The following is a 57671-nucleotide window of genomic DNA, read 5'->3' as shown; positions in this document are numbered from 1 at the left end:
GACGATGAGATCGAGCGGCTGCATCAGCCTCACCTCCCGGCGGATCGCCGAAGCACTGGTAACCCCTCAGGTACAAGTTGACAGGTTATCAAGCGGCTGCGTAACCTCTGATATACATTTTCAACAGTTACATGAGTCGATGGGGGCATGTGTCGCGATGGGTGTCATCAGCCACAAGAGGATCAATGTCGACGGTCTAGGGGTTTTTGTTCGTGAGTCCGGTGATCGATCGCGACCGACCCTGGTGCTGTTGCCCGGATATCCGTCGAGCACCCGAGCGTACGTGCGGCTCATCGACCTGCTGGCCAACCACTGGCATGTCGTCGCGATCGACTACCCCGGTTTTGGTTCCTCTGACCCGCTGCCTGATGAGCCCACCTTCGACGATCTGGCGGTGGTCACCGCCGCGACCATCGACGCGCTCGGCATCGGCGACTATGCGGTGTACATGTTCGACTTCGGTGCGCCGGTCGGATTTCGTATTGCCCTCGACCACGACGAGCGGGTCCGCGCGGTCATCACCCAAAACGGCAACGCCTACACCGAGGGTTTCGGACCGGGCGTCGCCCCGTTAGCGGAGTGGTGGGCCGATAAGGATGCCGGTGAGGCGACTGTCGACTGGTTCGTCAGCCTGGCCGGGACTCAGCATCAGTGGCAGGCCGGCGCCCGCGACGTCGAACACATCGACCCCGAGCAGGCACTGGCCGATCAGCTCGTGCTGGACCGTCCCGGCCGCGCCGCCTACATGAAGGCCCTGCTGTGGGACTACCAGAACAACCCGCCCCGCTACCCACAGTGGCAGGCATGGCTGCGCCGCCGCCAACCCGCACTGCTGGCGATCTGGGGCGCGAACGACCCGTTCTTCATCCCAGCCGGCGCCCAGGCCTACCGCAACGACGTTCCCGACGCCGAGGTGGTGCTGCTCGACACCGGCCACTTCGCACTGGAAGAAGAACTCGATGAAATCGCGCTGCAGATTGAAACACTGATGGCCGCCACCTTCGCGGCGGAATGACGATGACAACCGACACAACCTTCGTCCTGGTCCATGCCGCGTGGGCCGACAGCTCCAGCTGGGCACCCGTCATCCATCAACTACAGCAGCGCGGCCACAACGTCGTCGCAGCACCCCTACCGCTGACCTCGTTCGGCGAGGACATCGCAGCGCTTAACCGAGTTCTCGAGCGCATCCCGGGGCGAACCGTTCTCGGCGGTCACGCGTACGCCGGCGCGGTCATCAGCGCGGCACATACCGATTCGGTGACAGCTTTGGTCTACGTCGCCGCGATCGCACCCGACGAGGGTGAAACCGTCGCCAGTCTGTTTCACCGCGCTCCTGCCCATCGTCTCGCCCCTGCCCTGGAGCCAGATCGTCACGGCTTGATTTGGTTGCCGCACAGCGCTTTCGCAGCAGCATTCGCACAAAACGCCAGCCCTGAACAATGCGCCATGCTCGCCGCAGTCCAGCGTCCCCTCTCGCCATCATGCATCTCCGCACCCGCCCCGCGGCCCGCCTGGAAAGATCTGCCGAGCTGGTCCTTCATCGCCGAAAACGATCGCATGATCGCCGCAGAAACCCAGCACTTCGTCGCCACCCGAATGAACGCAACCATCCACTCCGTCGATGCCGACCACTTACCAATGCTCACCAACCCCGATAGCGTCACCGAGATACTGCTCGCCGCGGCCAACCACTCCTCATGAACCGCGGCAGCTAACGATTAGCGTCCGTTCGCCATCGCCCCTGCTTCTGACCGTGGACCGATCCCGGCGGTGGGTAGCCACGACAACCACGTGGCCAAGGCGTAAGCCGCGTGGTCGAAACCGAGACCTTGGCGGGCTGACGACGGGATGGGGCGGACGCGGCGAACAGCGAACTTAGCTGACACGAGCCGATCGCGAGGTGCCCTTCATCGAAAATGGTGACGACGTGGGCCCTTCCCGGCAGGGCCGGCCACATCCTGTCACTGACACGTATCGGGGCGCTCATTATGTGCAGTAAGCACGTCGCCAAATTACTTGCGGCCAAAGAAGTTCGACGATTGCGTGCGAATTTGTCTCGATGCGAGCTTAGACGTTAGTCCGACGATGATCGGCGGGCAGCGTGATCGTCCGAGCCCATGCTCAGTTGGCCCCGCGCGCGCTGCTCGTCGGCGATGCTGCGACGGAGAACGATTTATCTCAAATACCGGTGCGCGGGTGCCCGCACACCCGCGGCCTGCGACAACTCCCTGGCCCGAGGGGGACACCCGAAGCTGCAGGCGTCGGCGGAGGGCCCCCGGCACCGTTATCGGATCGTGGAGCCTACGCCGTGGGCGGATGGTCCCATCGGCAGGTGTCTAGGCTGTCCACCCACGACACCAAGTCTTCGAGGTAGTCATGCTTTCGGATCTTCGCTGGTGGGTCTTCCGGTTTCGTGTCCTTGAATGCTTCTTCGAGCTTGCCATCTTCCACAATAGCGCCGAGGATCTTGCGGACAACGTGCTCGGTGCCCTCTCCCGGGGCCTTTTGAAGGATCTTTGTCAGCGCGTAAGTCGCTGAGCGCAGCGATCCTTCGATGAAGCCGGTGTAGTCGGCAAAGGCCTCACCGCAGATGTGGATGTGCGGCCCCGCCGTTTTGTCTAACGTGATGTCGGCGAGGTCTGCCATGGCCTGCCAGAACGGCCGCTCGGGTCGCCACGCGTGATTGCCGGCGCCGTAGGGCATCCGACCCCAGTCCATGATGCCGCACCAGATGATGTCGGCTTCAGTGATATCGGGCACGTGATTGTCGTTAATGTATTGCACGAGACGCTGTTTGAGGCGTGCGCGAATCATCTTGCGGTTCTTGTCGACCGGTTCCTCACGCTTCTGATCGTCTGTCGCGTCCTTGCCGTCCTTCGGTTTCGGTGGTTTGGGGAGGCAGAGCTCTTCGACATCATTCTGTGGGCCGGCAGGTACGTAGTTGGCCCAGAATGACGATGCGGGCCGGTCGGTGTAGAGCATGACCATGCCGCGACGGCTGTTCGGGTCGCGGCTTTTCCAGTAGTGGACTTCGCGGGTGGGGAATCGCGTGGCGAACCAGTTGGTGCGTTTGGTTTCCTCCCACCAGCGGTCGCGGACCACGAAGAATGTCTTGACCATGGGAAACCCGAAGGACGAATCGAGAATCGTGGGGAGCGCGGCATAGCGTTCGCCCTCGAGTTGGTTGTGGGCGTCCCTGAGAACCTGACTCGCCATGACGATTTCGTGCGCTGGTGATTTCGGCAGGGCGAGTATCACCCGGCTGTAATCGGCGCGCGCGTGCTCTCCTCCTTTTGCGAATGTGAGCCCGAGTCCACTCCCTGTTTCGGGCCGGCCGATCGTGGCGACGTGTGCGTTCAAATGTAGACGGATCTCCCCCTTGCCTACGGTGCACACTCCCGGCCCACCGCCCAGGCCCGGCGAGGGCGGGTAGTTCATTTTGTGGAGCAGGCTCGCGATGATGGCCTGCATGCCGCCGTAGATGCCCTGTAGCTGGCTGCTGATCGACAGGGACCGCAGCTGCCAGGTCAACCAGTGAGCGGCGTTCGGATTCTCGGGCAGCAGGTGATAAAACGTGCCGAGGTCGCGGACTTTAGTCAAAGCATTGTGACTCAGGTAAATAGACATGAGATTCCAAAACCCCATGGCGTACAAAGGAACATCTACGGACTCGTCGCCAGCGTCGACCTTGATATGACCGTACCGCGCGATCACCCAGTAGTCGTCCTCGCGAAGAGTCTTGGCCCACCTCGTGAAAATCGGCCCGGGCGGTTCCTGCACCGCAGCGCCATCCCGTAACTCGGCGATCAACGCCTCACGCTTCTGCTTGTAGGCTTTGGGTTTACCGGTGTCGGGTTGGGTCCATTTGGTCCTGTCGACGTCCTGCATACGCTCGTCCTCGACGATGAAGCTGTGGACCACGGCACGGCACAGCGCCAGGTTCATCAATTCGAGCGGGCTCTTATTCTCCTCGTCTGGCCGCAGCTGGTAGACCGGGTCTTCATCTGATACCGGCGAGGTGAACGACGGAAACGGCTCAAGGTGTGCTGCCTTCAAACGCACCTTGATGTTCTCAGCGGAATCCCTATCGCCCTTGGTGCGCGTGCCTTTTTGCCTGTGATCGAGAATGCCCAAGTGCTCGAGGAGGAATCCCAATAACACCTGGACTTCGAGTTCGATTCGCATCGGACCGAATTCAGCGCAGAACTCGAGGTTCTCGTACCGTCCGTCGACGACATCGAGCTCGTTGATGACGGCATTGTCTTTGACGCTGTGCGGCTTGCTCTCTCGTTCCTGATTCTCGGCCTCGTCCATCAGGTCCCGGTGCAGCAGGAAAGACCGGATACGTCCGCCGAACTCATCGGAGGACTCCATCAAGTCGACGGAATAGCCTTCGTGTGCAAGGACATAAGCACTGAACAAGCCGGTGATTCCGCCGCCGACTATGGCGATCGACTCTTTCGATTTGGCTTCCGCGGTGACCTCGGGCTGCGACGTGTTCATATGTCAGTTCAACCTTTCTGTGCAACGTATAGGGGATCCGGGATGCCCTCACGCGCACCGGCGCCGCTCGGAGATGCTTCGGGAGCCGCATACCGCGCGGGTGAGAGAAGGTCTGCGATGGGTTGCCGTCAACACTGTCGGAGTCGGTTTAGCGCAACTCAGCCACAATCGGCGGCGCGTGGAGTTCAAGAGTCATCGCGCGGCAGGCATCAGAGCTCCGTTCCGTGGCCGCCCCTGGGCTCGCACAGTACGCTCGCCAAGCGGTCGCTACCTGCAATTAGCACGCAATCTTTGCCGAGGATTCACCGGACCAGTCAGAGCGGGAGTGAACCGAAAGTGTCCTTGGCCGGTCAGGAAACAACCGCTGCGCGACAATCTCTATTCAGAGTGCTTTGCGTTGCTGAGCGTCATCGCGGCCGTAGTGGCGGCGACGAGCGAAGCCAGTCGGCGTGGACCACGCCGCCCGTGCCTGCCATTGAGCGGATGATGCCGGTCTTCAACGCGGCGTGGATCCACTCCTCAAATCGGGACACCAGCAGCGGGTTGTAGTCCGATCCCACCGCCAACAGGATGCTGACCGACATCAGCATGACCACCCGGTGCACAGGCATGCCCAACAGGTCCTGCCAGATTGGGGTGGGTGGATTTCGCAGCGAGGCGGGCACATTCGCAAGCGGATGAACCGCTGACGGCTGGCCAGGTTGAGCGCCGTTGGGTCGCCCTGATGTTCGCAGCGATTCCACAACCGCCTCATCGACGCGCCGCGGGCTTGCAGGTTGCGCCATCGGGGTGGCTGCGAGAGGTCAGAAGGCATACGCGTAGGTCGGAGCGTCCACGCGAATTGCCTCACTCGTGGCCGAACTTGTCGAGCTCGGCGATGTCCTTGTCGGAGAGCGAGAGTCGCGCTCCGGCAATGTTCTCGCGCAGGTGCGCCGCCGATGAGGTGCCCGCAATCAGCAGGATGTTGGGTGCCCGGTACAGCAGCCAAGCGAGGGCGACCGACATTGGCGTCGCGTCGTGCCGGGCGGCTACGGCCGTCAGGGCCGAAGACTTCAGCGGACTAAATCCTCCTAGGGGGAAGAAGGGCACATAGGCGATGTCCTGTGCAGCAAGCGAGTCGATCAGCTCATCGTCTTGGCGGTAGGTGAGGTTGTACGCGTTCTGCACGCACACGATCGGCGCAATCGCCTGCGCCTCGGTAACTTGTTCGGCCGTCGCGTTGCTCACGCCGAGGTGCTGGATCATTCCCTGTTGCTGGAGTTCGGCGAGCGTCTCGAACGGCTCTGCGAGCGAGCCGGATTGGGATCCGGCGGCGTTACCGAGTCGCAGATTTACCACGCCGAGGGCCTCTACACCGAGCGTTTCCAGGTTCTCGTAAACGGAGCGGCGCACATCCTCGGGCTTTCGAGCCGGGGGCCAGCCACCCTGCTGGTCGCGGTTCGCGCCGACCTTGGTCACGATGTGAAGTGATTCGGGGTATGGGTGCAGGGCTTCATGGATCAGCTGGTTGGTGACGCGCGGTCCATAGGCGTTAGAGGTGTCGATGTGGGTGATTCCGACTTCGATGACCTCGCGCAGCACGGCCAGGGCGCTGCCGTGGTCGGCGGGCGGTCCCACCACCCCGGGGCCGGCGAGCTGCATCGCGCCGTAGCCGAACCGGGTGACGGTCAGCCCGCCCAGGTTCCAGGTGCCGCCGGGAAGAGCTGTCGGGGACGTGCTCATACTTCTGCCTTTCCAGCTGAGCTGGGCGGTGGCGCCCACGAACTTCTTGCATGAGTATCGGTGAGTAACTCGCCGACAGGAAGTACGCACTTTGGAGTGCCTAACACACCTCGGCGTGAGAGGAGACCTCGATGGAAACAAAGACGGCGGCGGCCCAGAAGGCACAAGCCAAAGCGGAATATGACGCTTTCTTGGCGGCATGTCCCAGCCACAAGCTGCTCGGCCGCATCTCCGACAAGTGGGTCACACTGATCCTGGCCACGCTGGGCAGTGACGGCTCTCATCGGCTAGGCGACCACTGTGCTGGTGAGCCGCGCCCGATGCGTTACTCAGAATTGTCCCGCCTATTGGCCGGCGTCAGCCATAAGATGCTCACTCAAACGCTGCGCTCTTTGGAGCGTGATGGTCTCATTACCCGCACAGCGACGCCCACGGTCCCCGTCACCGTCTCCTACGAGCTGACCGACCTCGGTCTGTCACTGCACCAAACGTTGCGCGGCCTCAAGACCTGGGCGCCGGTCCACATGGATGACGTACTGGCCAACCGCGCGGCATACGACAACCGCGCTCCCTAAACCAAAGTACGGAAAAGAACACAAGCCCCCTTGGGCCCTTTAAGGGTCCACTCTCGTGGATAACTGCCGACATCCATGAATAATCGCGGCGTCTTGGCTGCGCCGATCATCTGCCGGACCTTTGAAATATACTTCAGCACAACACTTTTCCGGGCGGCGATGCTGCACCGGCGCACCAGTCGACACGCTTTCCGGCGAGCTGCATAACGCAGTCCGACGAGCAGACAGACACCGGCGCAGTGTTCGGGTTCCATTCGCTACAGACGCATTCAGCGACAACCCCGACCAGCCCAGCCAAGGCCCAACGTGGGTCGACAATCCGTGGTCGGGTCAGTTCACCGAGCAGGCCGTGGCCTACTACCGGGACCGTGCAGCCGGCGGGGTGGGCCTGGTGATCATCGGCCCACGCGCGTGCACCCCTCCTCGCTAGCCGCGCCGCTGAGCATCGGGTCGATCTATGACGACCGTGCAATCGAACCGCTCGCCCGCTCGATGTCTAGTCCAGCTGGACCCGGACTGTGACCCTGCCGTCGTCATCACGGGTGGCGACCGCGTGCCCGGTGCGGTCGGCGCCGCGGAAGTTGACCAGCGTGATAGATCCCCCGTCGCCGAGGAAGTTGCGCCACCAGCTCTTGGAGCCCGGCCCCATCACGCGAATTGTGACCTGATCACCGGACAGCCGGTAGTTCACCGGGGTCTGGAAGCTACGCCCGGACCTGCGCCCGGTGTAGCGGATCTCGACCAGGTTGCGACCGACGATGCGGCCGAGAACGGGGACGCTGGTCATGCCGACGACCAGCCTGTTGAAGGCGCGTGTGGCGGGGTTGTTGAAGAAGCTGTTGGACACAACCGCCAGGCTAGCCCGGTAGGTGTCACTGACCGGCGTCGAGCTAGCCATTAGGCCGTATCGCGCAGCCCGGGCCGGCCGTTTACGCCTGGCGCCCCACCCGGCCTCATCCCGGGCGTTTCATCGCCGGCTCGATCCGGTCCGGCTCTTGCCTCGGTCGTCCTCGACGATCGTGTGGGCGCAGCTGCGCGACGGCGCCTTCGTCGTCAGGGACCAGGAACGCGCCGTGGCGCCGTTCGCAACGTAGGCGTCGGTCGTGTTCCACAGGCCGAGACGTATCGGCCCAATCGGATATTCGACTTTAGGAGTTCATTTCGCCGATACGCCCCGTGGTTGCCTAGACCCTCGGGCGAGATCGCATCAGCGCCGTGACGTCGAAGTCTCCGCGTTGCACGAGCCGACCACCGGCAACGAACATGCGGAGAAGCTATCCAATCAAGACAGGTTCGCGAAGCCGAATGACCGAATAAGCTGAGATAAACGGGCGGTGCGACCTGCGTTTACACGCATCAATGATTGCGATCGAACAACTTTGACCGATCGCCGTCCCGACCTGCAGAAGGCGTCGAAATCGCTGGGCCGCCTCCCCGGCGGCCGGCGATCTAGGTGAACCAGAATCGCCTACTCGTTAATCTCTTGGTTGAATCTCGACACTGCAGTCAGCGCGCCATGTTGGTGAAGCGCGAGAGGTGCAGCTGATGCGCGACGGTCACCGTCTTCGTGGGACCGTTACGGTGTTTGGCCAGAATGAAATCCGCTTCTCCCCCGCGCGGATCGTCGCGCTCGAACGCGTCGGGCCGGTGCAGCAGGATGACCATGTCGGCATCTTGTTCCAAACTTCCCGACTCGCGAAGGTCCGACAGCATCGGCTTCTTGTCCGTCCGCTGCTCGGGTCCGCGGTTGAGCTGACTGATCGCGATCACCGGCACCTCGAGCTCCTTGGCCAAAAGCTTGAGATGGCGCGAGAATTCGGACACCTCGACCTGCCGCGACTCGTGCTTCTTGCCCGACGTCATCAGCTGCAGGTAGTCGACCACGACCAGCTTGAGGTTGGCCTTCTGCCGCAGCCGGCGCGCCTTGGCGCGGATCTCCATCATCGTCAGGTTCGGCGAGTCGTCGATATACAAAGGCGCCTCGCTGATTTCGCTCATGCGCCGTGCCAGGCGGGTCCAGTCGTCGTCGTTCATCCGGCCCGACCGCATGTCGGCGAGCTTGATCTTCGCCTCCGCCGACAGCAGCCGCATCACGATCTCGGACTTGCTCATCTCCAGCGAGAAGATGACGCTGGCCATGCGGTGCTTGATCGAACACGACCGCAGGAAGTCCAGCCCGAGTGTCGACTTCCCCACGCCCGGGCGCGCGGCCACGATGATCATCTGCCCGGGATGCAGACCGTTGGTCACCTCGTCGAGCTCGGTGAAACCCGTCGGCACCCCGCGCGAGATACCGCCATTGGAGGCAATGGCGTCGATCTCGTCCATCGTCGGCTGCAACAGGTCCTCGAGCGGGACGAAGTCCTCGGACATGCGGCGCTCGGCAACGTCGTAGATCTCCGCCTGGGCGCGGTCGACGATCTCGGCCACGTCGGCGCCCTCGGCGCCCGCGTAGCCGTATTGCACCACCCGCGTGCCGGCCTCGACCAGGCGGCGCAACAGGGCCTTCTCCGCCACGATGCCGGCGTAGTAGCCCGCGTTGGCGGCCGTCGGAACCGTCGAGATCAAGGTGTGCAGATACGGCGCCCCGCCGATGCGGCGCAGCAGGTTCCGGCGGTCCAGTTCCGCGGCCACCGTCACCGCGTCGGCCGGCTCGCCCCGCCCGTAGAGGTCCAGGATGGCGTCGTAGATGTTCTGGTGCGCCGGGCGGTAGAAATCCCCGGGCCGCAGCCGCTCCAGGACATCGGCGATCGCGTCCTTGCTCAGCAGCATCCCGCCCAGCACCGACTGCTCGGCGGCGAGATCCTGCGGCGGTTGACGGCCGTAATCCTCGCTGGGCGACGATGAATCCATGCCCGGCGCCAGATCATCGACGACCGCCACGGGCCGCCTCCTCCCTTGACACACGCACCCGAACAAACTTTCGATAACCGGTCTTCAGAGCGTAAGCCAAGGCGCCGACACTTCCGCCCGACGGAACTCGCACACCTCGCGCCGGGACGACGTTAGACGTTGCTGGCGGTGCCCCGAAAGGGCCGCTGTTCATGAAGCTGTGCATGGCGTGTGCATATCTGTCGGCAGCTGTGTTGAACGGGGTGTGGAAAACCTGTGGAGCAATTCGGGGCGCTACGACATCCCTGCAGATAAGCGCCATACAACGCCATACATTTGGTGTGGACAAGAATCGCTACGGCGTGTCGCCGCAGGTTACTGCGCCGGGCGTGTTGTCTTTCACCCAGATTTTGGCCGCGTTAAGTCCTGGTTAAGGGCGGCGTGGCGCGCATGCACGGATTTGGTTCGCTGGGGCGGACCCTCGCGACCGCCCGTTCAACGGGCGCGGGGCATGCGCCAGCGCGAGGCAAACCCGGCGGCCGCCATACGGGCCGGCCGACCAGAGGGGAGCTAATGCTTCGGGATTAGCTGTCCGCGACCACGTCGAGGGCGACCTCCACGTCGATCTCGGGATGCAGGTGCACCGAGACGCGATGGGCGCCGACCGCCTTGATGTGAGCCTTGGGAAGCCGGACGATCCGCTTGTCGAGGTTTGGCCCCCCGGCCTTCTTGATCGCGCCCACGATGTCCCCGGAGGTAACCGAGCCGAACAACTTTCCGGAGTCGGCCGCGGTCTTCACCCGCAGCGACACCGGGCCCAGCGCCTCGATCGCCGTCTTGAGTTCATTGGCGTGTTCGAGATCGCGCACCATCTTGGTTTGGCGGGCCCGCCGGATCTCGTCGGCCTGCTTCTGCGCACCGCGCGAGGCGACGATCGCCAAGCCCCGCGGAAGCAGGAAGTTGCGGCCATAGCCGTCCTTGACCTCGACCGTGTCGCCGACGGTACCGAGGTGGTCGACGTCGGCCGTCAGTATCAGCTTCATCGTTTACGTACTTTCGTTGAGCGTGCGGCGGTTATCGCGCCGAAGACGTGAAGGGCAGCAGGGCGACCTCGCGGGCGTTCTTCACCGCGATCGCAACGTCGCGCTGGTGCTGCACGCAGTTGCCGGTGACGCGGCGCGCCCGGATCTTGCCGCGCTCGCTGATGTAGGTGCGCAGCAGCGCGGTGTCCTTGTAGTCGATCGCCTGCCCCTTTTTCGAGCAGAACACGCATTTGCGCGCCTTGACCGGCTTCTCCGGAGCCGGGCGCCGCTTGGTGCTTGACTTGGCCATGTCTGTCTTTCTTTCGTTTCCTACTGCTCGTTAGATGTTCGTGGGCTCAGAAGGGCGGTTCTTCGTCGCCGCCGCCGAAGGAGCCCGACGCCGGGGCGCTGCCCCATGGGTCGTCGCCGGATCCGCCGCTCGGCGGCGTCGCCGGCGCCTGGCGGGAACCACCGCCCGCGCCAAACCCGCCGCCCCCGCCGCCACTGCGGCTGGCCTTGTTGACCTTGGCGGTGGCGTATCGCAGCGACGGGCCGATCTCGTCGACCTCGACCTCGACGACCGTGCGCTTCTCGCCCTCGCGGGTCTCGAAGGACCGCTGCTTGAGCCGGCCGGTGACGATCACCCGCGCGCCGCGGGTGAGGCTTTCCGCGACGTTCTCGGCGGCCTCCCGCCAGATGTTGCAGCGCAGAAACAGCGCCTCGCCGTCCTTCCATTCCCCGCTCTGACGGTCGTAGATGCGGGGCGTCGAGGCCACCGTGAAGTTGGCGACGGCGGCGCCCGACGGGGTGAACCGCAGCTCGGGGTCGGCGGTCAGGTTTCCGACAACGGTGATCGTCGTGTCACCAGCCATGTTTTCCTCCTGGGTCCGCCTGGGGTCGGTAAATGGTCATGAGTGTCTCGCTGAGCGTACGCAGCGGCGCCGACACCGGACAGTCAGTGCTTGTCGGTGCGCATCACCTTGGTGCGCAACACCGATTCGTTGAGGCTCAGCTGGCGGTCGAGCTCGGACACGGTCGCCGGCTCGGCCTTCAGGTCGACGACGACATAGATGCCCTCGGCGTGCTTGGCGATCTCGTAGGCAAGCCGGCGCTTGCCCCAGATGTCCACCTTGTCGACGGTTCCGCCGTCTTTGCGGACGACGTTGAGGAACGTCTCCAGGGACGGGGCCACGGTGCGTTCGTCGAGCGTGGGGTCAAGAATGACCATGATTTCGTAGGGACGCATGGAAACCTCACCACCTCCTCTGGTCTCGAGCGGCCACGGTAGGTCCGTGGCAGGAGGGTCGCCTGCGTCGGCAACCGCCCCAGGGTACCGGACGTGGGGCGGGCCGCGAAATCAGCTACTGCCGCGATCGGTGATATTCGGCCGCCCTTGCCTTGGTCGCCTCGCCCGCCTTCCCCGGCGCGCCGGAGTCGAATGGGGGCTGCGGATCGTATTCGATGAGCAGCTGGGCGGCCTGGGCGGCCTCCCGGTCGACCAGGAGTTCGACGAGCCGGAGCGCCATGTCGATGCCGCTGGACACCCCCGCGGCCGTGATGATGCGTTCCGGTAGGTGCTCGACGACGCGTTCGGGCAGGTACCGCGCGCCCAGCTCGTTCAGTAGGTCCGCGGCCCCGAAATGCGTCGTCGCGGTCAGCCCTTCGAGCAGTCCCGCGGCCGCCAGCAGGAGCGCGCCGGTGCACACCGAGGTGGTGAAGGTGGTGTTGCGGTGCACCGACCGCAGCCACTCCAGCAGCGTGTCGTCGTGGATCAATTCGCGGGTCCCGATGCCGCCGGGGCACACCACGACGTCGGGGGCATCCAGCTCGTCGAACCTGGCGTCACACGTCATGCCGAGCATCCCGTTCTCGGTCCGCACCTCGCCGCGCCGATGCCCGACGAACACCACCTCGATCGTCGGAATCCGTTGCAGCACTTCGTAAGGGCCCACCGCGTCCAGCGCGGTGAACCGCGGAAACAGCGGGATCGCGACCAGCGTCATGAGCCCGCCGCCGCGGTCGACAATTCGGCATCGGCCTCGACGGCCGGGGCGGGTGCGCGCTGACCGGCGGGACGCAACCACGCCGGCAACCAGCCGGGTGGGGCGTCGGGGGCGCGGTCGAACGACCCGCCCACCGGGTCGTCCACCCGGCCGCCCCAGCGCACCAGATCATCGGCGGGCCGATAGATTTGGCGGATCACCAAGGCGCACAGCGCAATCACCGCGATGTCACGCAGCAGCACCGTGGAGGTGAAGAATTGCTCGGGCAGCGACCGGTTGGGGTTGCCGTAGAGGTAGTACATGCGAGGCACCCACACCAACGCGTCGATCGTCATCCACGCCAGCAGCAACCGGCGGTGCGGCAGCGCCAGCACCGCCAGCGGCACCAGCCACAACGAGAACTGTGGGCTCCACACCTTGTTGGTCAGCAGGAAAGCCGCCACCACGAGGAACGCCAGCTGCGCGACCCGCGGCCGCCGCGGCGCGGTGAACGCGACATAAGCGATGCCCACGCAGCACAGGGCGAACAGCACCGCGACCACCGCGTTCAGCACCGTCGGCGGTTCCCAGAACCCCAGCTTGGGATCGAAGCCGCGCCACCCGGTGAACGACTTGACGACGTTGTACAGCGAGTCCATGTCGTCACCACGCCGGGTGTTCAGCCGGAAAAACTCCGACCATCCGCGCGGAAACAGCACCAGCACGGGAAGATTCACCAGCAGCCAGGTCGCCCCGGCCACGCCCGCGGTGCGCGCCAGCGCGCGCAGCCGCCCGGTCCGGATCCCGAGCACCAGCATCGGGCCCAAAAACAACAGCGGGTAGAGCTTGGCGGCCGCGCCCAACCCGATCAGCACCCCGGCCAGCCGCGGTCTGCGGCGCGCCCAGGCCAACAGACCCGACATCGCGAAACCCGTTGCCAGCGCGTCGAAGTTGGTGAAGATCTGGAAGATCACCAGCGGCGACGCGGCGACCAGGGCCGCGTCCCACACCCGGCGGCCCGCCAGCCCCGCCGTCGCCCACACGGTCGCCAGCCAGGCCAGCGCCAACCCGAACGCCGCGACGTCGAAGAACATCACCACCTCGGCCACGACCGGGACCGGGGCCAACTTGCTCAACGCGGTGTAGCTCTTGGCAACCGCCATCGACGCATACTGATAGATCCCGGTGAGCACCGGATATTCCATGTATCGCACCGCCGGCCGGCCGTCGTATCGGGTCTGCGGGGCACCGCCCGCGTCGGTCTCGATCCAGCTGGACTTGTAGGGAAACTTGCCCTGGCTCAACAACTCCGCGCCGTAGAGCGGCACCGTGTCGGAGTAGCACAGCTCGTAGTAGGCGCGCTGGTTGTCCCAATTGGCGACTCGCTGGTCGCCCGTCCCGCTGCCGGAGCTCTGCAGGCACGCGGCCTTCGTCGACCAGCCCAGCGCCAGGAACACCAGGGCGGCGACGAACATCACCCGCAGGGGCGTCATCACCCGGGAGCGTCCGATCAGCGCGTGCCGACCGACCGGTCCGCCGATGACACCGGCGAGCGCGGCGCCGAGAAAGTCTGTCCGGCTTGGGCAGTCGCGGTTGTCGGCGCAGCGGAGATCCTCGGCCAGCCGCGACGGTGAGATGTTGGGACTGTGCGGCCCGGTCACGGCGGGGGTTCGCCCGGGGGCGGGGCCTGCGGGCCGCCCGGCGGGACGCCGCCCGGCGGGGAACCCTCGGGAGGGGGCGGACCGGCGGTGATCGTCGTGGGCGGGCCGACCGGGATCGTGATGCCAGGCGCTACTTCGACGGTGGGCTGGATCACCGTCACCGACGGCGGCGCCTGGGGCGGCGGCGCAGGGGCCGGCACCCCGGCGTAACCACCGATCTCGGTCGGCTTCGGGAAGGACTCGTTGGAGGTGCCCTTCAACGCGCCGTCCATGGTCGACTTCCAGATGTCGGATGGCAGGCCCGACCCGTAAACCGCCGCACCCGAAGCGGTTACCAGCGGCTGGTCACCCTTGACCGTGCCGACCCACACCGCGGTCGACAGCGAGGGTGTGTAGCCGACCATCCACGCGTCCTTGTTCGACGTCGTGTCGCCCAATTGCGTCGTGCCGGTCTTGGCCGCCGACGGCCGCCCCCCGGCCAGGCTGTGGCCGCGCGAATAGCCGGCAATGGGCTCCATCGCCGCGGTGGCGTTGTCGGCCACCGCCTTGGGGATGCGCTGCTCGCCGCTGTTGTCCGAGTTGCTCGCGTCGAACAGCACCTGGCCCTCGGAGTTGACCACCTTCTGCACGAAGTGCGGCCGGTGATAGATGCCGGAGGCGGCGAGCGTGGCGTACGCCGAGGCCATGTCGATCGGCCGAGTTTGGTACTGGCCCAGCACAACTCCGTTGTTGGGCGGGCCACCCTTGCCATCCTCGGACAGCGTGTGCGCGACCCCGGGGAAGCTGGTCGCGACGCCGGCTTGATGCGCGGCGTCCGCAACCGCCTGCGGTCCGCCTTTGAGTTTGAGCATCAACCGGTAGTAGGAGGTGTTCAGCGATTGCTTGAGCGCCTCGGCGATATTGCAGGTCCCACAGCTCTCGCCGTCGACGTTGGTGATCTTGATGCCGTCGACCGTCAGCGGTGAGCTGTCGACCTGGTACCCCAGGCCGATGCCCTGTTCGAGGGCCGCGATGAGGCAGAACACCTTGAACGACGATCCGGTCTGCAACCCGGCCTGGGCGAAGTCGAAGCCGTTGGCATCGGAACCCCCGTAATAGGCGCGGATCGCGCCGTTGTGCGGGTCGATCGAGACGACGGCGGCCCGCATGTCCGGATCCTGGCCGTCGAGGTATTTCGATACGGCCTTCTCGGCGGCCTGCTGAGCCTTCGGGTCGATCGTGGTGGTGACCTGCAGACCCTGGGTGTTCAACGTCTGTTCGTCGATGTTGAACAGCTCCATCAGTTCTTTGGTCACCTGACGCTCGATCAGACCGTCCGGACCGCTGGTCTGGTTCTGCTGGCGGGCCAGATCGGGCGGCACGGTCGGCGGAAACACCTGGGCCGCACGATCGCTCGGGGAGAGGGCTTTGGTCTCCACCATGCCGTCGAGGACCCAGTTCCAGCGCTCGGTCGCGCCCTTCAGGTCCACCGCCGGGTCCAGCGAGGACGGCCGCCGGATCAGGGCCGCGAGCAGCGCGCCCTCCGAGACCGTGAGCTGCTCGGGGGGCTTGTTGAAATAGGCCTTGGCGGCCGCCGAAATGCCGTAGGCGCCCCGGCCGAAGTAGATGATGTTCAGATAGGCCTGCAGCACATCGTCTTTGGACCACTCCCCCGACATCTTGGTGGCGATGACCAGTTCCTTGGCCTTGCGCATCAGGCCGCTGAAGCCGTGCTGCGCGGAACCGACGAGCGCGTTCTTCACGTACTGCTGGGTGATCGTCGAGCCGCCCTGCAGGTCTCCGCCGCCGAAGAGGTCGTTGTTCACCGCACGCGCAAAGCCGGTGAACGAAAATCCCGGATTGGTGTAGAAGTTCCGGTCCTCGGCGGCGATCACGGCCTGACGCACGTGGACGGGAACCTGGCTGAGGTTGACGTCGACCCGATTGCCTTCGGGCGGAATGATTTTGGCAATCTCGGAGCCGTCGCTGGCCAGGATCGTCGACACCTGGTTCGTGCGGATGTCGCCCGGTTTGGGCACGTCGACGATGAAATAGGCCATGCCGAAGGTGACGATCGGCAACAACACCAGCATGGCCACGGTGAGGTAGGCCGCGCGTCGCACCCACAACCAGTTGATCTGCCGGGTCCAGCCGCGGTCGCCCCCGCGCCCGGGGAGCGCGGGTCCCCGCCCTCCGGGGGCCGCCGTACAGCGGGCGGTCGCGACGCGAACCCGTCGCGCGGCCGTCCAGCGCCGCCTTGACCTCCTCGATGGCATCCCGCTGCACCGGGCCGGTCGCCGGGCTGTCCAGCGCCGCCTTGACCTCGTCGATCGAATCCGCCCGCCACGGCGGCCGATCGTCGACGACGGGCGGGAGGACGGTGGTCAACCGGTCGTCGGGGGGAACCTGGCGGCGCGAGCGCGGCGGCGGGGGGTTGGTATCCCCAGGCTCGCCGTCCTGGCGGTCGGGGATGTCGTACTTGGCCACATGCTCGTTCGCCGGCGCATTCGCGTCATTGGGCGGCTGGCTGTGGCGTCCCTCGTTACTCAATGGCCGTGCGGGCGCCGTTGCGCGCCGTCCGCGTGCCTTTGGGCGGGCGCGCCGCGCCGAGCACATATGACTTGACCAGATGATTCCAGCTGCAGGTCCGGCACACCTCCACCACGTGGACCGCGAATTCGGTGTAGCGAGTCGCCAGCAACACGAGCTCTTCGGCGGTGCGGGCCGAGCCCGAGACCGGGCCCAGGTGTTCGCCGAAAACCCACGACACCAGAGTGAGCTGTTCCTTCCGGCAGATCGGGCACATCACCTGGCTCTGCTTGCCGTGAAACTTCGCGGCGCGCAGCAGATACGGGTTCGCATCGCACACGTCGGACACGCCCCTGCGGCCGGAATACACCTCGGCCAGCAGCGAGCGGCGCCGGAGCGCATAGTCCACCACCTGTCGCTGCAGTCGCACGGTGACCAGAGTACGTCTCCATCGTCGCGACCGATATCCAACATGGGGCCGCGGCGCGGGAACCGGTCAGCACGCTCCGCGCCGCACCGGTCGACGTCAAAACCACCCACCTGGTGATCGAGCCGGCAATCGACCCGACCACGGCCGGGACGCTGTCGTTGTCGGTGTGCGCCTCCGGCGACTGTGGCGGTGGATGCATCGTCTTCGCTGGTGGCGGCGCTATCAAACGGGTCGAACAGCCCTCCTGAGCGCGTGCCCAATGGCACCCCACCACCAGGTTGAGTTGTGGCAAATATATCGAAACGATACGATGACGCGAGACGTCGGCCCGTCGTAACCAGCGATGCAAAAGGAGGTGGATCGATGCTGGAACTCGCCATCCTCGGCCTCCTGATCGAATCACCGATGCATGGCTACGAGCTGCGCAAGCGGCTGACGGGCCTGCTGGGCGCGTTCCGGGCGTTTTCGTACGGTTCGCTCTATCCGGCGCTACGTCGGATGCAGGCCGAGGGCCTGATCGCCGAGAACGCCGCCCCGGCAGGCACACCGGTCCGCCGGGCCCGCCGGGTCTACCAGCTCACCGACGAAGGCCGTCGGCGCTTCGCCGAGCTGGTGGCGGACACCGGTCCGCACAATTACACCGACGACGGCTTCGGGGTGCACCTGGCCTTCTTCAACCGGACTCCGGCGGAGGCGCGGATGCGCATCCTGGAAGGCCGCCGGCGTCAGGTCGAGGAGCGCCGCGAAGGTTTGCGCGAAGCGGTGGCGCGGGCCAGCAGTTCGCTGGACCGCTACACGCGGCAGCTCCATCAACTCGGGCTCGAGTCCAGTGAGCGAGAAGTCAAGTGGCTCAACGAGCTCATCGCCGCGGAGCGGGCCATGCCGGGCCTCTCCGAACAGGCCTGAATTCCCCTGCACAACAGAACAAATGACAGCCCAGCCGGGACACACGGTTATGAAGTTAGGAGAACGCCCGATGAGTGAGCAGCAGCCGTTAGGGGCGCCGGAAGTACGAGTCGCCATTGTCGGTGTCGGGAACTGCGCGTCCTCATTGGTTCAGGGCGTGCAGTACTACCAGGACGCCGACCCCAACAGCACCGTGCCCGGACTGATGCACGTGAAGTTCGGCCAGTACCACGTCCGCGACGTGAAGTTCGTGGCCGCCTTCGACGTGGACGCGAAGAAGGTGGGCTTCGACCTCTCCGAGGCGATCTTCGCGTCGGAGAACAACACGATCAAGATCGCCGACGTGCCGCCGACCGACGTGGTCGTGCAGCGCGGCCCGACGCTGGACGGGATCGGCAAGTACTACGCCGACACCATCGAGCTGTCCGACGCCGAACCCGTCGACGTGGTGAAGACGCTCAAGGACGCCGAGGTCGACGTGTTGGTGTCCTACCTGCCGGTGGGCTCCGAAGAAGCCGACAAGTTCTACGCGCAGTGCGCGATCGACGCGGGCGTCGCGTTCGTGAACGCGCTGCCGGTATTCATCGCGTCGGACCCGGTGTGGGCCAAGAAGTTCGCCGACGCCGGCGTGCCGATCGTGGGTGACGACATCAAGAGCCAGGTCGGCGCCACCATCACCCACCGCGTGATGGCCAAGCTGTTCGAGGACCGCGGCGTGCAGCTCGACCGCACCATGCAGCTCAACGTCGGCGGCAACATGGACTTCCTGAACATGCTCGAGCGCGAGCGGCTGGAGTCCAAGAAGATCTCGAAGACGCAGGCGGTGACCAGCAACCTGCAGCGCGAGTTCAAGACGAAGGACGTGCACATCGGGCCGTCCGACCATGTCGGCTGGCTGGACGACCGCAAGTGGGCGTACGTGCGGCTGGAGGGCCGGGCTTTCGGAGACGTGCCGCTGAACCTGGAGTACAAGCTCGAGGTGTGGGACTCGCCGAACTCGGCGGGCGTCATCATCGACGCGGTGCGCGCGGCCAAGATCGCCAAGGACCGCGGGATCGGCGGACCGGTGATCCCGGCGTCGGCATACCTGATGAAGAGCCCGCCGCAGCAACTGCCCGACGACGTCGCGCGGACCCAGCTTGAGGAGTTCATCGAGGGGTAGGGCCGCATCCGCAAGGCTCGGCCGTGAAGTCACACCCGTCACAGAAAAAGCTGGGTGTGCCGATTTGCCCGCCTCATAGCGACTTTTGGTGACCACTGGTCAGAATTTGTCGCTATGAGGCGGGCAAAAATCTCTTCGCCTCCCGCGCCGGTACTGGAGTGACGGCCGGGACGAAGCCGCCCCGTCGTCGACAGAGTGCTGTGCGGTTGCTTAGCATCTGATGCGATGAGGGTTCAGCCCGCCGCCTTCCTGCGCACAACGCTTCCCGTCGACCTGTCCGGGCTCAGGGAGCTCGACGGCGGCCGCTACCACTCGGTCTGGCTGCCCGACCACATGGTCAGCTTCTGGCCCGACTCGATCTGGACCCCCGAATTCACCGATCTCGCCACCGCGGCGCCGTCGCCGCACCGCCACCTCGACGGGCTGGCGGTCGCGGCCGCGGCCGCCGTATTGACCGAGCGCGTCCCCCTCGTCAGCGCCGTCGTCGACACGGTGCGCCGCCACCCCGCCCTGCTGGCGCAGACGGCGGTGACGATCGATCACCTCGCCCGGGGGCGTTTCATCCTCGGCCTCGGCAGCGGCGAGAGCGAGAACATCGTGCCCTACGGTTTCGACTTCTCCCGATCGGTGAGCCGTTTCGAGGAGGCGTTGACGGTGATCCGGCTGCTCTGGGACAGCGACGGGCCGGTCGACTTCGACGGTCGGTTCTATTCCCTGCGCCACGCCCGGTTGGACGCCGAACCCTACGCGGACCGGCCGCCGCAGATCTGGGTCGGCGCCAGCGGCCCGCGCATGCTCGAGATCGCCGGCCGGTACGCCGACGGGTGGTGGCCGGCCGGTGCCTGGACGCCGGAGCAGTACGCCGAGATGCTCGCCGCGCTGAGGGCTTCGGCCGAACGCGCCGGCCGCGACCCCTTGGCGATCACGCCGTGCTTCATTCAGGTCTGCCTCATCGGCGCCGACGAGGCGGCCCTTGCGGAGATCCTGCGCGCCCCGCTGGTCAAGGCGTTCGTGCTGCAGGTCTCGGCGGAGACGTTGCGCGGCTTCGGTTTTACCCATCCCATGGGCGAGGACTGGCGGGGGTTTTAGGACATCGACCCGGCGGCGCTGACGCGAGACCGGATCGTGGACTTCCTCGGAAATGTGCGGCCCGAGATGGTCCTGGCCGTCGTGCCGCACGGAACGCCGAAGGAAGTGGCCAACACCGTCAAGACATACGTGGACGCGGGCCTGCGCGTGCCCAAGATACTCGACTACGGCGCCATGGCGGGTTTGGAATACGCAAAGGCTTCGGCGGCGAACGTCATTGCCGCCGAGGATGAGTTGATCCGCTTGTGCGCGGACGTCTCGTGACGGCGCGCCTCGATGCCGGCGAGCTGCTGCGCGCCGCGCAGGCCGAAACCGGGTTCAGCGACTACGGCGATCCCACGTTGCCGCAACGCTTCGAGGTGGCCGTCGAGCACCTCAATGGACTGGGCCTGAACACCGCGGGCGCGCTGCAGGCCAGCAAGGTGTGCCACTGGCTGCTGACGTCCCGGCTGGAATTCATGGCGGACCGCGAACGCTACCCGATCGGCGACGAGGTGATCGAAGGGCCGATGTTCGTCACCGGTGAACCCCGTTCCGGCACAACGCTCATGCACGCCCTGATGTCCGTCGACCCGGGCGCGCGGGCGCTGCGCTTCTGGGAGGTCATGTATCCGTCGCCGCCGCCGGGCCTCGCCGGCCCGGGGGACGACCGGCGCGAACGGGCCGACGCGGACTGGCGCGAGATCAACGCCAAGATGCCCAAATGGCTTCTTAGCCACCCCTACAACGACATGCTGGGCGACGGCCTGCCCGAGGACGAGCGCACCTGGGCGTTCGACTTCCGCGTCATGACCCCCACCGCCTGGTGGCGCGTGCCGATGCAGTCGCTCGTCGGCGGGCTGCCCACCGACCCCGTTGCGCAATACCGGCTGCACAAGGCCATGCTCCAGCAACTGCAGTACCGGCGCCCGCGAAAGTACTGGGTCCTCAAAGGGTTCCACGGATTTCGGCTCAAGGAGTTGTTCGAGAGCTATCCCGACGCGCACTTGGTGTGGCTGCATCGGGACCCGGTACAGGTCGCCGCGTCGCGGACCATGATGATGGCCGACATCGCCGAAGGCATCGTCGGCCCGGTCGACCTGCACGCCGAAGCGAAGAAGCACCTCGAAATGACCCGCGCCAGCATCGCCAACACGATGAGCAACCCCATGGTCGGTGACCCGCGCATCCTGCACATCCGCTACGCGGACTTCGTCGCAGATCCCGTCGCGACGGTTCGGCGCTACTACACCTTCTGCGGTCGCGAAATGACGAGCGGAGCCGAGTCGGCGATGCGCGACTACCTGGCCGGCAACCGGGGCGACCGCTACGGCAAGTTCAGCTACTCCACCCAACTTCTGGTCGACATCGGCGAAGACCTGGAGGCGCTGCACGCCGAATTCCGGCCGTTTCGAGAGCGATTCGGCGTCGAGATCGAAAAGCGGCCGTGACGTGACGCCAGCCCACCCGCGCGTGTCCGTGCACAATGTCACCTTCTACGGATCGTCACCGGCCGACCTGGAGGCGCATTTGTCGGCCTTGGGCGTGTCCCGGTTGAGCATCCTGGACAGCCAGCTGCTCGAGCCGGAATTCCCAACGATGCTGCGCCGCAACCACTACGACGTGGAGGCGGTCTACCACCTCTTCGCGAAGGGCGCCCTGTCGGGTGATCTGGAGGCGGCCCGCGACGCGCTGCTGGCCGTGATCGAGGCCGCGGCCGCCGTCCGCGCCCGGACGGTCTACCTGCTCACCGGCGGCCGCGGTGACCTCGGCTGGGCACAAGCCGCCGAACGGTTCTGCGCCGCGGTCGCCCCGTGTGTGGCGCGAGCGAAAGCTGCCGGCGTGGCGCTGGCGATCGAGAACGCGTCCAGCCTGTACGCCGACCTCCACATCGCCCACACGCTGCGAGACACCGTGACCCTGGCCGAGATGGGCGGTCTGGACATCTGCATCGACGTGTTCCACTGTTGGGCGGAAGGCGATTTCGACGCGATGGTCGAGCGGGCGCTGCCGCGGACGGCGCTCATCCAGTTGAGCGACTACGTGCTCGGCGACCGGGCACTGCCGGGCAGGGCCGTTCCCGGTGACGGCACCATCCCGATCAAAGCGTTCCTCGCCCAAGCGCTCGGCGCCGGCTATCCCCACGGGTTCGACCTGGAGCTCATCGGCCCCCGTATCGACCGCGAGGGTCGCCTCGAATCCGCCCGGCGCGCATGCGACGTCGTGGGCGCGATGCTGGACGGGCTGGGGGTGTCACGATGAGTTTCGGCGACGGCCCGGACGACGCCGCCCTGCAGTCGGCGTGGGCCGAGTTCTGCGCGCGACTGCAGCGCGCGGGCGATCAGGTGTTCAAAGAGACCAATCCGCCGTCGGGGCCGCACCGCGCCGACGCGTACCGGTTTCTCACCCAAAACCTGGGCCAGGCCTTCGATCTGGCGCTCGAGACCCGCAACACCCGCTACCCGGCGCTGCACACCTTCAGCGGGCCGACCCGCAAGCTGGGCGGTGACTGCGCCGACTTCACCTACCAGCAGGCCTGGATCGACGGGCGGTCGACGTACCGGCTCACCGGGAGCCGCGGCACGGCAAGGTTTTTCAACGTGACCGTCCAGGGCCCGCGCACGCCCGGCCCCGGCGTCCTGCATGAGCCCTTCGGTGACACACCGGAGGCCAACCTGCTCGGCCACCAATTGCGCGTGGACCCCGACGGACGGTTCGAGCTCTACATCGGGGGGCCGGAACGAGAGCCGAACTGGCTGCCCACCACCCCGGGGTCGCGCAAGCTGTTCATCCGCCAGGGATTCGACCGGTGGGACGAGCTTCCGGCGCAGATGCGCATCGAGCGGATCAACATGGACTCCCCCAAGCCGCTGCCGACCCCCGCCGACATGGTCGAGGCGATGCGCTGGGCCGGTGACTTCGTCACCGGCTTGATGTCGGATTGGCCCGAGTTCCCCTTCACTCATGGGGGCGTCGACGCCGGGCGCCCGAACGCCTTCCCCCGCCTCGGGGCCACCGACGCGGACGGCAGGCGGGGGCGGGCCGCCGCCAACATGTATTGGAAACTCGCTGACGACGAGGCACTGATCGTCGAGTTCGACGCCCACGACGGGCTGTGGATGCTGACCAACATGGGCGTCTTCTTCAACAGCATGGACTACCTGTACCGGCCGGTCAGCTACACACCCAGCCGCACGAAGGCCGACGGCGACGGGCGCATCCGTCTGGTCATGGCGCATCGCGATCCGGGCGTGCACAACTGGCTGGACACCCAGGGCTTTGCGCGCGGCAACCTCACCTATCGGCACATGCTCGACGGCACGCCGGCGGCGCTGGACACCCGGGTCGTCCGGTACGACGACCTGCGCGGCGCACTTCCGCCGGATACCGCCATGGTCACCGCCGACGAGCGGGCCGCCGCCATGTGGGAACGGTTTCGCGGCATCCGCCGTCGTTATGTGCTCTAGGCCGCGGCGCTAGTGTCAGAGATCGTGACGGAGATCCCCGAGGACGAACTGACCGGACTGCCCGAGTTCTCCCTGCTGGAGGAGAACGCCGAACAGGCGGGTGTCACCGGACCCCTGCCCCACGTGGAGCGGGTCGAGGCGGACACGGCCGACGGCGCGGTGAGCGCGTTGCGGTGGGGCGCCCATCCCCCGCGGATCGTCTTCCTGCATGGCGGCGGGCAGAACGCCCATACCTGGGACACCGTCGTCATCGGACTCGGAGAGCCGGCCCTGGCCGTCGACCTGCCCGGCCACGGACATTCGGGCTGGCGCGAGGACGGCGACTATTCGCCGCAGAACAACGCCGCCGCCCTGGTCCCGATGCTGCGCGAGTTTGCGCCCACCGCCGAACTCGTCGTCGGCATGTCGCTGGGCGGGTTGACCGCCATCCGGCTGGGCGCGGTCGCGCCGGAGCTGGTCGACGAGCTCGTGCTGATCGACGTCACCCCCTCGGCGCTGCAACGGCACTCCGAGATGACCAAGGAGCAGCAGGGCACGGTCGCGCTGATGCACGGCGAGCGCGAGTTCCCCAGCTTCCAGGCCATGCTGGACCTGACGATCGCCGCGGCGCCGCACCGCGAGCCCAAGGCGCTGCGCCGCGGCGTGTTGCACAATTCGCGCCGCCTCGACAACGGCAACTGGACGTGGCGCTACGACGCCATTCGCGTGTTCCCCGACTTCGCCGTCCTCTGGGACGACGTCGACGCGCTGTCGGCGCCCATCACCCTGATCCGGGGCGGTTCGTCGGGGTTCGTCAGCGACGAAGATGCGGACGAACTCGCAAGGCGCGCAAAGCTTTTCCGCCGGGCGCACGTCGTCGAGAACTCCGGGCATTCCGTGCAAAGCGATCAGCCCCGGGCACTGATCGGCCTGCTCCGCGAGGTGCTCGACGCGCGCTGAGCTTACGGTGGTCAGATGACCCGGCCGACGACGATGCGTCGGGGATCCGACGAGGAGGAGTGGCCCATGGTGCCCGAGCGCCCCATTCGTATCGGTGTCCAACTGCAGCCCCAGCACGCTCCGCGCTACGCGCAGATCCGCGACGCGGTGCGCCGCTGCGAGGACGTCGGTGTCGACATCGCCTTCAACTGGGACCACTTCTTCCCCCTGTATGGAGACCCAGACGGCGCGCACTTCGAATGTTGGACCATGCTCGGCGCGTGGGCCGAGCAGACGTCGCGCATTGACATCGGTGCGCTGGTGACCTGCAACTCCTACCGCAATCCGGAGTTGCTGGCCGACATGGCGCGCACCGTCGACCACATCTCCGACGGCCGCCTCGTGCTCGGCATCGGTTCGGGCTGGAAGCAAAAGGATTACGACGAGTACGGCTACGACTTCGGGACCGCCGGCAGCCGCCTGGACGACCTGGCGGTCGCGCTGCCCCGGATCAAGGCGCGGCTGGCCAAGCTCAACCCCGCCCCGACCCGCGAGATCCCCGTCCTCATCGGCGGCGGCGGGGAGCGCAAGACCCTGCGGCTGGTGGCCGAACACGCCGACATCTGGCACAGCTTCAGCTCCGCCGACGAGTTCCCGGCCAAGTCGGAGGTCCTCGGCCGGCACTGCGCCGACGTCGGGCGCGACCCGGCCACCATCGAACGGTCGGCGGCCGTCGGGAATCGCGGTGGGCTGATCGACAATGCCGAGGCCCTCGTCGGGCTCGGTGCGACGCTGCTGACGGTCGGGTGCGATGGGCCGGAATACGACTTGAGCGCGGCCGAGGCGCTGTGCAAGTGGCGCGATAGCCGGTGAACCGAGTCAAACCGAGGTTTACCGGGGATTCATCCGCCCAACATCTTTTCGCGCGCGCCCCGTCGTGAGAAACTCTCACCGCTGGCGGGCCGAGCGGCGGAAAGAGACTCAGAACAACAGATGCCGAAGAAATACGGGGTCAAAGAGAAAGACCTGGTTGTTTCGCACATCCTCAACCTCGTGCTGACCGGGAAGCTGCGCAGCGGCGACCGGGTTGACCGCAACGAGATCGCGGCCGGCCTCGGGGTCAGCCGCGTCCCCATCCAGGAGGCGCTGGTCCAGCTCGAGCACGACGGCGTGGTGTCCACCCGCTATCACCGCGGGGCGTTCGTCGAGCGGTTCGACGAGGCCACCGTCCTCGAACATCACGAACTCGACGGCCTGCTCAACGGCATCGCGTCGGCGCGCGCCGCGGCCGGCCCCACCCCACGGATCCTGGGCCAGCTCGACGGACTCCTGCGCTCGCTGCGGACCGCCAAGGATTCGCGAACCTTCTCCGAAACCGCCGCCGAATACCGGCGCACCGTCAACGACGAGTACGCCGGGCCACGGCTGCACGCCATGATCCGGGCTTCGCAGGGCCTCGTTCCCCGGGTGTTCTGGATGACCTACCAGGGCAGCCGCGAGGACATGTTGCCGTTCTACGAGGACGAGACCGCCGCCATCCACCGGCGTGACCCCGAAGCCGCGCGGGGCGCCTGCGTGGGCCGCTCCTATCTGATGGCGCAGACCATGCTGGCCGAGTTGTTCCGGCGCGGGGTCTTCGCGCCACCCGACGACGTCAGCCGGGTGGTCGCCGAACCACTTCGGGTGATCGCCGAAGCCCAGGCGGTCCGCGCGGAGCCGTCGCTGGCGCTGTAGTCCGGTTGCCCCCCGGTCGATATTGACCGTGCCGTAACCGCAATTGGGCACCTGAATCGGCCGCGAGTTACCCCCGCTCGTCGGTAGCGTTGGCCGCCAAGGGCATTCGCTCCTCGGCGATCTTCGTTTCGGTGTTTCCGTCGCCTTCATCGAACCCGCAGCGGTCATGGAATCCGGTCCGCCGGACCGGATATGCGAAGGCCGCAGACCGCGCACCCGGGGTGGTTGCCGTCCCAAGCCGTCTGACTTGGGCAACTGGCCGATTAGCGCCTTGTATGCCCGTGATATCCGGTTAGACTGCCCGTTTATGGCGGACAGCGAATCCACCGCGGCCGATGTGACCGAGCTTGCGGAAGGTTTGCACCGCGCGTTGTCCAAACTCTTTACGCTTTTGCGCCGCGGCGATCCCAACGGTGCGGCGGCCGGAGACCTGACCCTGGCTCAGCTGTCGATCTTGGTCACCCTGCTGGATCAGGGCCCCATCCGGATGACCGACTTGGCGGCGCACGAAAGGGTTCGGACACCGACCACCACCGTGGCGATCCGCCGGCTGGAGAAGATCGGACTGGTGAAAAGGTCTCGCGACCCGTCGGACCTTCGAGCGGTGCTGGTGGACATCACCCCGCGCGGGCGTGCCGTGCACTGCGAATCCCTCGCGAATCGGCGCGCGGCGCTGGTGGCGATGCTCAATCACCTTCCCGACTCCGACGTGGAAACCCTGAAAAAGGCGCTGGCACCGCTGGAAAGACTCGCCTCGGGTGAACCGGTCCCGACCCGCGGGGAAGACCCGGTCGCGTGCAAAGAGGCGTGAAAATGCCTTGTTCGCAACGAGATTGGCAGTGCACGTAGACTGAGCCGCATGCCCAACGCACTCATCACCGGAGCCGGCGGCGCTATCGGTTCGGCGATCGCCACGGCGCTCGCGCCCACGCACACCCTGCTGCTGGCGGGGCGTCCCTCGGATCGGCTCGACGCCGTCGCCGGGCGGCTCGGTGCCACCACCTTCCCGTTGGACCTGACCGACGGCGACGACATCGAGGCGGCGTGCGAGATCGTCGACGAGCTCGACGTTCTGGTGCACAACGCGGGGGTCTCCATCCCCGGCGATGTCGCCGAGTCGAACGTCGACGAGTGGCGCGCCACCTTCGCCGTCAACGTCTTCGGGCCGGTCGAACTAACGCTCGCGCTGCTGCCGGCGCTGCGACGGGCACGCGGGCAGGTGGTGTTCATCAATTCCGGTGCCGGGCGCAGCGTCTCACCCGGGATGGCTTCGTATTCCGCCAGCAAGTTCGCGTTGCGCGCCTTCGCCGATTCGCTGCGCGCCGACGAACCCGATCTGCGGGTGACGACGATCTACCCGGGCCGAACGGACAGCGACATGCAGCGCGAGCTCGTCGCGTTCGAAGGCGGCGAGTACGACGCCGCCAACTTCCTGCGGCCCGAGACGGTCGCGGGCGCCGTGGCGCACGCGGTGGCCACGCCGCGCGACGGTCACGTCCACGAGGTGGTGCTGCGACCCGGCCGTCGCCGCTGACCGGCCATCCGCTCAGACCACCAGATTGACCAGCCGGCCTGGGACCACGATGACCTTGCGCGGGGTGGCCCCGCTCAGGAATCCCTGGACCTTGTCGTCGGCCAGCGCCGCGGCCTTGAGGGTGTCCTCGTCGGCGTCGGCGGCCACCACCACCCGGCCGCGCACCTTCCCGTTGACCTGTACCGGGTATTCGACGGTCTCGTCGATCAGGTAGGCGGCATCGGCCCGCGGGAACGGGCCGTGCGCCAACGGCGTGTCGTGGCCCAGCCGCTGCCACAGCTCCTCGGCCAGGTGTGGGGCCAGCGGGGCCAGCATGAGCACCAGCGGCTCGACCGCCGTGCGGGGCACCGCTCCGCGGTGCTCCTTGGTGAGGTGGTTGGTGTACTCGATCAGCTTGGCCGCCGCCGTGTTATTGCGCAGGGCCACATAGTCTTCCGAGACTCCGGCGACGGTGCGGTTCAGCACCCGCAGCGTGTCGAGGCCGGGCTCGGCGTCGCTGACCCGCGTCTCGCCCGTCTGCTCGTCCACGACCAGCCGCCACACCCGCTGCAGAAAGCGGTGCGCCCCGACGACATCCTTGGTGGCCCAGGGCCGGGACGCCTCCAGCGGCCCCATCGACATCTCGTACACCCGCAGGGTGTCGGCGCCGTACTCGTCGCAGATCTCGTCGGGCGATATCGAATTCTTCAGGCTCTTACCGATTTTCCCGAACTCCTGGAACACCTCGATCTCCCCGCCGGGACCGGCGTAGAAGAAGCGGTCGTCCCGCTGGATGACGTCGTCGGCGGGTACGTACGATCCGCGGGAGTCGGTGTAGGCGAACGCCTGGATGTAGCCCTGGTTGATCAACCGGCGATACGGCTCCCGCGAACTGACGTGGCCGAGGTCGTAGAGGACCTTGTGCCAGAACCGCGCGTACAGCAGATGGAGCACCGCGTGTTCGGCGCCGCCGACGTAGAGGTCCACCCCTCCGGGATCCCGGGGGCCGTGCTCTGCCGGGCGGGGCCCCATCCAGTAGGCTTCGTTTTCCTTGGCGCAGAACCGTTCCGAGTTGTGCGGGTCGGTGTAGCGCAGCTCGTACCAGGAGCTGCCGGCCCACTGCGGCATCACATTAGTGTCGCGGGTGTAGGGCCGCAGGCCGTCGCCGAGGTCCAGCTCGACGTGCACCCAATCGGTCGCCTTGGCCAGTGGCGGCGACGGCTCGCTGGCGGCGTCGTCGGGGTCGAACAGCACGGGCGAATAATCGGGCACGTCCGGCAGCTCGACCGGCAGCGCCGCCTCGTCGAGCGGATGCGCGCGGCCATCCTCGTCGTAGACAATGGGGAATGGCTCACCCCAATATCGCTGCCGCGCGAAAAGCCAGTCACGCAGCTTGAATTCGATGCGAGCCCGCCCGCGGCCCTCGGCCTCCAAGCGGGCGGTGATGGCCTTCTTGGCCGCCGCGACGTTCATCCCGTCGAGATACCCCGAATTAACCAGTACGCCGTCGCCGGTGTGTGCGGCCTCCGAAACATCGCCGCCCGCAATAACTTCCACGATCGGCAGGCCGAGCTCGCGGGCGAATTCCCAGTCCCGCTGGTCGTGGCCCGGGACCGCCATGATCGCTCCGGTGCCGTATCCGGCAAGCACATAATCGGCGACGAAGACCGGCACCGGTTCGCCGTTGGCGGGGTTGATCGCCCAGCGGCCGAGGAAGACACCGGTCTTCTCCCGGCTCTCCTGGCGCTCGAGATCCGACTTGGCCGCGATGGCGCGCCGGTAGGCGGCGACGGCCTCGCCGGGTGTGCGGGCACCGTACGTCCAGCGGGCGTCGGTACCGTCCGGCCACTCGGCGGCGACCAGCCCGTCGACCAGGTCGTGCTCGGGCGCCAACACCAGGTAGGTGGCCCCGAACATGGTGTCGGGCCGGGTGGTGAACACCTCGATGCCGACTTCGGAGCCGTCGGATCCCGTTGCGGTGAAAACCGCCTGCACCCCGGTGGAGCGGCCGATCCAGTTGCGCTGCATGGTCTTGACCTGCTCCGGCCAGTCCAGCACATCCAGGTCGTCCAGGAGCCGGTCGGCGTAGGCGGTGATCCGCATCATCCACTGCCGCAGGCGTTTGCGGAACACCGGGAAGTTGCCCCGATCGCTGCGGCCGTCCGAGGTGACCTCTTCGTTGGCGAGCACCGTGCCCAGACCGGGGCACCAATTCACCATCGAGTCCGCCCGGTAGACCAGCCGGAAGCCGTCGATGACGTCTGCCCGCTCCCCCGCCGAAAGCCGGTTCCAGTCCCGGCCGTCCTCGAGATTCCTAGCACCGGAGTCGAATTCGGCGATCAACTCCGCGATGGGGCGGGCCTTGTCCACGGCCCGGTCGAACCACGCGTTGTAGATCTGCAGGAAGATCCACTGCGTCCACTTGTAGAACTCGACATCGGTGGTGGAGAAGCTGCGCCGGCTGTCGTGGCCGAGGCCCAGGCGGCCCAGCTGCCGCCGGAAGTTGACGACGTTGGCCTCCGTCCTGGTGCGCGGATGGGTGCCGGTTTGCACCGCGTACTGCTCGGCCGGCAGCCCGAAGGCGTCAAAGCCCAACGCGTGCAACACATTGTGGCCCGTCATCCGAAAGTAACGGGCGTAGACGTCGGTGGCGATGTAGCCGAGCGGGTGCCCGACGTGCAGCCCCTCCCCCGACGGGTAAGGGAACATGTCCTGCACGAACAGCTTGTCCTGGGGAACCGGGGTTCCGTCCGTCGGGGCCAGCGATCCGACCGGGTTCGGCACGTTGAACGTCCCGCGCTTCGCCCAGGTTTCCTGCCAGGCGCTCTCGATCCGGCCCGCGAGCGCCGCGGTGTAGCGGTACGGCGGCGCGTCGGGGTCGGTCAGAGCGCCGGAGTTGCTCCCGGGCGCGGCGGTCGGGGATTCGGTCACCTGAACAGGGTATAAGGGGCGACACGACGGGCCCCGGGCCACAGGTTGGTATCGGTTCCGTTGCGCGCCCATCAGAACTTCATCCCAGCTCGATTTCGGGCCTACTCACCGCCTTTGACCACTGGTTACAGTCGCCCTCTAACGACGGGCGCCGATGCCCGCGCCATGGGAAGGACCGACGCAGATGATTGACATCGTCCGCACGTTGCGGGTCCTCGCAGGAGGTCTCGCCGCCGGCACCATCGGGGTCGCCACGCTCGCGGGCGCGACCGCCGCGGCCGACCCCGTGCTCCCTACACCCCCCGCCCCCGGCGTCGGCGCACCGATGCCCGCACCGCTCAACGTGGCGGCCGTTCCCGGACAAGCGCCCAACCGGGTGCTCGCCGCCCCGCAGGCGCCGAACCCGTTCGCCCCGCCGGTCCTGGCCACCGCCCCCGGAGCCACGGGAGCCGCGGCTGCGCCGGCCGCACCCCCGGGACCGCCGGCTCCCCCGGCGGTGACTCCCGCCGCCTCGGGCACGGTCCGCGAATACCTGCAGTCCAAGGGCGTCAAGCTCGAAGCCCAGAAGCCACAGGGCTTCAACGCGCTGGACATCACCCTGCCCGTCCCCGCCCGCTGGACCCAGGTCCCCGACCCGAACGTTCCCGACGCGTTCGCCGTCATCGCCGATCGGCAGGGCAGCAGCATCTACAGCTCGAACGCCCAGGTGGTGGTGTACAAGCTCGTCGGTAGCTTCGATCCCAAAGACGCCATCACGCACGGCTACGTCGACAGCCAGAAACTGCCCGCCTGGCAGACCACCAACGCCTCGATGGCCGATTTCGGCGGCTTCCCCTCGTCGGTCATCGAGGGCACCTACCGCGACGGTGACGTGACGCTGAATACCTCGCGCCGCAATGTGATAGCGACCTCCGGCCGGGACAAGTACCTGGTGTCGCTGGCGGTCACCACGGACCGAGCCGTGGCGGTCGCCGACGGCCCGGCCACCGACGCGATCATCAACGGATTCCGGGTGACCGCACCGGGCGCCGCCGCACCGCGGCCGCCCCGGCGGCGCTGCCCGCGCAGGCGTCGCTGCCCAACCAGCCGGTCGTGCAGCCGACACCGAACCTGTTGGCGATGGTGCCCGGGCTGCCCCCCCTGCCAAACTTTTCGTTTCTGCAGCAGCACTGAGCCGGCGCACCGCGAAACCCCGGAGCCCGGCGAGCGGTTTCGCGCGCCGCCTCGTATTGTGAGGCCATGCTGATTGCGGGCGTGCTGAGCATGTGTGCGGCGTTGGCCTCGGCGGGCTTTGGGACATGGTCGCTTTCGCACCGCCAGGCCGTCGGGACCGCCCAGCTGGCGCTGCGCGCCATGGCACCGACTCAGTTCTCGGCCGCGGTGATGCTGGCCGCCGGCGGTCTGGTGGCAGTCGCGGCGTCCCCCAAGACCGCCCTTGTCGTGCTCATCGTCTGTGTCGCCGGCGCATTGGGCACGCTCGCCGCCGGCTCCTACCAGAGCGCGCGTTTCGCGGTGCGCCAGGAAGCCGCCGTATCGGGCTGCGGCGGGCAGTGCACCGCGTGCTCACAGTCCTGCGGTTAAGACCCGCTCGTCAGGTCGCGCATCGGTGCTGAACCCCGGGCCGCGACACGCCGAAGAGCCTCGCCACCGCTTCACTCCGGGCGCCGTGAGTTCACGCCCGAGGCGAGGGCAGCTCGCGCTAGTTGCGGCTGACGTCGATCGGATGTGACGCCAGCAACGACAGCGGCAAAGGCTGGCGCCGCAGCACCTGTCCCCACAGGTCGGCCCTCGGCCCGACCAGGACGTCAGACGGCAACGCCGACAACACGATCCAGTCGTCACGCTCGATCTCGCCCTCGAGCTGACCGATCGTCCAGCCGGAGTATCCCGCGAAGATCCGCACCCCCTCGACGAGCGGTGCGACGGCGTCGGGGTCGACGTCCAGATCGACCATCACCACCCGGCCGGACACGTGCCGCAGGCCGGGAACGCCCTGCGGATCTGCGCCGACGCGCAGGGTCGCCAGGCACAGCGCCGCGTCCCGCTTGACCGGCCCGCCGATGAACATCGTCTTCGGCTTGGCCGTCAGCTTGGCCCACTGCGGTAGCACGTTGTACACCGCCGTTTCGCTGGCCCGGTTCAGCACGACACCCAGCGTGCCGCCGTCGTTGTGCTCCACGATGTAGATGACGCTGCGCCGAAACGTCGGCTCGAGCAGATCGGTGTTCGCGAGCAGCAAAGTACCCGCGCGCACCCGCTGCGCGGCGGGTGCGACGTAGTCCTCAGGATCCTCCGGCGGCACCAGACCATCATGGCATCTCCGGCCCTGTACCCGGGCAAATCGAGCGTGGCCCATGGATATTTGTACTGTGGACGAAGCGGCTCGGCCTCGGCCGTGAGGCCCGCGTGCCAAACCCCAATCCTGGAAGTCGGTTCTGTGATTCCTACCCGGATGAGCTCCGGCGCACACGTCGACCTGTGGCGGTCGGTGCGCAGCCTGCCAGATTTCTGGCGGCTGCTGCAGCTGCGCATGGCGAGTCAATTCGGTGACGGCCTCTTCCAGGCCGGGCTCGCCGGGGCGCTGCTGTTCAATCCGGACCGGGCGGCCGACCCGATGGCCATCGCGCGGGCGTTCACCGTGCTGTTTCTGCCGTACTCGCTGTTGGGGCCGTTCGCCGGCGCGCTGATGGACCGCTGGGATCGGCGGCTGGTGATCGTCGGGGCCAACGTCGGGCGGCTGATCCTCATCGCGACGATCGGCACGATCCTGGCCGTGCGGGCCGGCGACATACCGCTGCTGCTGGCGGCGCTGGTGGCCAACGGCCTGTCGAGGTTCGTCGCGTCCGGGCTTTCGGCGTCGCTGCCGCACGTGGTGCCGCGCGAACAAGTCGTGACGATGAATGCGGTGGCCACCGCGGTCGGCGCCTTCGCGGCGTTCCTGGGGGCCAACTTCATGCTGTTGCCGCGCATCCTCGTGGGCGCCGGCGACAGGGGAGCGTCCACCATCATTTTCCTCACGGGGATCCCGGTGTCCCTCGCGTTGCTGCTGTCCCTGCGGTTCCCCCCGCGGGTGCTCGGTCCCGACCACACCAAACGCGCGATCCACGGGCCCGTCATCTACGCCGTGCTGACCGGGTGGCTGCACGGCGTGCGTACGGTGGCGCAACGCCCCACCGTCGCCGCCACGCTGTCCGGACTGGCCGCGCACCGGATGGTCGTCGGGATCAATTCGCTGCTGATGTTGCTGCTCGTCCACCACCTGGCCCCGCCCGCAACCGGTGGCCTGGGTACCGCCCTGTTGTTCTTCGCCGTGGCGGGCCTCGGAGCGTTCCTCGCCAACCTGCTGACCCCCTGGGCGATACGTCGCTGGGGGAGGTATGCCACGGCCAACGGCGCGCTGGCGGCGGCGTCGGTCTTCCAACTGCCCGCCGCCACGCTGCTGATCCCGGTGATGGTGGCGTGCAGCTTCTTGATCGGGGTGGCCGGGCAGGTGGTCAAGCTCTGCGCCGACTCCGCGATGCAGATGGACGTCGACGACGCCCTGCGCGGGCACGTGTTCGCGGTCCAGGACGCGTTGTTCTGGGTCGCGTTCGTCGTCGCGATTACGGTGTCCGCCACACTGATTCCCGATGACGGGCGCGCGCCGGCGTTCGTGCTGTTCGGTTCGGTGCTTTACCTTGCCGGGCTGGCCGTGCACTCCGTCGTCGGCCGCCGCGGCGACACGGCGAACGGCCGTTAAGGTACATACGTGCCTTTCCCGGCGAGCCCTCGGAGGCGATGATGGCCGGTCCCGGCCCCATCGTCGCCGACCTACGCGCCGAGAGTGACGACCTCGACGCGCTGGTGGCACCGCTGCAGGCGGATCGCTGGGCCGCTGCGACGCCCGCACCCGGCTGGACGATCGCCCACCAGATCGGTCATCTGTTGTGGACCGACCGGGTCGCGCTGACCGCGATCACCGACGAAGCGGCGTTCGCCGAGGCGCTGCAGGCCGCCGCGGCCGACCCCACCGGTTTCGTCGACGCCGGCGCCGAGGAGCTCGCCGCCCTCGCGCCGGCGGAGTTGCTGACCGAATGGCGGGCCACGCGCGCGCGGTTGCACGAGGCGTTGCCGGCCGTTCCCGACGGCCGCAAGCTGCCGTGGTTCGGGCCACCGATGAGCGCCGCGTCGATGGCGACCGCGCGGCTGATGGAGACCTGGGCGCACGGCCTCGACGTCGCCGACGCGCTCGGCGTTCAACGGGCGGCCAGCGAGCGACTGCGCTCGATCGCGCACCTCGGCGTGCGCACCCGCGATTACGCGTTCTTCGTCAACGATCTGCCCGCGCCGGCCGAGCCCTTCCTGGTCGAGCTGCGCGGGCCCGGCGGCGACGTCTGGTCCTGGGGGCCGCCGGACGCCGCGCAGCGGGTGACGGGGTCGGCCCTGGACTTTTGCTTCCTGGTGACCCAGCGCCGCCCGCTGAGCGACCTGGACCTCACCGCGCGCGGTGATGACGCGCTGCGTTGGCTGGAGATCGCGCAGGCGTTCGCCGGGCCTCCCGGCCCCGGTCGATGAGGTCGATGTGGTCGATGAACTCGCTAGTGCAGGGGTCCGCCGTAGGTCGCCGCGTTGTCCGCCTCGGCTTCTTCGCGCAGCGCGGTGATCGCGAGATTCAACCTGTCGGCGAGTTCGCCGTGGGCGTAGGCGGTCATCACGCCCGGGTGCAGAACCAGCTGGACTAGCCGGCCGTCCGAATTGGCCACGGCGTAAACGTCTCCGAGATCGACGCTGTAGGTGACGGCCTCGGCCTGCGCGACGAGCGCTTCCCACTTATCGGCCGCATCGCTCAGTTCGCGGAGAACGGATTCGACGAGATCTTTGTCGCTGAGATTCGCGCGACCGCCCGACCCCGACACGCTGCAAGTATCCTCGACCCCCGCGACCAGCGTCAATTCAATTCCGGCGGTGCCCTCGGCGCTCGGACGGGCTACGGCTGGGATCGCGCGTCGAGTTCCCGGAACCAGGCGAAGTGGTAGTTCGCCGATACGAAGTCCCCGACGACGAAGGCTTCGGTGGCGGCCAACAGCAGGCAGTTGAGCAGGAGCCCGGAGTCGACACTCGGGTACTGGGCCAGCAACTGGTAGCGGGCGGTGTCGAGATGGACCCGCAGGACGTCGGCCTCCTGGTCGACGACCCGGTTTCCCCCGGCGGCCATCGTCGCCATCGCGTGCACCATCCCCGGCAGCCCGTCGCGCCGGTGCGTCGCCGCGCACAGCGCACCCGGGAGATCGTCGATCGCGGGCAGCCCGCGCGCGTGCGGCGAGGACTTCGTGGCGGCCAGGTCGGGCGATCGGCGCAGCGAATCGCCCGGCGCGTAGGCCGCGACGCGCACCGCTTCCCCGAGCAACGCAACCACCCTGCCGCTGCGTCGCCCGGGGCCCAAAAGCCGCACCCCGGCGGGAAGCGCGATGCCGGGAGGAACCCAACCGTGCGCGAGGTCGGTGACCAGCACCGTCGCCCCCTCCGCACGATCCGCGACCGCCCAATTCAGCCGGGGCTCTTGCCGTACCACGAACTCCAGCAGCCGGTTGAGCCGATCGATGTCCGATTCGCCCCGCGCCGGCGCCGTCTCGGCCGGCGACTCGGTGCGCACGGCGGGTTCGGGACTCCCGGCCGCCTCCGGTTGGGGCGTCGGCGGGGCGGGCGCATCCTCGGTCGTCGGAGCCGCGGGCAACGCCACCTCCGTGACCGCCGGGATGACTTGCGTGTCTTGGATATCGGGGGCCGGGGGAGGGGCCGCCAGTTCGGCGTCTCGCGGCTCCGCGACCCGCCAACGTCGTCGGGGATCGACGCCGAACGTCGGGCCCGGCGGGGACTCCGCGTCGGTGACGGCGGGGATGACCTGCGTCGCGTCCACGTCGGGCCCGACGATAAGCGGGACCGGACGTTGGTTGCCGGCCGCGGCCCTGACGGTGTGCAGTTGCCGCATCGTCGATTCGACCCGTCGCACCGCGCGCGCCCGGGCTTCGGCGATGACGCGTGCCTCTTCGGCCTGGCGTGTGGCATCCGGCAGGCCGGCACGCCTGATGACCTTGAGCTCGTCGTTGGCGCTCCTGGCGATTCGCTCCAGGTCGGTTCTGAGATAGTCTGCGAGACTGGCGGTTTCGCTGCCCGCCGTCGACAATTCGGCGGGCCAGAGCCCGCCCGTGACCCAGGGTGTGCAATCGACGGGGGCGCTGAAGGCCGGAACCGCCAGGGATTCCCGGGTAGCTCTCCGGAGGCGCTGACGCGCAGTTATCCGCCCGAAGATCGCCACCGGCTAAGACTACCGGCACACCCGGGGGCTCTATCCAGTCAGTGAATTGTGCGGCCGCGGCGGCGTGGGTAGCGTGAGGCCATGGCCGATTCCGCGCTGCAGCAGCAACTCGACGAGGTGCGCGCGCTGCTTGCCCGCGCGCGAGAGTTGTTCGGCGCCAACCCCGTCGAACCGCCTACCGACATCCGGCCGGATCCCGACGCGGCCCGGTCCTGGCTGCTGTAGGGGCCGGCGAGCGTCCGACTACTTCGCGCGACGGCGCAATTTGTGCGCGAGCAGTTTCTCGATCGCGGCATCGAGGTCGTGAGGGGTCGGAACCTCCGCGGAGGGCGTATGGCCCGCCGCCACGATTTCGTCGCGAACCTCCAGCAACGCTTTGAGGCACGACACGTCCGCGGTCAGCAGAATGCCCTGCGCCAGGGTCTCGGCGTCGGTCCCCATCGCCTCTTCGGTCAGTGCGACACTGTGCATGTATCCGCCGCGGCACGAGCGGACGAGGATGTGCCCACTCGGATGAACGGTGTCGAATGCGGGATTGGCGTCCGTCATCGACCGCCGTCGACGATGCCCCGGAACTTTCGTGCCGCGTCCCGCTCATGTTGCTCCCACGCCGCCGCCGACACGATCAGCTTGTCCGCCATGTCGGCGTGGTCGTCGGCCTGCTGCTCGTAGCACTGGCGGCGCAGTTCGAGCAATTCGCGTCCGGCCTCGCGAAGGTCGCCGAAGACCGGACCCAGCGAGTCCAGGCTTTCCTGGATCGCGGCGTGCGATGACGGGACGGTGCGCAGGTAGTCGGAGGTCTCCCGATGGTGCCCGGCGGCTTCGCGCAACTGCGCGGGCACCACATGGATCGGATCTGCCATCTGCTGTCTCCTGTCATGCGCCGCCGGGCGGTCCGGCGGGTTTGGGTTGTGCGGTGGTCGGCGCGGTCGCCGGGCGGGTGGGTGTCGGGGTGACGGGCTCCGTCGCGGATGCCGCGGCGGGTCCCGGCGGATGTTCCCAGCCTAGGAAGCTCGGCCCACTCACGGTGGCGATGTGTTGAATTTGCCCGTCGAGGAGTGCTTTGCCCGGGCTCAGGGCGAGGGCGTGCCGGTCGGTGAAGATGCCGACGTCGCCCGGGGCGAGGCGCTGTGCATCGAGGGGATCGGGGACGGGGGTGCCGGGTGCGGGAATGGTTATTCCCTGCTGCCGGAAGGCATCTGCGATCGGCGCTCCGGCGACGGCCGCCTTGATCGCGGCGGCCAGCTGCGGGCTGGCCGCCGTCAACGTCTCACCGTCGGGCAGGGTCACCGGCGTCGGGCCCGCGGCCGCCGGCTCGATGCCCGCCGCATTCTCCGCACGGTCGTCGGGCTGCTCGGGGTCCCGCTCGTCGGCCGGTGGCTTCGCGCGGTCACGTTCGTCACGTTCGCGCAGCGCCGGATCGGTCCGCTCGGCGTCTTGCAGCCCGGGGAGTGGTAGCCCCCAACCGCCCATGGCGCCCGGCGCCGTCCCGAGGCCGGGCAACGATCCCGCGCCGAGGCCGGGAAAGCCCGGCGGCGTCGGCGCCGCGGGAGCCACCGCGGTCGGGGGGATCTCATTTCTCGGCGCCGGGGATGCTGGATCATCGAGCGGGGCTGAGTCGGTCGCCGGGTCCCAATCGGCGTCGGGGCCATCGAGCGCGTACGCGTCTTCGGGCTCCCTCGCCTGTTCACCCGGGGAATCCGCCTCGTTCCTGGAGGCGTCGTAGAGCGATGTCCATGCGGCCATCAGTGCCGACTTCGAGGTGTCATCCAGACTTGCGTCCAGCACGATGGCGCGGATGTCCCTGAGCTTGCCGATCAGGAATCGCTGAAAATCGCGGGCTCCCGCCGGGGTGTCGAGATCGGATCGCGTGTGTACCGCGGCTTCGACTTCCCGTTGCAGCGCACCGAGCGCCTGTCCGCCCTCGACGCTTGTGCGGTGTGCGTTGAGGATCGCCGAGATCACCTGCATGTCGAGCTGGGAACTCACCGTGTTCTGTTGTGACAGAGCCTCTTCCGCGCGCGCGATAGCGTCGGCGGCGGCCCCCTGCTCCGCGTCCGGTGGTGGGCGCACCGGGTTCTGCGGTGGGCGAGTGTTCGGCATCCCGGTGCCGAACACGTCGGGGTGTTGAGTGCGGATCTTGGCGAGGATCGCCTGGAGTTGCTCGGGTCGCGTCGCGGGGCTGACGACCGCGGCCACCTCTTGCGGGGTCAAACCCGTCTGCCACGCGTTGGGATCCCCGGTGCGGTCCCGGATGTAGGCGAGCGCGGCGAGTAGCTCCTGAACCGGCGCCATCGGCTAGGCAAACCGCGGCGCAGCCCGGCGCTGGATGTGTCGCGGCCCCTCCATGGCGCGCGACGGTACCCAGGCGCCTAACCCGCGACAATTCACCACGACGAGCCCCTGGGGACATCGGCCCATCAACCCCCGTACTGGACCCGAAGGCCCTCGAGGACAACCTTTTTCGCGCGTCCGAATTCGCGGGCATCCCTCACCACGTCGGCGATCTCCCGCTGCTTGGCAAGCAGGAATCTCCGAAACTCCCTCGCGCCCAGGGGCGTATCGACCGCCAGCCGGGCCTGCCGCACGACGGCGAGTTCGATCTCCTCGGCGATGGCGTCCAGTCGCCGGACGCTTTCGCGCATCGTGGCGTGGGCGCCGGCGAGCACCTCTGCCAGCACCCGGTCGGCGTCGGCGGACGCAGCGTGCCGGCCCGCCAGCTGTGACTGCCGCTCCCGGAGCGCCTGCACATCCGGGCGGCCGGCGTCCGTCACCAGGGCCGCCGGATCGCGACGTTGCTGCCGAGGCGGCTGACGCGCACCGGTGCGCCCGCATAGGGCGCTTCGACCACCAGATTGTTGCCGATGGCCAGCTGCACATGACCGGCGTGGGGGAACACCAGATCCCCCGGCCGGACCTGCGACCGAGGGACCGGAATCCCGTCGTTGATCTGTTGGTAGGTGGTGCGATCCAGCCGCACACCCGCCTGCGCGTAGGACCACTGCACCAGCCCCGAGCAGTCGAACTGGCCGGGCCCGGTCGCGCCCCACACGTACGGGCAACCCAGCCTCGACAGCGCGGCGCGGACCGCCTCGCGCTGAGCCAGGGGCGTGACGGGGGTGGTGCCGGCGTCGGCGCGCGCCTGGTCGAGGACGTTCTTGGTCAGCTGACGCGCCTGCGCCCGATCCCGGTGGGCGCTCGCGATGACGCGTGCGGCCGCGTCGTCGACCTCGGACGCCGACCGCAGCCCCTGCTGGCTCCGCTCGACCGCGCCCCGATAGGTCCGTGGCGCAGGCCCATTGAGCGCGGCTCGTCGCAACAGGAAGTCGTACCGCCGGGTGTCGGCTTGCAGCGTCGGAAGCGGGGGAGTGCCGTCGAACAGGTGGTGGGCGCGGCTCAGCGCGAGCACTTCACCGTTCATCGCGGCACCCCTCGTCGTCCGGGCCCGGGTGGTTTTGGGCGGTAGATTCGGCCGCCTCGGTGAAGGCGCGCACACGGGGAAGCGCGCCCGCCGGAATGATGCCGGAGTTGCGGATATCCCACACCTCGTCGACGCCTATCCCGACCAGCGCCGCGACGACCGTTTCGGGCAGCGACGACTGCGCGCAGGCCCGGTCGAAACGCGCACCCAAGCTTGCGGGCATCCGCCTGAGCAGCGTCTGGCGGATCCCCTCCAGCTCCTGCAGGTGCCCCATCAGCCGGCCCGTCGAGTCCGCACCGGCGTTGACGGCCACCCGCCAGGAACTGGCGGCCAGCATCTCGGCCTTCACGCACTGGGCGATCACAGACTGAATATACGTCTCATATTCGTTTGATGTTGTCGCAGGCAGCCGATCGATGACGGATCGGAGGGCATCCAGCTGCGCTTCCGCGTAACCCTCCAGCACGTCGGTGTCGCTGTGGCGGTCGACGACCACCGGGCCGGGACGGCGGGCGGGCACGACGGGGGTCGACTGCGCCGCGAGGAGCCGCGCCAATTCGGCCTCCGGATCCGCCGCCACCAACAGCCGCGAATACGTGCCCGGTGGCAATCCAAGCCCGTTCTCGACCTTCTGAACTGTGCTTTTGTGCGGCTTGCGGGCGCCGCGCTCCAGGAAGCTGAGGCCCATGATGCTGACACCGGTGGCGGCGGCGAGTTCCGCCAGCGACCAGTCGCGGGATTCGCGCAGGGCACGGATGGCCGCGCCGGCCGATTCACGGCTCACCGCACGGCTCCGGCCATGGGCCGGATATTACACAGGGCGCGCAACGATACGTCGGATATACGTTTTTGTCTCGTTTCTCTTGCGTCCGGGGCCGCTATCTGTATACGCTTTCGACTATGTTTCACGCCAGACGAGGAGACCGACATGGGACACCCCTGCGCAACCAATCCGGAGCTTTGGTTCGGCTACCCCGACGACGACGACGCGGACGGCGCGGCTAAGGCGCGCGCCTACGAGCGGTCCGCCACCGAGGCGCGGATCCAATGCCTGCGCCGCTGCCCGCTCGCCCAGCAGCGTCGCTGCGCGCAGCACGCCATCGCACACCGCGAGGAGTACGGCGTCTGGGCCGGCGTCAAGCTGCCCGGAGGCCAGTACCGGAAACGCGAACAGCTCGCCCGCGCCCACGACATCCTGCGCCAGATCGCCAATGGGGAGATCAACTCCCGGCAGTTGCCCGAGAACGCGGCTCTGCTGGCCCGGCACGAACACGACGCCGTCGCGGTGGACGCGGTCGTCGTGCATCTACCGACGGCGCAAATCGGCCCCCGGTCGGCGGCCTGACCGTTTGTTTCCCCGGGCAACGGGGTAGCCCGGCGCGGTGATTTCGACTGCCGGAGGCAGTGGAAGGATGGCCACGACCGGGTCGGGGTCGTCCGCGGGTATCGGGGCTCGATCACCCGGCTGCCCGCGCCGCCGCTGCCCGCAACTCGGCTGCGGCCCGAGCAGTACCGCAACGAAAGGGGAGCGCACATGACCACCGATAAGACCGGCGCGGAAACCACGGTCACCACCGAGGACGGCAAGTACACCATCGCCGTCGACGGCAAGACCGTCGGCCTCGCCGACTTCGCCGACCGGGAAAACCAGCGCGTGTTCTACCACACCGAGATCGATCCGGCTTATGGCGGAAGGGGTTTGGCGACCATCCTGATCGAGGAGGCCCTGAACGAGGCTCGCAGCGAGGGCAAGCGCGTCGTCCCGGTGTGTTCCATGGTTGTCACGGTGCTCAAGAGGCATCCCGAATTCGACGACATCACCGACCCGGTGACCGCCGATGTCCGCAGGTGGCTGCAGGGGTAGGGGACAAGACAGCGCCTACATCCGTACCGAGCGATTCCGTCGGTTTTGGTGTTTCCAGGAGCGTCGATCCATCGATTGCTTTGTATCTCCGCCGGTGTTGGTAAGGCCCGGGTCGGTGTTCTGGCTGGCTCTTGTTGCGGGGCCATTTTGTCCCCGTCCATATCATTCGGGAAGACCGCTTCTGATCATTCGTTCGATGTCGTCCACCGACTTGTTCATGAGGTGGCTGAAGATGGTGGCGTGAACGACTGAGAGGATGGCGCAATCATCCTGAAGGCATATCTTGTAACGTCCTTCGGCTCTAGATACGTCGACATTGGGTGCGTATCCGCGGCTGGCAAGGTCAGCCCCCAGCGGTCCGGATGCGAGGTCGGAGCGCGCGGTAATGCCCCAACTCCAGATCAGATACTTCTCCGCGAGCTCGAAATTCGACAACTTGGCCTCACCATTGCGCCGCTGGCCGCGGTCATTCACGGTGTCGCACACCCACCAGTCGGGGTCATGGCGAAGATGGACCTTATAGTCGTCGGTGCTGAATAGGATGTCGCAATCTTCGCAGTTCGTCGAAACGGTCGGTTCGCCGCCACCCATGGCTGGTGCCCAGTCGTACCAATTTTGTGCCAAGCGCGAAAAGTCTTCCATCAGTTGATCCTTCTCAGAAAGCCCCACGCTACGAGGTCCTCGACCGTGGCGTTCTGGCCCGTTTCATCGAGGATTCGATACTGCTGACCGCCGCCCGGTTGGTGGAACCAGGGCGCGACTTCTGATTGCTCAATACGCCATCCCGGCGGCAGGCCTATCGAGTCGCTCACAACATATTGATAGTAGGGTTTCACGGCGTTCCCGGGTGGGAGCGCCAGTTGGGCATAAGGTGTCCCGTCCGGAGCAAGGTAAGCGCCCCCCGGAAACCCGAATCGCTCGAGAACGGTGCCCGGAGCCAGCGTGACGTCCGGTATCACGGTCCCTGCCACGGCGTACGGCTTGGTCGGCAGGGTGTCGTCGGGATAGATCAGGGTGCCGTCAGGATTGGTGAATTCCGGACCCGGATCGATCGGGTGGTATCCGTGAAACAACGGATGATCCGGCTGCAACGGCGGCGGCGGCCCGGCCGACGTTGGCGGCGGCGTCCCGTCCGGTACGACGGGGACGTGGTGCTCGCCCGGAGCCGCGGGAACGTCGGGGGCGGCCGGCGGGTGAGACTCGACCACCGGCGGGGGACCGCCGTGGGCGCCGGGCACCGGTTGTCCGCCGGCGTCGGGAAGAGGCCCGCGGGGCGGGAGGTCCGCCTCGGCTATCGCCGCACGCACCTCGGCCGCGGAGAGGGCGCGCGGGAGGACGTTGTCGGCCGAAAGCCCCTGCAGCGCTTCGCGACCGAACAGCGTCTTCAGGCCCTGCCACGCCGCCTCGCCGCCGGCCTTGAGTTCGGGGCCGCCCACGGCCAAAGTGATTGCGCTCCATAGAGGTTCGGGCGTGGCTTCGACCTTGCCGGGATCGGGCGTGCGCATGCCGGTCAACTTGCCGCCGCTGAACGAGTACGACGTGCCGGTGGCCTGGTCGAAGAATTCGCCCGCGCCGTCCTTCAGCTGCCCGACCACCTGAACCTGCTGTCCGTCGACGGTGTAGGTGAACATGAAATGGCCGTCGGCGGTGGTGCTGACCGAGGCGGGATCGACGCTGTTGTAGTTGGGAATCTTCCCGAGGTCGTCGAGAGCCTTGGCGAGGTCGCCCTTGAGCTTGGGCAGGCTCTCCGCCGCGGCTTGCCCTTCGGGGGAGCCCGGGCCGTGGGTGTAGAGGTCCGACAAGGCCCGATCGATAGCCTGTTGCGCGGCGCGCACCTTGGCCATTTGATCGACGACCGCCTGGTTTGTGACTTGGCGGATCTCGGCCAGCTGCCCGGTCTGTTGCGCGGACGGCTCGGGCGCGGCGTCGGCGTCGACGTCGTGCAAGGCCGCGGGATCGTATCCATCCGTCCGCAGGTTGCCCAGTGCTTCATGCAGCCCGTCGGCGTAACCGTTGCGCAGAGATTGCAGCTTGGCCAGGGCCGCCTTGGTGTCATCGATGGCGTCCCTCTCGCAATCATCGATGAGGGAATTCAGCGCGTCCCGATCCGCCGGATCCAGCCGCGGGTCTCGCTCCTGTTGCAGCGCCTGACCGATGAGGTCGTCGAGTCGCTCGAGCTGACCTTCCAGCGACGCGATCTGCCGGGCCGCATTCTTCTGAGCCTCGGCCAGCGCGGCGGCGATGTTCTCCAGGTCCACGCCGATCTTGGGTAGCTGCAACGACTGTGAACCCAGCGCCTTGACGACCCGCTGGACTTCTTCCGAGTCGTTGATCGGGTGATCACCGTCCAGGTGGTTCCAGGCCGCATCGAAGCGGCTGCGCGCCTGCTCGAATGCGTGGCCGGCCTCGTCGGTACACCGCCCGGCTTGATGAAAGGCCTCCGCCAGACTGGAAATTTCAATCGGCCGCCCGGCCTGCAGGCTCTTGTTGATGGCCCACGGATCGCCGCCGGCTTCGGCCACGAGTAGCGGGATGTTTATGTGCTGGAGCTGCATCGCACGGCCCCGCCCTGCGCCCCCGCCGCACGGACGCGTGCCGCGACGACGAACATTCCCCACCCTTTCAGCGCTTGTCGTTACCGTACCGATCCGCGGGCGATCGTCAATTCGGGCAGACGCTGGCAGCCACGCCCGACGCCGGCGCATTCCGCGGCACACACACGGCCCGTGGAAGGCGCCCGTGGAAGGCAGAAGTCACGGACCTCTCGGGGTCCGTGACTTCTCGGGTGCTGCTGATAAAAGTGGGCGAAGGGGGACTTGAACCCCCACGTCCCGAAGGACACTGGCACCTGAAGCCAGCGCGTCTGCCATTCCGCCACTCGCCCGGGGAAACAACCGAAGGACCATACCACTGTAATGGCCGTGTCCCCGAATCGCGTCGGGGACCCTGCCCGCCGCCGCAGGACACGGCTTGACCTGGGGAAAAGCGATTCTCAGAATTCCCGAGGTGCCGCTGCCTCGAGGTGTCCCGATACCATGCTCAGGTGAGAAGACACGCGGGCAGCCCGTTTGCCTTGAGCCGGCGATATCGCGTGGCACGTGCGGGCGAGCGATAAGGCATGGGTAGCCCACGGGGGCTGGTCGCGCGCATCGAGCGCAGGCTTGAGGTGACCGTCGACAATGCTTTTGCCCGGGTGTTCGGGGGATCGGTTGTCCCGCCCGAGATTGAAGCCCTGCTTCGGAGGGAAGCCGGGGACGGCGTCCGCACGCTCGACGGAAATCGCATTTTGGTCCCCAACGAATACATCATTACCCTCGGTAGGCACGACTTTGAGAAGGTGGCCGCCGACCCGGATCTGACGTCGGACACTTTTGCTCGGTACTTGACGGACTACATCTACGAAAAGGGGTGGCAAACGTATGGTGAGGTCGTTGTCCGGTTCGAGCAGTCATCGGAGCTGCACACCGGTCAGTACCGCGCCCACGGTGCTGTCAACCCCGATTTGCCGCCCCGCCCGGCGGTTATGGATCCCGTCCGGCCACAATCACATCATGCGTTCGGCGCAGAACGAGGAGTAGCAATGACTGATAACTCGAGCTACCGCGGGGGTCCGGGGTCGGGGCGGCCCGGTGACGAGTATTACGACGAACGCTACGGGCGTCCGCAGGACGACCCCCGCGGCGGTCCGGAGCCCCAGGGCGGATATCCGCAGGAGCCGGGCGGCTACCCGCCCCCGCAGGGCTACCCGCCGCCCCGGCACCCGGATCAGGGCGGCTACCCCGAGCAAGGCGGCTACCCCGAACACCAGGGTGGCTACCCGGAACAGGGCGGCGGCTACCCCGAGCAGGGGCAAGCGGGATACCAGCAGCAGGGCGGCTATCCGCCGGCGGGTGGCTACCCCCCACCGGGTGGATACCAGGACCAGCGCGGCTACCCCGAGCAGGGGCAAGGTGGATACCCGCCGCCGTATGACCAGCGGCCGGTCGCCCCGGGCTACGGCGGTCAGGCCGGCGGCCAGGGCGGGGCGCAGGGGTACGACCAGGGTTACCGCCAAGGCGGCGGTTACGGCCCGCCGCCCGGCGCGCAGCCCGGCGGCGGTCCCCAGGGTTACGGCGGCGGATACGGCGACTATGGCCGCGGGCCGGCAACGCAGCAGGAGGCCGGCTACGCCGCCCCGGCACCCCCTGCGCCGCCGGAGCAACGACCCGGCTACCCCGAGCAAGGTGGCGGGTACGACCAGGGTTACCAGCAGGGCGGGGGATACGGCCGCCAGGACTACGGGCAGGGCGGTGACTACACCCAGTACGCCGAATCGGTCCCGGGCGGATACCCCCCGCAGGCCGGCGCGTACGGCGAGACCGCCAACCGCGACTACGAGTACGGGCAGCCGGCCGACTACGGCCAGCCCGCCGACTACGGCCAACCGGCCGACTATGGGCAACCGGCTGCCGACTATGGCCAGCCGGGTGCCGGGTACGGCGGTTACGGCCAGGGCGGTTACGGGTCGGCCGGTGCCACGGTCACCCTGCAACTCGACGACGGCAGCGGACGCACGTACCAGCTCCGCGACGGCTCCAACATCGTGGGTCGCGGACAGGACGCCCAGTTCCGGTTGCCCGACACCGGCGTCTCACGCCGTCACCTGGAGATCCGCTGGGACGGCCACGTCGCGTTGCTCACCGATCTCAACTCGACCAACGGCACGACCGTCAACAACGCCCCGGTGCAGGAGTGGCAGTTGGCCGACGGTGATGTCATCCGTCTGGGCCACTCGGAGATCATCGTCCGCATCCACTAAATCCGCGGGCCCACCGCTGCCGTGCTTCGCCCCGTGTAGACCGCCGTCCAAGTATCGTGACGTTGCCCATGTGGTCGCCGTCACGGCTGCCGGGGACGCTGCCGGGGACGGGGAGCCAGGACCGAAAGGACGCCAGATGCAGGGACTAGTACTGCAACTGACGCGTGCCGGATTCTTGATGCTGCTATGGGTATTCATCTGGTCCGTCCTGCGGATCCTGCGGACGGACATCTACGCACCCACCGGGGCCGTCATGGTGCGCCGCGGCCTGACGTTGCGCAGCACCCTGCTGCCGTCGCGCCAACGTCGGCACGTCGCGCGCTACCTGGTGGTGACCGAGGGGTCGTTGGCGGGTGCGCGGATCACGCTCAGCGGACAGCCGGTTCTGATCGGAAGGGCTGACGATTCAACCGTGGTGCTCACCGACGATTACGCCTCGACCCGGCACGCGCGGCTGTCTCAGCGCGGCTCGGAATGGTACGTCGAGGATCTAGGATCGACCAACGGCACTTACCTCGACAGGGCGAAGGTGACGACTGCGGTACGAGTTCCGATGGGGACGCCGATCCGGATCGGCAAGACGGCGATCGAGTTGCGCCCGTGAGCCTGGTCCTGCGATATGCCGCACGAAGCGATCGCGGCCTGGTACGCGCCAACAACGAAGACTCGGTGTACGCCGGTGCGCGGCTGCTCGCCCTGGCCGACGGCATGGGCGGCCATGCGGCCGGCGAGGTCGCCTCCCAGCTGGTGATCGCCGCCCTGGCCCATCTCGACGATGACGAACCGGGTGGCGATCTACTCGCCAAGCTGGACGCCGCGGTCCGTTCCGGGAACGCGGCCATCGCCGCTCAGGTCGACGCCGAGCCCGAGCTGGAAGGCATGGGCACCACGCTCACCGCGATCCTGTTCGCCGGTGACCGCATCGGGCTGGTGCACATCGGCGACTCGCGCGGCTATCTGCTGCGCGACGGCGAGCTCACCCAGATCACCAAGGACGACACCTTCGTCCAAACACTGGTCGACGAGGGCCGGATCACCCGCGAGGAGGCACACAGCCACCCGCAGCGGTCGCTGATCATGCGGGCGCTGACGGGCCACGAGGTCGAACCGACGCTGACCATCCGCGAGGCCCGCGCCGGCGACCGCTACCTGCTGTGCTCGGATGGACTCTCCGACCCGGTGAGCGACGAAACCATCCTCGAGGCGCTGCAGATTCCCGACGTCGCCGAGGCCGCCTACCGGCTGATCGAATTGGCCCTGCGCGGCGGGGGCCCCGACAACGTGACCGTCGTGGTCGCCGACGTCGTCGACTACGACTACGGCCAGACGCAGCCGATCCTGGCCGGCGCGGTTTCGGGTGACGACGACCACATGACCCTGCCCAACACCTCCGCCGGCCGGGCATCGGCCATCAGGCCGCGCGAAGAGGTGGCCAAACGCGTACCGGCGCAAGAGGAACCGTCGACCCCGGCGCGGTGGTCGCGGCGCCGGATGGCGATCGTCGTCACGCTGGTGGTCCTGCTGGTGCTGGCCGGCCTGGCCATCGGCCGGGCGATCATCCGCAGCAACTACTACGTCGCCGAATACAACGGCACGGTGTCGATCCTGCGGGGCATCCAGGGATCGCTGCTGGGCATGTCCCTGCACGAGCCCTACCTGGTCGGCTGCCTGGACGCCCGCGGCGCCCTGTCGGTGATCAGTTCCAAGGACGCCGGCGGTCGCCTCAACTGCCACCTCATGCAACTGCAGGATCTGCGCCCCGCGGCGCGCGCCCAGGTTCAGGCCGGCCTTCCCACCGGAACGCTGGACGACGCCATCGGACAGCTGCACGAGCTGTCATCCAACTCGCTGCTGCCCCCCTGCCCACCGCCGCGTGCGACCTCACCGCCTGCCACCCCCGCCCCGGCGAGCACCAGCGCGACACCCGAACCGAGCGTCACCACTTCGCCGTCGTCCACCAACCCTCCTTCGGCCGGCGCGACGCCGACCTCCGCCAACCCGCCCGGCGGCCCCGCTCCCGCCACCACAGCTACGACGACTCCGACGACCCCCACGACTCCCCCGTCTACGGCCGCCCTGGCGCCGCCTGAGCCTCAGCCGGGCGTCGACTGCCGAGCGGTGGCATGACCACGCAGCTCCAGCCGCCGGTGGCGGTCACCCCCCCACTGCCCACTCGCCGCAACGCCGAGCTGCTGCTGCTGTGCTTCGCCGCCCTGATCACCGTCGCCGCGCTGCTCATCGTGGAGGCCAATCAGGAACGCGGATTGCACTGGAAGCTGGGTGGTTTCGGGCTCGCGTTCCTGCTGATCTTCACGTGCGCCCACCTGGCCATCAGGCGTTTCGCCCCCTACTCCGACCCGGTGCTGCTACCGGTGGTGGCCCTGCTCAACGGACTCGGACTGGTGATGATCCACCGGCTCGACATCGTCACCAACCGCTTGGGCGGCCGCCATCACCCCAGCGCCACCCAGCAGATGCTGTGGACCGTCGTCGGCGTCGCCGCGTTCGCGCTCGTCGTCACCTTCCTGCAGGATCATCGGCAGCTGGCGCGCTACGGCTACGTCTGCGGGGTCACCGGGCTGGTGCTGCTGGTGATTCCCGCGCTGCTTCCGGCGTCGCTGTCCGAGCAGAACGGCGCCAAGATCTGGGTGCGCTTCCCGGGCTTCTCCATCCAGCCCGCCGAATTCTCCAAAATCCTGCTGCTGATCTTCTTCTCGGCTGTGCTGATCGCCAAGCGCCGCCTGTTCAACAGCGCCGGCAAGCACGTCATGGGCATGACGCTGCCCCGGCCGCGCGACCTCGCCCCACTGTTGGCGGCCTGGGCGATATCGGTGGGCGTGATGGCCTTCGAGAAAGACCTCGGGACTTCACTGCTGCTCTACGCGTCGTTCCTGGTGGTCGTCTACCTCGCGACGCAGCGCTTCAGCTGGGTGGTCATCGGGTTGGTGCTCTTCGCGTTGGGAAGCGTTGCGGCGTACTACATGTTCGCCCATGTACGCGTTCGGGTGCACACGTGGTGGGACCCGTTCGCCGATCCCGACGGCAGCGGATACCAGATCGTCCAGTCGCTCTTCAGCTTCGCCACCGGCGGCATCTTCGGCACCGGCCTGGGTAACGGCCAGCCCGACACCGTGCCCGCCGCGTCGACCGACTTCATCATCGCCGCGTTCGGCGAGGAGCTCGGGCTGGTCGGGCTGGCGAGCATCCTGATGCTCTACACGATCGTCATCGTCCGCGGGCTGCGCACCGCGATCGCGACCCGCGACAGCTTCGGCAAGCTGCTGGCCGCGGGTCTTGCCTGCACCCTCGCCATCCAGCTGTTCATCGTGGTTGGCGGTGTGACGCAACTGATTCCGCTCACCGGGTTGACCACGCCGTGGATGTCCTACGGCGGGTCGTCGCTGCTGGCGAACTACGTGCTACTGGGGATCCTGGTGCGGATCTCGCACAGCGCCCGCCGCCCGCTGCGCACCCGGGCGCGCAACAAGTCGTCGATCGCGGCGGCCAAGACCGAGGTCATCGAGAAGGTATGAACGCCTCCCTCCGCCGGATCTCGGTGTCCGTGATGGCGTTGATCGTCCTGCTCTTGCTCAACGCCACGATGACGCAGGTGTTCGCGGCCGACGGCCTGCGCGCCGACCCGCGCAACCAGCGGGTCCTGCTCGACGAGTATTCGCGGCAGCGCGGCCAGATCGTCGCCGGCGGCCAACTGCTGGCCTATTCGGTGGCCACCGACGACCGTTTCCGTTTCCTGCGGGTCTACCCCAACCCCTTCGTGTACGCGCCGATCACGGGTTTCTATTCGCTGCGCTACTCCAGCACCGGCCTCGAGCGGGCCGAGGACCCGCTGCTCAACGGCTCCGACGAGCGGCTGTTCGGGCGCCGCCTCGCCGACTTCTTCACCGGCCGCGACCCGCGGGGCGGCAACGTCGACACCACGATCAACCCGCGCGTCCAGCAGGCCGGGTGGGACGCCATGCAGCAGGGCTGCGGCGGGCCCTGCAAGGGGGCCGTCGTGGCCCTCGAACCCGCGACCGGCAAGATCCTGGCCCTGGTGTCGTCGCCGTCGTACGACCCGAATCTGTTGTCGTCACACGATCCGGAGGTGCAGGCCCAGGCCTGGCAGCGGCTGCGTGACGACCCCGGCAACCCGCTGACCAACCGCGCCATCTCCGAGACCTATCCGCCCGGTTCGACCTTCAAGGTGGTCACGACCGCGGCGGCGCTGGAGGCCGGCGCCACCGACTCCGAGCAGCTCACGGCCGCGGCCTCGATCCCGCTGCCCGACAGCACGGCCACGCTGGAGAATTACGGCGGGTCGACCTGCGGCAACGGCCCGACGGTGTCGCTGAAGCAGGCGTTCGCGCTGTCGTGCAACACCGCATTCGTGCAGCTCGGCCTGCTCACCGGGGCCGACGCGTTGCGCAACATGGCGCACTCGTTCGGCCTGGACAGCACGCCCGGGGTGATCCCGCTGCAGGTGGCGGAGTCGACCGTGGGGCTCATTCCGGACGCGGCCGCGCTGGGGATGTCGAGCATCGGCCAGAAGGACGTCGCCCTCACGCCGCTGGAGAACGCCGCGATCGCGGCCACGATCGCCAACGGCGGGGGGATGATGCAGCCCTACCTGGTCGACAGCATCAAGGGACCGGACCTGGCGAACATCAGCACCACCGCGCCCTACCAGCAGCGCCGCGCGGTGTCGCCGCAGGTCGCCGCTAAGCTAACAGAGCTGATGGTCGGCGCCGAGAAGGTCGCACAGCAGAAAGGGGCCATTCCCGGCGTGCAGATCGCATCCAAAACCGGTACCGCTGAGCATGGGACCGATCCGCGGAACACTCCGCCGCACGCGTGGTACATCGCCTTCGCGCCGGCAGAGACACCGAAGGTGGCCGTCGCGGTGCTGGTCGAGAACGGGGGGGACCGGCTGTCCGCGACCGGAGGTGCGCTGGCCGCGCCGATCGGACGGGCCGTGATCGAGGCCGCGTTACAGGGAGGACGATGAGCCCGCGAGTTGGGGTGACGCTGTCTGGCCGCTACCGCCTGCAGCGTCTGATCGCCACCGGCGGCATGGGCCAGGTGTGGGAGGCCGTGGACAGCCGGCTGGGCCGGCGCGTCGCGGTCAAGGTGCTCAAGCAGGAGTTCAGCCAGGACCCGGAATTCATCGAGCGCTTCCGCGCTGAGGCCCGCACCACCGCGATGCTCAATCACCCGGGCATCGCCCAGGTTCACGACTACGGCGAGAGCCAGCTGGACGGGGAGGGCCGGACCGCCTATCTGGTGATGGAGCTGGTCAACGGCGAGCCACTGAACTCGGTGCTGAAGCGGACCGGACGGCTCTCGCTGCGCCACGCGCTGGACATGCTCGAGCAGACCGGCCGGGCGCTGCAGGTCGCGCATTCCGCCGGCCTGGTGCACCGCGACGTCAAGCCGGGCAACATCCTGATCACTCCCACCGGCCAGGTGAAGATCACCGACTTCGGCATCGCCAAGGCCGTCGACGCGGCGCCGGTAACCCAGACCGGGATGGTGATGGGCACCGCCCAGTACATCGCCCCCGAGCAGGCGCTGGGCCACGAAGCCCCCCCCGCCAGCGACGTCTACTCGCTGGGAGTCGTTGGCTACGAGGTGGTTTCGGGCCGCAGGCCGTTCACCGGCGACGGTGCGCTGACGGTGGCCATGAAGCACATCAAGGAGCCCCCGCCGCCGCTGCCCGCCGAGTTGCCGCCCAACGTGCGCGAGCTCATCGAGATCACGCTGGTGAAGAACCCCGCGATGCGCTACCGCAGCGGCGGGCCCTTCGCCGACGCCGTCGCCCCCGGCAGCCCGCTGCTCGGGCTGATGCTGCCGTACTCCCCCGTCCACCACCTGCTGCTCGCACCCGTGCCCGACGAGTCGGCGCCGGTCCCCGACGCGCTGGTGCTGACCAGCGCCAACCGCTCCGACGAGCCGATCTGCTTCACCGACGACGATGCGGCGCACCGGCTTCCGCCGCTGTGCGACTCGGTGCTCGACAACAACCGGCCGATCCACGTGCCGTGCGACGACTCGGTGGTGCGCGTCCTGGAAGGCCGCGAGTTGCCGATCCGCCGGTCGCGCGGCTACGCGCCGCTGCCGATCGATGTGGGCGTCCAGGGCCCGCCGGTGCTCGCCGTCGGCGGGGAACTGAAGAACACCTTCTGCCTCACCGACGGGTCGCGCGCCTACCTGTCCGGGCACATCGGCGACATGGGCACCTGGGAGACGCTGCGCGCGTTCGAGCGCGCCGTCGGCCAGCTCAGCGGGATACGCGGCGGCGCAACGCGGCTGGCCGCCGATCTGCACCCCGGCTACCACACCCGCGGCTGGGCCGAGCGCCACGCCGGCGACCGGCCGCTGGACCTGGTCCAGCACCACCACGCGCACGTGGTGTCGCTGCTGGCCGAGCACGGCCGCGTCGGCGAACCGATCGTAGGGGTGTCCTTCGACGGCACCGGCTACGGCTGCGACGAAACCATCTGGGGCGGAGAGATTCTCCGGCTCGGCACCGACAGCCACCGCTTCGTGCGCGCCGGTCACCTGCTGCCGGTGCCGCTGCCCGGCGGTGACGCCGCGGTGCGCAACCCGTGCCGGATGGCGCTGTCGCAGCTGTGGGCGGCCGGCATCGACTGGACCCCCGACCTGGCACCGGTCTCGGCGGCCACGCCGGACGAATTGCGGCTCCTGCGTTCGCAACTGGACAGCGGCGCCGGCTGCGTGCCGTGCTCCAGCATGGGCCGGCTGTTCGACGCCGTCGCCTCGTTGCTGGGCGTGCGGCACCGCATCGACTACGAGGGCCAGGCCGCCATCGAACTCGAGGCGCTCGCCGAGTCGGCGGGGCGACCGCTGCCGTCGCTGCCCCTGACGGTGCGCGCCGACGGTGTGATCGACCCCGCCAGCCTGGTGCAGGCGCTGGTGGCCGCCCTGCGGTCCGGAGCTCGGCCGGCGGCGCTGGCCGCGGCTTTCCACGAGACGGTCGCCGGTGCCGTCGCCGAGGTGGTCACGCGGGTGGCCGGGCCGGTCCGGCTGGTGGGGCTGACGGGCGGGGTGTTCCAGAACGTACTGTTGCTGCGCGGGTGCCGTGACCGGCTGGAGCCGGCGGGATTCGAGGTGCTGACCCACCACCGGGTGCCGCCCAACGACGGCGGGCTGGCGCTGGGCCAGGCCGTGGTCTCGATGCTGGCCGCGCGGGAGGTGGGCTGACCGGATGACGAGCACGGCGATCGATCGCGGGTTGAGCGCCGAATTGGCCGAGGAGCTCGCTGCGGCGGCGTTCACGCTGGCCAGGCGCTTCGCCGCGGGCGCCACCATGTGGTCCATCGCGCCGGGCCGCGAGCCGCACGCCATGCACATCGCGGTCGAGTTCGTGCACCCGGTGATCATGGGCAAACGCGCGCTGCCTGCGGTGGCCCTGACCGGACCCGACCTCGTCGACGTGGTGCGGGTGTCGGCGCGGCCCGGCGACATCGTGATCGCGGTGGCCGGCGCCGACGACGCGCAGGTGCGCTCGGTGATGCGCCGCGGCCCGCGCCCAGCCGGACGGTGGCGGCCCGCCGAACCGGCCCGTCCACCGGGCGCTCCCGTCCCCCGGCCCGGCGGACGTTCTCGTCGGGCCAGCGCGCCCTGCTGTGGGCGGCCGGCGTCCTGGGTGCGTTGGCGATCATCATCGCGGTGCTCATCGTCATCAACTCGCGCACGGACACCGAGCAGCAGGCACCCACGGTCACCCAGACCACGCCGCCTCCCGCGGGGGGGCCGACGACGAACACGCCCACCGGCTTCGGGACCGGCCGGGGCCTGCGCCTCGAGTGGACGAATCGGCACCCGGCGGGTAAACCTCGATTGCACGGCGAACCCGCCGCGTCCGGCTGGGCGATCCCGGGGGAGCCCAGCACGCTACCGGCCAGGCACGAGATACCCCGATGACGACGCCCCAGCACCTGTCCGACCGCTATGAACTCGGCGAAATCCTCGGTTTCGGGGGCATGTCCGAGGTTCACCTCGCGCGCGACGTCCGGTTGCACCGCGATGTCGCGGTCAAGGTGCTGCGCGCCGACCTGGCCCGCGACCCCAGCTTTTACCTGCGGTTCCGGCGCGAGGCACAAAACGCGGCGGCCCTGAACCACCCGTCCATCGTCGCGGTGTACGACACCGGCGAGGCCGAGACGCCCGCCGGCAAGCTGCCCTACATCGTGATGGAGTACGTCGACGGCGTCACCTTGCGCGACATCGTGCACACCGACGGCCCGATGCCCCCCCGGCGCGCGATCGAGATCATCGCCGACGCCTGCCAGGCGCTCAACTTCAGCCACCAGAACGGCATCATCCACCGCGACGTCAAGCCGGCCAACATCATGATCAGCTCCACCAACGCGGTCAAGGTGATGGACTTCGGCATCGCCCGCGCGATCGCCGACAGCGGCAACAGCGTCACCCAGACCGCGGCCGTGATCGGCACCGCCCAGTACCTGTCGCCCGAGCAGGCCCGCGGCGACACCGTGGACGCCCGCTCCGATGTGTATTCGTTGGGATGCGTGCTCTACGAAATCCTCACCGGGGAGCCACCTTTCACGGGGGATTCGCCCGTCGCGGTCGCCTACCAGCACGTGCGCGAAGACCCGGTGCCCCCGTCGCAGCGGCACGAGGGCATCTCCGCCGATCTCGACGCCGTGGTGCTCAAGGCCTTGGCCAAGAACCCGGAGAACCGCTACCAGACCGCGGCCGAGATGCGCGCCGACCTGGTTCGGGTGCACAACGGGGAGCCCCCCGAGGCGCCCAAGGTGCTCACCGACGCCGAGCGGTCCTCGCTGCTGGCCTCCGGCTCCGGCGGTCGCGGGGGAGTGCGCACCGACCCGTTGCCGCGCCAGGTCCTGGACACCTCCGACGGCGACGAGACCGCTCGTTCGGTGAGCCGCTGGATCGGGGTGGTCGCCGTGCTTGCGGTGCTGACGGTGGTGGTGGTCATCGCCTTCAACACCTTCGGCGGCAGCACCCGCGACGTGCAGGTGCCCGACATGCGGGGCCAGGTGTCCGCCGACGCCATCGCCGCGCTGCAGAACCGCGGCTTCAAGACACGGACGCTGCAGAAGCCCGACTCCACGATTCCGCCCGACCACGTGATCGGCACCGACCCGGCGGCCAATTCGTCGGTGGGGGCGGGCGACGAGATCACCATCAACGTCTCCACCGGGCCCGAGCAGCGCGAGGTGCCCGACGTGTCCTCACTGAGCTACAGCGACGCGGTCACCAAGCTCAAGGCCGCGGGCTTCAGCAAGTTCAAGCAGAGCACCTCGCCGTCCACTCCGGAGCTGCTGGGCAAGGTGATCGGCACCAATCCACCGGCCAACCAGACGTCCGCCATCACCAACGTGATCACCGTCGTCGTCGGCTCCGGGCCCGAGACCAAGCAGGTGCCCGACGTCGCGGGCCAGACCGTCGACGTCGCGCAGAAGAACCTCAACGTCTACGGGTTCAGCAAGTTCAGTCAGACGGACGTGGACAGCACCAGGCCCGCCGGCGAGGTGATCGGCACCAATCCGCCCAAGGGACAGACGGTTCCGGTCGACTCAATCATCGAGATCCAGGTGTCGAAGGGCAACCAGTTCCTGATGCCCGACGTCACGGGGATGTTCTGGACGGACGCCGAACCGCGGTTGCGCGCCCTGGGATGGACGGGCGTGCTGGACAAGGGTCCCGACGTCGACGCCGGTGGGTCCCAGCACAATCGGATCGTGTTTCAGAACCCGCCGGCCGGCACCGGCTGCAACCGTGACGGCATCATCACGCTGAAGTTCGGTCAGTAGTCGCCTGCTCGGCCGGGAAATACGGCCGCACCGCGGCGCGAACCTCGTTCTCCAGCCGGCGGATCAGCGTGTCGTCGCGCGCCCATCCCGCGTCGGCGAGCCAGTTCGCCAGCATCCGGTGGCCGCCTTCGGTCAGGATCGACTCGGGATGGAACTGGACGCCGTGAATCGGCAGCTCGACGTGCCGCACGGCCATGATCACCCCGCTGCGGGTGCGGGCCGTGATCTCCAGCGTGGGCGGCAGCGACTCCGGCAGGATGGTCAGCGAGTGGTAGCGGGTTGCGGTGAAGGGATCCGGAAGCCCTTGCAGCACACCGACATTGGTATGGAACACGCTACTTGTCTTGCCGTGCAACAACTCCGGCGCACGGTCGACCGTCGCGCCGAACGCGACGCCGATGGCCTGGTGGCCCAGGCAGACACCGAGCAGCGGGGTGCGCTCCGCCGCGCACGCGTGGACCAGGCTGATCGACGCGCCCGCGCGCTCCGGCGTGCCCGGCCCCGGGCTGAGCAGCACCCCGTCGAATTGCGCGGC

50 protein-coding genes, 1 tRNA gene and 8 pseudogenes (2 of these 59 cut by a window edge) are annotated in these 57671 nt (G+C 67.9%); 31 read left to right on the top strand and 28 right to left on the bottom strand.

Annotated elements, in window-relative coordinates:
• Positions 1-24, bottom strand: the start of a protein-coding gene (locus tag BN971_RS26040; RefSeq protein WP_085179739.1) for a CGNR zinc finger domain-containing protein. 582 nt of this gene lie to the left of the window's left edge; the window shows 24 of its 606 coding nt (coding positions 1-24); the start codon lies at positions 22-24; its stop codon lies beyond the left edge, outside the window.
• On the opposite strand from BN971_RS26040, the gene BN971_RS20415 reads away from it, so the two are divergent.
• Entirely contained in the window at positions 5-1015 is a 1011-nt protein-coding gene (locus BN971_RS20415) for an alpha/beta fold hydrolase (protein WP_211279780.1), read from the top strand. The two genes, BN971_RS26040 and BN971_RS20415, sit on opposite strands and share 20 nt — an antisense overlap.
• 2 nt (positions 1016-1017) lie before the next feature.
• Complete coding sequence (locus BN971_RS20410; RefSeq protein ID WP_211279781.1) at positions 1018-1704, top strand: alpha/beta hydrolase; 687 nt, start codon at positions 1018-1020, stop codon at positions 1702-1704.
• A 600-nt stretch (positions 1705-2304) separates the two neighbouring features.
• Here the strand turns inward: BN971_RS20410 and BN971_RS20405 are convergent.
• From BN971_RS20405 to BN971_RS20395, 3 genes and pseudogenes are all read right to left on the bottom strand, one after another.
• Positions 2305-4506 (bottom strand): FAD-dependent oxidoreductase, encoded by a 2202-nt coding sequence (locus BN971_RS20405; protein ID WP_085179742.1) that lies wholly within the window; start codon positions 4504-4506, stop codon positions 2305-2307.
• 446 nt (positions 4507-4952) lie between these two features.
• Positions 4953-5138: pseudogene (locus BN971_RS26035) on the bottom strand (MMPL family transporter); the annotation flags it as partial.
• Between the two features lie 214 nt (positions 5139-5352).
• Positions 5353-6228 carry an oxidoreductase gene (locus BN971_RS20395; RefSeq protein ID WP_085179743.1) on the bottom strand — a complete coding sequence of 292 codons (876 nt, stop codon included), beginning with the start codon at positions 6226-6228 and terminating at the stop codon, positions 5353-5355.
• 131 nt (positions 6229-6359) lie between these two features.
• Here BN971_RS20395 and BN971_RS20390 point away from each other — a divergent pair, with 131 nt between their 5' ends.
• Positions 6360-6803 (top strand): winged helix-turn-helix transcriptional regulator, encoded by a 444-nt coding sequence (locus tag BN971_RS20390; protein ID WP_085179744.1) that lies wholly within the window; start codon positions 6360-6362, stop codon positions 6801-6803.
• 496 nt (positions 6804-7299) lie between these two features.
• Here the strand turns inward: BN971_RS20390 and BN971_RS20385 are convergent, their stop codons facing one another.
• The 10 genes and pseudogenes from BN971_RS20385 to BN971_RS20340 all read right to left on the bottom strand — a co-directional run bounded on the left by BN971_RS20385 (position 7300) and on the right by BN971_RS20340 (position 17238).
• Positions 7300-7650 (bottom strand): hypothetical protein, encoded by a 351-nt coding sequence (locus tag BN971_RS20385; protein WP_085179745.1) that lies wholly within the window; start codon positions 7648-7650, stop codon positions 7300-7302.
• A gap of 659 nt (positions 7651-8309) precedes the next feature.
• Positions 8310-9686 carry a replicative DNA helicase gene (gene dnaB, locus BN971_RS20380; RefSeq protein WP_085179746.1) on the bottom strand — a complete coding sequence of 459 codons (1377 nt, stop codon included), beginning with the start codon at positions 9684-9686 and terminating at the stop codon, positions 8310-8312.
• A gap of 533 nt (positions 9687-10219) precedes the next feature.
• Complete coding sequence (gene rplI / locus BN971_RS20375) at positions 10220-10678, bottom strand: 50S ribosomal protein L9 (RefSeq protein ID WP_085179747.1); 459 nt, start codon at positions 10676-10678, stop codon at positions 10220-10222.
• Between the two features lie 31 nt (positions 10679-10709).
• Entirely contained in the window at positions 10710-10967 is a 258-nt protein-coding gene (gene rpsR / locus BN971_RS20370; RefSeq protein ID WP_085179748.1) for a 30S ribosomal protein S18, read from the bottom strand.
• Positions 10968-11013: 46 nt separating this feature from the next.
• Positions 11014-11529 carry a single-stranded DNA-binding protein gene (locus BN971_RS20365; RefSeq protein WP_085179749.1) on the bottom strand — a complete coding sequence of 172 codons (516 nt, stop codon included), beginning with the start codon at positions 11527-11529 and terminating at the stop codon, positions 11014-11016.
• An 83-nt stretch (positions 11530-11612) separates the two neighbouring features.
• Positions 11613-11903: a 30S ribosomal protein S6 gene (gene rpsF, locus BN971_RS20360; protein ID WP_044509152.1), complete on the bottom strand. Its 291-nt coding sequence runs from the start codon at positions 11901-11903 to the stop codon at positions 11613-11615.
• 115 nt (positions 11904-12018) lie between these two features.
• Positions 12019-12660: a DJ-1/PfpI family protein gene (locus BN971_RS20355; RefSeq protein WP_085179750.1), complete on the bottom strand. Its 642-nt coding sequence runs from the start codon at positions 12658-12660 to the stop codon at positions 12019-12021.
• Positions 12617-14300, bottom strand: a pseudogene (locus tag BN971_RS20350) (glycosyltransferase family 87 protein); the annotation flags it as partial. The pseudogene BN971_RS20350 and the gene BN971_RS20355, both read right to left, overlap by 44 nt.
• Positions 14297-16751, bottom strand: a pseudogene (locus BN971_RS20345) (transglycosylase domain-containing protein). The pseudogenes BN971_RS20345 and BN971_RS20350, both read right to left, overlap by 4 nt.
• A 70-nt stretch (positions 16752-16821) precedes the next feature.
• Complete coding sequence (locus BN971_RS20340) at positions 16822-17238, bottom strand: DUF5318 family protein (protein ID WP_085179753.1); 417 nt, start codon at positions 17236-17238, stop codon at positions 16822-16824.
• Between the two features lie 363 nt (positions 17239-17601).
• On the opposite strand from BN971_RS20340, the gene BN971_RS20335 reads away from it, so the two are divergent.
• The 11 genes and pseudogenes from BN971_RS20335 (at position 17602) to BN971_RS20285 (ending at position 28027) form a co-directional block, all read left to right on the top strand.
• Positions 17602-18144, top strand: a complete 543-nt coding sequence (locus BN971_RS20335) for a PadR family transcriptional regulator (protein WP_085179754.1) — start codon at positions 17602-17604, stop codon at positions 18142-18144.
• A gap of 70 nt (positions 18145-18214) precedes the next feature.
• On the top strand, positions 18215-19306 hold the full coding sequence (locus BN971_RS20330) for an inositol-3-phosphate synthase (RefSeq protein ID WP_085179755.1): 1092 nt from the start codon (positions 18215-18217) through the stop codon (positions 19304-19306).
• A 225-nt stretch (positions 19307-19531) separates the two neighbouring features.
• Positions 19532-20659, top strand: a pseudogene (locus BN971_RS20325) (LLM class flavin-dependent oxidoreductase).
• Complete coding sequence (locus BN971_RS20320) at positions 20656-21825, top strand: sulfotransferase family protein (protein WP_085179757.1); 1170 nt, start codon at positions 20656-20658, stop codon at positions 21823-21825. Before BN971_RS20325 ends, BN971_RS20320 begins: the two are co-directional and overlap by 4 nt.
• A gap of 1 nt (position 21826) precedes the next feature.
• Entirely contained in the window at positions 21827-22636 is an 810-nt protein-coding gene (locus tag BN971_RS20315) for a sugar phosphate isomerase/epimerase family protein (RefSeq protein ID WP_085179758.1), read from the top strand.
• Positions 22633-23841 carry a DUF1214 domain-containing protein gene (locus BN971_RS20310; protein WP_085179759.1) on the top strand — a complete coding sequence of 403 codons (1209 nt, stop codon included), beginning with the start codon at positions 22633-22635 and terminating at the stop codon, positions 23839-23841. Before BN971_RS20315 ends, BN971_RS20310 begins: the two co-directional genes overlap by 4 nt.
• A 24-nt stretch (positions 23842-23865) precedes the next feature.
• Complete coding sequence (locus BN971_RS20305) at positions 23866-24780, top strand: alpha/beta fold hydrolase (protein WP_085179858.1); 915 nt, start codon at positions 23866-23868, stop codon at positions 24778-24780.
• Between the two features lie 66 nt (positions 24781-24846).
• Positions 24847-25632, top strand: a complete 786-nt coding sequence (locus tag BN971_RS20300; protein ID WP_085179859.1) for an LLM class F420-dependent oxidoreductase — start codon at positions 24847-24849, stop codon at positions 25630-25632.
• A 120-nt stretch (positions 25633-25752) separates the two neighbouring features.
• Positions 25753-26493, top strand: coding sequence for a GntR family transcriptional regulator (locus BN971_RS20295; protein WP_085179760.1), 741 nt, complete (start codon positions 25753-25755; stop codon positions 26491-26493).
• Positions 26494-26800: 307 nt separating this feature from the next.
• The gene (locus BN971_RS20290) at positions 26801-27304 is read left to right on the top strand and encodes a MarR family winged helix-turn-helix transcriptional regulator (protein WP_085179761.1); all 504 of its coding nucleotides are present in this window, start codon (positions 26801-26803) and stop codon (positions 27302-27304) included.
• Positions 27305-27352: 48 nt separating this feature from the next.
• Entirely contained in the window at positions 27353-28027 is a 675-nt protein-coding gene (locus BN971_RS20285; RefSeq protein WP_085179762.1) for an SDR family oxidoreductase, read from the top strand.
• 12 nt (positions 28028-28039) lie between these two features.
• On the opposite strand, the gene leuS is transcribed toward BN971_RS20285, so the two are convergent.
• Positions 28040-30937 carry a leucine--tRNA ligase gene (gene leuS, locus BN971_RS20280; RefSeq protein ID WP_085179763.1) on the bottom strand — a complete coding sequence of 966 codons (2898 nt, stop codon included), beginning with the start codon at positions 30935-30937 and terminating at the stop codon, positions 28040-28042.
• A gap of 184 nt (positions 30938-31121) precedes the next feature.
• On the opposite strand from leuS, the pseudogene BN971_RS20275 reads away from it, so the two are divergent.
• A pseudogene (locus BN971_RS20275) lies at positions 31122-32110 on the top strand (LpqN/LpqT family lipoprotein).
• Between the two features lie 66 nt (positions 32111-32176).
• A complete protein-coding gene (locus tag BN971_RS20270) occupies positions 32177-32518 on the top strand; it encodes a hypothetical protein (protein ID WP_085179765.1) in 342 nt (113 codons plus the stop codon).
• A 118-nt stretch (positions 32519-32636) separates the two neighbouring features.
• Here BN971_RS20270 and BN971_RS20265 read toward each other — a convergent pair whose 3' ends face one another.
• Positions 32637-33293 (bottom strand): YqgE/AlgH family protein, encoded by a 657-nt coding sequence (locus BN971_RS20265; protein WP_085179766.1) that lies wholly within the window; start codon positions 33291-33293, stop codon positions 32637-32639.
• A 96-nt stretch (positions 33294-33389) separates the two neighbouring features.
• On the opposite strand from BN971_RS20265, the gene BN971_RS20260 reads away from it, so the two are divergent.
• The gene (locus BN971_RS20260; protein WP_085179767.1) at positions 33390-34676 is read left to right on the top strand and encodes an MFS transporter; all 1287 of its coding nucleotides are present in this window, start codon (positions 33390-33392) and stop codon (positions 34674-34676) included.
• Positions 34677-34717: 41 nt separating this feature from the next.
• A complete protein-coding gene (locus BN971_RS20255) occupies positions 34718-35491 on the top strand; it encodes a TIGR03084 family metal-binding protein (protein WP_085179860.1) in 774 nt (257 codons plus the stop codon).
• A 23-nt stretch (positions 35492-35514) separates the two neighbouring features.
• Here the strand turns inward: BN971_RS20255 and BN971_RS20250 are convergent, their stop codons facing one another.
• The gene (locus BN971_RS20250; protein ID WP_085179768.1) at positions 35515-35832 is read right to left on the bottom strand and encodes a DUF2710 family protein; all 318 of its coding nucleotides are present in this window, start codon (positions 35830-35832) and stop codon (positions 35515-35517) included.
• Between the two features lie 71 nt (positions 35833-35903).
• Positions 35904-37232, bottom strand: a complete 1329-nt coding sequence (locus BN971_RS20245; RefSeq protein WP_085179769.1) for a DUF5631 domain-containing protein — start codon at positions 37230-37232, stop codon at positions 35904-35906.
• 81 nt (positions 37233-37313) lie between these two features.
• Here BN971_RS20245 and BN971_RS25190 point away from each other — a divergent pair, with 81 nt between their 5' ends.
• Positions 37314-37457 (top strand): hypothetical protein, encoded by a 144-nt coding sequence (locus tag BN971_RS25190; protein WP_169718559.1) that lies wholly within the window; start codon positions 37314-37316, stop codon positions 37455-37457.
• An 18-nt stretch (positions 37458-37475) separates the two neighbouring features.
• Here the strand turns inward: BN971_RS25190 and BN971_RS20240 are convergent, their stop codons facing one another.
• From BN971_RS20240 to BN971_RS20215, 6 genes are all read right to left on the bottom strand, one after another.
• Positions 37476-37781 (bottom strand): DUF2694 family protein, encoded by a 306-nt coding sequence (locus BN971_RS20240; RefSeq protein WP_085179770.1) that lies wholly within the window; start codon positions 37779-37781, stop codon positions 37476-37478.
• A complete protein-coding gene (locus BN971_RS20235) occupies positions 37778-38095 on the bottom strand; it encodes an ESX-1 secretion-associated protein (protein WP_085179771.1) in 318 nt (105 codons plus the stop codon). Before BN971_RS20235 ends, BN971_RS20240 begins: the two co-directional genes overlap by 4 nt.
• Before the next feature lie 13 nt (positions 38096-38108).
• Entirely contained in the window at positions 38109-39527 is a 1419-nt protein-coding gene (locus BN971_RS20230; RefSeq protein WP_085179772.1) for a DUF4226 domain-containing protein, read from the bottom strand.
• Between the two features lie 125 nt (positions 39528-39652).
• The gene (locus tag BN971_RS20225; RefSeq protein WP_085179773.1) at positions 39653-40006 is read right to left on the bottom strand and encodes a DUF4226 domain-containing protein; all 354 of its coding nucleotides are present in this window, start codon (positions 40004-40006) and stop codon (positions 39653-39655) included.
• Positions 40003-40653 (bottom strand): C40 family peptidase, encoded by a 651-nt coding sequence (locus BN971_RS20220; protein ID WP_090350519.1) that lies wholly within the window; start codon positions 40651-40653, stop codon positions 40003-40005. Before BN971_RS20220 ends, BN971_RS20225 begins: the two co-directional genes overlap by 4 nt.
• Positions 40643-41437 carry a helix-turn-helix domain-containing protein gene (locus tag BN971_RS20215; RefSeq protein ID WP_085179775.1) on the bottom strand — a complete coding sequence of 265 codons (795 nt, stop codon included), beginning with the start codon at positions 41435-41437 and terminating at the stop codon, positions 40643-40645. Before BN971_RS20215 ends, BN971_RS20220 begins: the two co-directional genes overlap by 11 nt.
• A 144-nt stretch (positions 41438-41581) precedes the next feature.
• Between BN971_RS20215 and BN971_RS20210 the strand changes: the two genes are divergently transcribed.
• Entirely contained in the window at positions 41582-41998 is a 417-nt protein-coding gene (locus BN971_RS20210; protein WP_085179776.1) for a WhiB family transcriptional regulator, read from the top strand.
• A gap of 189 nt (positions 41999-42187) precedes the next feature.
• Positions 42188-42517 carry a GNAT family N-acetyltransferase gene (locus BN971_RS20205; protein ID WP_085179777.1) on the top strand — a complete coding sequence of 110 codons (330 nt, stop codon included), beginning with the start codon at positions 42188-42190 and terminating at the stop codon, positions 42515-42517.
• Positions 42518-42679: 162 nt separating this feature from the next.
• Here BN971_RS20205 and BN971_RS26025 read toward each other — a convergent pair whose 3' ends face one another.
• The 3 genes from BN971_RS26025 to BN971_RS20190 form a co-directional block, all read right to left on the bottom strand.
• Entirely contained in the window at positions 42680-43159 is a 480-nt protein-coding gene (locus BN971_RS26025) for an Imm61 family immunity protein (protein WP_245836576.1), read from the bottom strand.
• On the bottom strand, positions 43159-45072 hold the full coding sequence (locus BN971_RS20195) for a TNT domain-containing protein (protein ID WP_085179778.1): 1914 nt from the start codon (positions 45070-45072) through the stop codon (positions 43159-43161). Before BN971_RS20195 ends, BN971_RS26025 begins: the two co-directional genes overlap by 1 nt.
• 246 nt (positions 45073-45318) lie before the next feature.
• Positions 45319-45401, bottom strand: a tRNA-Leu gene (locus tag BN971_RS20190).
• Positions 45402-45635: 234 nt separating this feature from the next.
• Between BN971_RS20190 and BN971_RS20185 the strand changes: the two genes are divergently transcribed.
• The 10 genes and pseudogenes from BN971_RS20185 to pknB all read left to right on the top strand — a co-directional run bounded on the left by BN971_RS20185 (position 45636) and on the right by pknB (position 57136).
• Positions 45636-47315, top strand: coding sequence for an FHA domain-containing protein (locus BN971_RS20185; protein ID WP_085179779.1), 1680 nt, complete (start codon positions 45636-45638; stop codon positions 47313-47315).
• 136 nt (positions 47316-47451) lie between these two features.
• Positions 47452-47919, top strand: a complete 468-nt coding sequence (locus BN971_RS20180; protein WP_085179780.1) for an FHA domain-containing protein FhaB/FipA — start codon at positions 47452-47454, stop codon at positions 47917-47919.
• Positions 47916-49442 carry a PP2C family protein-serine/threonine phosphatase gene (locus BN971_RS20175; RefSeq protein ID WP_085179781.1) on the top strand — a complete coding sequence of 509 codons (1527 nt, stop codon included), beginning with the start codon at positions 47916-47918 and terminating at the stop codon, positions 49440-49442. The genes BN971_RS20180 and BN971_RS20175 overlap by 4 nt, the downstream gene beginning before the upstream one ends.
• Complete coding sequence (locus tag BN971_RS20170) at positions 49439-50848, top strand: FtsW/RodA/SpoVE family cell cycle protein (protein WP_085179782.1); 1410 nt, start codon at positions 49439-49441, stop codon at positions 50846-50848. Before BN971_RS20175 ends, BN971_RS20170 begins: the two co-directional genes overlap by 4 nt.
• Positions 50845-52320, top strand: coding sequence for a D,D-transpeptidase PbpA (gene pbpA / locus BN971_RS20165; protein WP_090350518.1), 1476 nt, complete (start codon positions 50845-50847; stop codon positions 52318-52320). Before BN971_RS20170 ends, pbpA begins: the two co-directional genes overlap by 4 nt.
• Positions 52317-53132: pseudogene (locus BN971_RS25400) on the top strand (serine/threonine-protein kinase); the annotation flags it as partial. The gene pbpA and the pseudogene BN971_RS25400, both read left to right, overlap by 4 nt.
• Before the next feature lie 24 nt (positions 53133-53156).
• Positions 53157-54536 (top strand): Kae1-like domain-containing protein, encoded by a 1380-nt coding sequence (locus tag BN971_RS25395; RefSeq protein WP_249262759.1) that lies wholly within the window; start codon positions 53157-53159, stop codon positions 54534-54536.
• A gap of 4 nt (positions 54537-54540) precedes the next feature.
• Positions 54541-54861 (top strand): annotated as a pseudogene (locus tag BN971_RS26020) (hydrogenase assembly protein HupF); the annotation flags it as partial.
• A 5-nt stretch (positions 54862-54866) separates the two neighbouring features.
• Positions 54867-55259, top strand: a pseudogene (locus tag BN971_RS26015) (serine/threonine protein kinase); the annotation flags it as partial.
• Positions 55256-57136 (top strand): Stk1 family PASTA domain-containing Ser/Thr kinase, encoded by a 1881-nt coding sequence (gene pknB, locus BN971_RS20145; RefSeq protein WP_085179785.1) that lies wholly within the window; start codon positions 55256-55258, stop codon positions 57134-57136. The pseudogene BN971_RS26015 and the gene pknB, both read left to right, overlap by 4 nt.
• Here pknB and BN971_RS20140 read toward each other — a convergent pair.
• Positions 57114-57671 carry the 3' portion of an aminodeoxychorismate/anthranilate synthase component II gene (locus BN971_RS20140; RefSeq protein ID WP_085179786.1) on the bottom strand. The gene runs 129 nt beyond the window's last position, so 558 of the gene's 687 nt are visible here — the last part of the coding sequence; its start codon lies off the right edge, out of view; its stop codon occupies positions 57114-57116. The two genes, pknB and BN971_RS20140, sit on opposite strands and share 23 nt — an antisense overlap.

The organism is Mycobacterium bohemicum DSM 44277 (genome assembly GCF_001053185.1).
Taxonomy (GTDB): domain Bacteria; phylum Actinomycetota; class Actinomycetes; order Mycobacteriales; family Mycobacteriaceae; genus Mycobacterium; species Mycobacterium bohemicum.
This window is presented reverse-complemented; position numbering and strand designations above follow the sequence as displayed.

Bases quoted from the DNA above. Each gene is read 5' to 3' on its own strand.
- BN971_RS20410 (WP_211279781.1), top strand. From the start codon at position 1,018: ATGACAACCGACACAACCTTCGTCCTGGTCCATGCCGCGTGGGCCGAC.
- BN971_RS20230 (WP_085179772.1), bottom strand. From the start codon at position 39,527: ATGGCGCCGGTTCAGGAGCTACTCGCCGCGCTCGCCTACATCCGGGAC.
- pknB (WP_085179785.1), top strand. From the start codon at position 55,256: ATGACGACGCCCCAGCACCTGTCCGACCGCTATGAACTCGGCGAAATC.
- BN971_RS20265 (WP_085179766.1), bottom strand. From the start codon at position 33,293: ATGGGCCACGCTCGATTTGCCCGGGTACAGGGCCGGAGATGCCATGAT.
- BN971_RS20235 (WP_085179771.1), bottom strand. From the start codon at position 38,095: ATGGCAGATCCGATCCATGTGGTGCCCGCGCAGTTGCGCGAAGCCGCC.
- BN971_RS20390 (WP_085179744.1), top strand. From the start codon at position 6,360: ATGGAAACAAAGACGGCGGCGGCCCAGAAGGCACAAGCCAAAGCGGAA.
- rpsR (WP_085179748.1), bottom strand. From the start codon at position 10,967: ATGGCCAAGTCAAGCACCAAGCGGCGCCCGGCTCCGGAGAAGCCGGTC.
- BN971_RS20270 (WP_085179765.1), top strand. From the start codon at position 32,177: ATGCTGATTGCGGGCGTGCTGAGCATGTGTGCGGCGTTGGCCTCGGCG.
- BN971_RS20255 (WP_085179860.1), top strand. From the start codon at position 34,718: ATGGCCGGTCCCGGCCCCATCGTCGCCGACCTACGCGCCGAGAGTGAC.
- BN971_RS20285 (WP_085179762.1), top strand. From the start codon at position 27,353: ATGCCCAACGCACTCATCACCGGAGCCGGCGGCGCTATCGGTTCGGCG.
- rpsF (WP_044509152.1), bottom strand. From the start codon at position 11,903: ATGCGTCCCTACGAAATCATGGTCATTCTTGACCCCACGCTCGACGAA.
- BN971_RS20185 (WP_085179779.1), top strand. From the start codon at position 45,636: ATGGGTAGCCCACGGGGGCTGGTCGCGCGCATCGAGCGCAGGCTTGAG.
- BN971_RS26025 (WP_245836576.1), bottom strand. From the start codon at position 43,159: ATGGAAGACTTTTCGCGCTTGGCACAAAATTGGTACGACTGGGCACCA.
- BN971_RS20220 (WP_090350519.1), bottom strand. From the start codon at position 40,653: ATGAACGGTGAAGTGCTCGCGCTGAGCCGCGCCCACCACCTGTTCGAC.
- BN971_RS20405 (WP_085179742.1), bottom strand. From the start codon at position 4,506: ATGAACACGTCGCAGCCCGAGGTCACCGCGGAAGCCAAATCGAAAGAG.
- rplI (WP_085179747.1), bottom strand. From the start codon at position 10,678: ATGAAGCTGATACTGACGGCCGACGTCGACCACCTCGGTACCGTCGGC.
- BN971_RS20335 (WP_085179754.1), top strand. From the start codon at position 17,602: ATGCTGGAACTCGCCATCCTCGGCCTCCTGATCGAATCACCGATGCAT.
- BN971_RS20290 (WP_085179761.1), top strand. From the start codon at position 26,801: ATGGCGGACAGCGAATCCACCGCGGCCGATGTGACCGAGCTTGCGGAA.
- BN971_RS20260 (WP_085179767.1), top strand. From the start codon at position 33,390: ATGAGCTCCGGCGCACACGTCGACCTGTGGCGGTCGGTGCGCAGCCTG.
- BN971_RS20240 (WP_085179770.1), bottom strand. From the start codon at position 37,781: ATGACGGACGCCAATCCCGCATTCGACACCGTTCATCCGAGTGGGCAC.
- BN971_RS20295 (WP_085179760.1), top strand. From the start codon at position 25,753: ATGCCGAAGAAATACGGGGTCAAAGAGAAAGACCTGGTTGTTTCGCAC.
- BN971_RS20395 (WP_085179743.1), bottom strand. From the start codon at position 6,228: ATGAGCACGTCCCCGACAGCTCTTCCCGGCGGCACCTGGAACCTGGGC.
- BN971_RS20180 (WP_085179780.1), top strand. From the start codon at position 47,452: ATGCAGGGACTAGTACTGCAACTGACGCGTGCCGGATTCTTGATGCTG.
- BN971_RS20415 (WP_211279780.1), top strand. From the start codon at position 5: ATGAGATCGAGCGGCTGCATCAGCCTCACCTCCCGGCGGATCGCCGAA.
- pbpA (WP_090350518.1), top strand. From the start codon at position 50,845: ATGAACGCCTCCCTCCGCCGGATCTCGGTGTCCGTGATGGCGTTGATC.
- BN971_RS20310 (WP_085179759.1), top strand. From the start codon at position 22,633: ATGAGTTTCGGCGACGGCCCGGACGACGCCGCCCTGCAGTCGGCGTGG.
- BN971_RS20355 (WP_085179750.1), bottom strand. From the start codon at position 12,660: ATGACGCTGGTCGCGATCCCGCTGTTTCCGCGGTTCACCGCGCTGGAC.
- BN971_RS25395 (WP_249262759.1), top strand. From the start codon at position 53,157: ATGCTGCCGTACTCCCCCGTCCACCACCTGCTGCTCGCACCCGTGCCC.
- BN971_RS20330 (WP_085179755.1), top strand. From the start codon at position 18,215: ATGAGTGAGCAGCAGCCGTTAGGGGCGCCGGAAGTACGAGTCGCCATT.
- BN971_RS20170 (WP_085179782.1), top strand. From the start codon at position 49,439: ATGACCACGCAGCTCCAGCCGCCGGTGGCGGTCACCCCCCCACTGCCC.
- BN971_RS20205 (WP_085179777.1), top strand. From the start codon at position 42,188: ATGACCACCGATAAGACCGGCGCGGAAACCACGGTCACCACCGAGGAC.
- BN971_RS20210 (WP_085179776.1), top strand. From the start codon at position 41,582: ATGGGACACCCCTGCGCAACCAATCCGGAGCTTTGGTTCGGCTACCCC.
- BN971_RS20195 (WP_085179778.1), bottom strand. From the start codon at position 45,072: ATGCAGCTCCAGCACATAAACATCCCGCTACTCGTGGCCGAAGCCGGC.
- BN971_RS20365 (WP_085179749.1), bottom strand. From the start codon at position 11,529: ATGGCTGGTGACACGACGATCACCGTTGTCGGAAACCTGACCGCCGAC.
- BN971_RS20300 (WP_085179859.1), top strand. From the start codon at position 24,847: ATGGTGCCCGAGCGCCCCATTCGTATCGGTGTCCAACTGCAGCCCCAG.
- BN971_RS25190 (WP_169718559.1), top strand. From the start codon at position 37,314: ATGGCCGATTCCGCGCTGCAGCAGCAACTCGACGAGGTGCGCGCGCTG.